Genomic DNA, 57273 nt, shown 5'->3' on the forward strand with positions numbered 1-57273 from the left:
ATATTAGTTGAAAGAATTTTATTTTTTAATTTAATATTTTTAAGTATTTCTAATCTGTCAGAAAATTTGTTTACAAAATTTCCATAATCTTGTGTCTGTTCATGACCTTTACCTGCAATAACTAAGATATCACCAGTTTTTAAGTCTAATATAGCCTTATGAATAGCTTTAGACCTGCTTGAAATCTCAAAAACTTTTGATTTATCAATAGTTTTTTTAATAGCTAGTCTTATTTTTTTTGGATTTTCGTCTCTTGGATTGTCGTCAGTTAAATAAACTCTGTCACAATATTGATTGGCTATTTTTCCCATTATGGGTCTCTTGTCTTTATCTCTATTACCACCACATCCAAATACAATGAAAATTCTTTTATTTTCAAATTGTTCTTTCAAATTAGTCAAACAAGTTTTTAATGCATCAGGTGTATGGGCATAATCTAAAATAACCTTTGAATTATTTTTTAAAGTTCCAATTTTTTCAAACCTACCAATTACTGATTTTACTCTTGAAGCTAATTTAACTATTTGATCAAATTTTAAATTACTTTTTTTAGCAGCAAGCATTGCCATAAATAAGTTTTTTAATTGAATTTTACCAATTAAGTTTATTTGTAATTTATAATGTTTCTGATTATATTTAATTTCAACTATTTGTTTATCATCCCTAAATTGATGAGAATAAATGTCTATTCCATTATTACTTTTTGATAAAGCCTGAAGATCCAATTTATTATTTAGCGATATTCTTTTTAAATTTTTATATTCGGGAATTTTACTATCGGTGATGATAGTTCCTCTAGGTTTTAATAACTTCTCAAAAAGATATAACTTTGATTTGAGATAATCATTAAATGTTTTGTGATAATCTAAATGATCATGAGACAAATTTGTAAAAATTGTAGTATTAAATTTTAAACCATCAAGTCTATTTTGCTTAAGACCATGACTAGAAGCTTCCATTATAACATTGTCAATTTTTTGTTTTTTTAAATCATTTAATATTTTGCTTAATTTAATTGGATCTAATGTTGTATTAGAAACTTTCTTTAAACTATTTTTTGTCTTAACTCCTAATGTTCCAATAGAAGCTACTTTTTTATTACCTAAGTTGAGTAGCTGAAAATAAAAATCTGCAATTGATGACTTTCCATTTGTTCCTGTTACAGCAATTAAATTTTTAGGTATATTTTTTTTTGTCTTATATGATAATTCTGATAATACTTTTCTTACATTTTTTGATCTTAAAAATAACACTTTATTTTTAATACCTTCAAATTTTTGCTCTGAAATAATAACTGTTGCACCCTTTTTAATTGCATGGTCTATGAATTTAGTTCCATCTGATTTTGTTCCTTGGATTGCAAAAAAAATATAATCTTTTTTACAATCTTCACTGTTAAAACTAAGACCAACAAACTGATGATTTTTAAATTCTTTTTTAATATTTTTAAGGAAGTTGCCAATCAACATATAAGTATTAATTTTCTATATGTTTTGTGGCCAAAATAGGCCCAATTTTTTCTATGATTTTTCCAGCTACTTCAACAGATGTCCACCCTGCTGTATTAAATGGGGTTCCTTTATATGAACCTTTTTTATTTTTATATTCATATACGTAGTCTGATGAAGTTTTTGGCTCATCAAGTAGAACTATCAGCACATATTTAGGTTTAGAAGTGGGGAAAATACCTGCAAATGTATTTACTTTTGCTTTAGAGTAACCTCCTACTATTGTTTTTTGAGCAGTTCCTGTTTTTCCACCAACTTCATAACCTTCAATGTTTACAAGTCCTGCTGTACCTTCTTTAGTATTTACAATTTTTCTAAGTATTGGATTTATCTTCTCTGAAATACCAGCTTTGATTATTCTTCTTTCTTTTTCAGGATCTTTTAATTCTTTTTTTATTAAGCTGGGCTCAATAGCAAAACCACCATTTGAAATTATTGCATAAGCTTTTGCTAATTGTAATGGAGTGGTAGTTATTCCATGTCCAAAAGACACCGTCGCAAGTTTACATTTTCCCCACTTAAATGGAATTGGCTCTCCAACCTCCTCTATATCAAAATTTATTTTATTTAAGATTCCAATTTTTTCTAAAAAAGCTTTTAATTTAATAATTTCTAATTTTTGTCCAATTCTTACAGATCCTATATTTCCAGACCTAATTAAAATTTGTTCTACGGTAAGATCTGATGGTATTTTATTGTCATATTCAGAGATACTACTTTTTCCACATTGTAGTTTTTTTTCTAAATTTAAAAATTCTGTGTCAGTATCAATTAAGCCTTCCTCTAATCCAGCTGCTACTGTAAAAGTTTTAAATACCGAGCCCAGCTCATACACTCCTTTTGTTGCTCTATTAATAAAGTTGAGATCTACTATCGTCTCTCTTTTATTTAGATCAAAATCTGGATAAGAAACCATAGATATAATTTCTCCATTATTAACATTCATCAAAATTGCTGTACTACCTTTACTTCTAAATATAGATTGAAACTTTACTAACTCTTCTCTAATTAAAAATTGTATGTCAGTATCTACTGTTAATTTAAGTGGTTCGTTTGTTTGTTTTAATTTTTCATTAAAGGATTTTTCAAGTCCTGATATACCTTTATTGTCATCATCTATTTGACCAATAATATGACTAAAGAGATTTTTTTGAGGATAAATTCTAGTTAATTTTTCTTCTGACTTAATTGATTTATCTCCAAGTAACATAATTTTTTCATAATTGTCAGAAGATATTTTTTTTTCTAAATAAAAGAATTTATTTTTTTCAAGCTTCTTAGTAATCTCTTCATAGTTTTTATCTGGGAATATTAACTGTAAATTAATTAATAGTTTTTTTTTATCAATTACTTCAATAGGGTTAATACCAATATCTATCGACTTAACTGTTTTAACTAAATAATTTCCATTTCTATCAAGTATGTCTGCTCTATAGTTTTTATTTATAGTTGAGAATTCCTTGGTATTTTCTTCTTTTAACGAGCCTAAATGAAGCAATTGTATTGAATAAATTACTGAAATCACCAAAAAAACAAAAAAAATAAACGCTATTCTATTAAATTGTATATCTAAATTAGTTTTACTTTTTTTATATGAAAATTCATTTTCATATTCTTCTAGAATAATATTCTTTTTATTGTTCATTTTCATTTTTGCTGATTAAGTCTTTTATTTCTAAAGTTTCATTATTTTTAATGATTTCCTTAATATTCATAATTTCAATTTTGATTAAATCTTTTTCAAAGTATTGCGTTTGATACTGAACTAATTTTTCAGGAGAGCTCAAATAGTTAAACTCAAGCAATGCATCTTCGAGTTCCGATTTTAAAGGTCTTATATTTTCTTTAACTATAAAAATTTGATCTTCTATTTCTTTTGTAGAAGTTTTAATAAGTGATGTAATTAATATTAATACGAAAATAACAGCTAACACTAATTGTTTCATAGTTTTTTTGATAAATTTTCAATGTCAATTAAATGTTTAAATTTATCTAAGATATCTGTTTCAAAATCGAAAAAATCTTCTTTTTTAATTACATAACGTAACTTGGCTGATCTAGAAGGTGGATTTTCTCTAATTTCTTTATCACTTGGTACTATTGGTTTTTTTATAACAGATTTAAATAAATTTAATTTTTCTTCTGTTTTTGGCATATGTCTTGAGATGCTTTTATTTTCAGATAAACTTTTAAAAAAGTATTTAACAATTTTATCTTCTAAAGAATGAAATGTTACAACTGCAATAACTCCATCCTTTTTAACAACTTTAGCAGCATTAATTAATCCATAAATTAGTTCACTAATTTCTTTATTTACAAATATTCTTAATGCTTGGAAAATTTTAGTTGCACTATGTGTCTTATAATTTCTTTTTCTTTTCGAAGATTCTATAATCCTAACTAGCTCTTCTGTTGTGATCTCTCTTTTAGATCTGTCTTCAACAATATTGTGTGCTATTCTTTTACTGTCTGCTTCGTCACCAAAATATTTAAATATTTTGGTAAGTTCTTTTTCATCTAATTGATTAATTGCTTCTTTTGCTGAAAATTCATTTATACCCATTTTCATATTAAGTTCACCAATGCTATCAAATGAAAGACCTTTTTTTGGGTCTTTAATCTGGTTCAAGGAATATCCTAAATCAAAAATTACAGCTTTTATATTTTCATGTTTTAACTTTAGATTATTTAATTGACTGAATTTTATATTTTTAAATAACAGCCTATCCTCAAAACTATTTTGAAGTTCTTGAGCTTTTATAGAGCTCTCAGAATCTCTATCTAATGCAATTACTTTTGTTTCAGGAAAGTTTAATATTCTTTTTGTGTATCCGCCTTGACCAAATGTACAGTCAATAAATGTGCCACCATATTGAGGGGTAATAATGCTAATTATTTCACTTAGCAATACCGGATAATGATTTCTCACATCTGGTATTATGGTGGCTATCATTTATTTTTTTGAAGACCATTAATTCTTTTGTCTTCTTAAAAATGCTGGGATTTCTAGATCATCATCTTCTGAAGTGTTTTCCGAAGTTTCAGTTGATAAAAATCCTTCTGTCTCTGAAGTTACACTATCCGAACTAAATAGATCTGGTGCGTCTTCACCTTCTACACCAAAGTTTTCAAGTCCATTAGAAACATGCTCCTCTTCTATTGGGCTATTTTCTTCAGACTTTGCAGTAGTAAGTGCTTCCTCTGAAAAAGATTGCTCATAATCATTTGATTGATTGTTTTCAACAATACTTTCAACTTCTTGATTGCTAACAGTTTGCTCATTCATCATTTCTGATGATGCAGTATTTGTAACTGGTTCTGCAATTATTTCATTTTCTAACTTTAATGCATTTGCTCCATGAGAAATAGGGCTAGTCATTGTAGGTGAAAAATTAAACGATTGAGCAGAACTAGCACTGTTAAAATCTGAATAACCAGGATTTCTATTTTGTATTCTGTGAACCATATTAATTACAGATTTACTTTCTGGTTGTTGTCCATCTAGTGCCGTTGCAACTATTGATACTCTAATTTTTCCATCAAGGTCGCCAGATGTAATAGCGCCAATAATCACCTCTGCTTCAGGATCTACTTCAGCTCTTATTTTATTAACAACTTCATCAACCTCAAAAAGTTTAAGATCCTTACCACCAGTAATATTTACTAGTAATCCTTTTGCACCCTTTAACGTATAATCATCAATCAATGGGTTACTAATTGCCATGTCTGTTGCTTTAGCTGCTCTACCTTCTCCTTCAGCCTCACCAGTTCCCATCATTGCTTTGCCCATTGAAGCCATTACAGTTTCAACATCAGCAAAATCTAGATTAACTATACCTGGTCTAACCATTAGATCAGTTACACTCTGTACACCTTGCATTAAAACATTATTTGAAAGATTAAAAGATTCTTCAAATGTAGTTTGTTCATTTGCAACCTTAAATAGGTTTTGATTTGGAATTACAATAATTGTATCTACATGTTTTCTTAATTCTTCTAGGCCTACCTGAGCTCTTCTCATTCTTGATGGCCCTTCATATAAAAAAGGAAGTGTTACAACACCTACTGTTAAAATATTTAATTCTTTAGCAGCTCTTGCAATAACGTGTGCAGCGCCTGTGCCAGTTCCACCACCCATACCAGCAGTTATAAAAACCATGTTTGCACCCTGAAGAGTATTTACAATTTCATTTAAAGATTCATCTGCAGCTGCTTGACCAATGTCATGTTTTGCTCCAGCACCTAAACCTTTTGTTAAACTTAGGCCAATTTGAATTCTTGCTTTAGCTTTACTTAACTTTAAATCTTGAGCATCTGTATTTACTGCTATGAACTCTACTCCTTGAAGTCCATTATCAATCATTTCATTAAGTGCATTTCCACCTGCTCCGCCAACTCCCACTACTAATAATCTTGGTTGTAATTCTTTTATTTCTGGTGATTTAAAGTTAATTGTCATTTTTATTTCCCCTCATTGTTATTAAAATGTTTTTCCCATTTAAGACTAGCACGATTTAGATTTGCTTTTTTTCTTGCGTTGATCTTAAATTTTTCAAATGCTGCTGGTTCCCATATTTGGAATGTTTGACCTTGGCCAACAAACAACATGCTATTTTTTATTTTTGCATGTTTTAATAATTTTGTTGATAATGAAATTCTACCTTCACTATCAAATTGTAAATTCATACTCTCAGATAAAATTGATGTTGCAAAATAATCTCTTTTTTCTTCAAATGGACTTAATGAATCTATGCTTGCAGAAAGTTTTTCAATTCTATCTTGTGAGCAAGCTTCTATAGACTGATTATTAAATGAGGGATAACAGATAACACCATTGTATCCTAAGTTAGAAAGGTGAGATCTAAAACTAGCAGGCACAGATACCCTTCCCTTTTTGTCTATTTTGTTCTCGTAAGTAGATAAAAACATATTTTTTATATTTCATAAATTCCATATTTGGGAATATATGGGACAATATGGGTTTTTAAAGATAGAGTCAATATGTTCATTTTAGGCTTATTTGGCAATGATTGTAGATAACTTTTATGTATCTACATAAAGTCAAAAATCAATTTTTAGTTTCAACTCAATACAATTCTAAGACTAAAAATAAGAACAGAAATGATTCAATTATGAATCAAAAGGTGAACATCTAAAATTAATTAAAATTGAACTGTGGATAAGTTTGCTAGACAAACTATAAGCCGGGTTCTGTCATTTAAACCTATCATTTCTCTAGGCTTAAGATCACTCTTAAGCTCATGCAACTAACCCTGATGACTAGCCAAAGACGGCTTTTAGTTTTGCAACAATGTCATCTCTACTTAGTCTTGCTCCCAGTGGGGTTTTCCAGCGTTCATTGTTACCAATAGAACCGGTGCGCTCTTACCACACCTTTTCACCCTTGCCATGTTATGGCGGTATATTTTCTGTGGCACTATCCCTAGGGTTTCCCCTGCCAGGTATTATCTGGCACTGTGTCTTTGCGGAGCCCGGACTTTCCTCTTTAATAAATTAAAGCGATAAGTCGTTCATCTAGCAAATGTAATTTATTACTTAATTATAGAACTTCAAGAAAAATTTAACTGTATGCTTTGATGAGGCTTTTATTGATTAATAAGGATTCTTGATCAATTTTTCCATCAACCAACTCTTGTCTAAATCTTCTTTGAAAAGATTTTATTAATTCTCTTAAATATTTATTCCTACCAATATTTTTTGGAAATGTTTTTGAATATCCAATCTTAAACAGGTTTCTAAAAAAAATATTCTCTTCTATCTTGCTTATTTTTAGCTTTCTATTCTTTAGTAAATCTTGCTTATTTAATGTGTGCCATATCCCTATTTTATTTTTAGCCAAATATTCCCATGGAAACTTTTCACCTGGATCTTTTTTTCTAAGTACTGCTATGTCTGAGTGTCCCAAAATATTCTTAGGATTAATTTTATATTTTTTTATTAAAAACTTACTTAACTTTACAAGAGTAGTAATTTGTTTTTGTGTAAAATTTTTATAACCATACTCATGTCCTGGGTTTGTAATTTCAATACCAATAGAATTTTGATTTAAAGACTCATAATTTTTCCAAGAAGATTTTCCTGCATGCCATGCAATATATAAATCAGGTACTATTTTTACAATTTCTCCATTATTTTTGATTAAATAATGACAGCTAACCTCAGATTGTATTTCTGTTAATCTTTTCAAAGCATTAGATTCGCTTTTCATACCCGTATAATGAAAGATAATAAATTTGATTTGCTTAGAAGTTCTTTTTTTAGGATTAAAATTTAGGGAATAGTTTAATATTGTTTTTAAAGCCATTTTTGCGTCATATTTAGAGCTAAATCTAGATTTACATTGGTATTATATACATTATATAATCATAGGATAATGAAAAAAATTTTAATAACTTCACTAATAAGTTTAATGTTAGCAACGAATGTGAGTGCTGATACAGACGGGGAAAACAACTTATCTAAAAAAAATTCTGGTGAAGTTAAAGACTGTTTTGAAAATGTAAACAGAGCAACTTTTAAATTTAACCAAGTGTTAGATGGTGTTATTTTTGAACCTGTTGCAAAAGCTTATAGAATTTTACCCTCTCCAGTTAGAGCTGGGACAGGTAATGCTCTAGACAATCTCTCTACACTTGTAACAATACCTAATAATATTCTACAAGGAGAATTTAAAAAAGCTGGAGTTAACACAGGTAGATTTATTGTTAATACAACAGTTGGGGTTGTTGGAATATTTGATGTGGCTGAAAAAATTGGTTTTCCAGTGTATGAAAAAGAAGATTACGGCCAAACACTTGGTGTAATGGGTGTTGGTTCAGGATGTTATCTTGTTCTACCTGTTTTAGGACCATCCACCGTTAGAGACACAGCTGGATCATTTGCAAATATATTAGGCGGAGATGCTTGGTATAACGTTACTGTAGCTAATGATACTCAGCATTTTTCTGACTTTGATTATTACGCATCAAGAGCAAGTTCTGGGATAGATTTTAGAGCAAAAAATATAGACTCGTTTGAAAATTTGGAAAAAAATTCATTAGACTTTTATGCTTCAGTTAGAAGTTTATATTTGCAAGATAGACAACAAAAAATAGCTAACTCTAATGCAATAACTGAAACCCAAAACGATAGTGATTGGGAAGAAATAGAAGCTCAATAATTTATAAAACTTAATGAGATTAAAAAAGTTTTTAATATTTGCCTTCGTCATAATTAACTTTATTGGTATTAATCAATCATATTCAATTGAACCAGATGTATTTGTTCAATCAACTGTGAATAGAGCTTCTGAGGCCTTAAATAACAAATATTCAAAAGAAGAAAAAATAGAAAAGCTAAAACAAATTGCAAGTGAAACAGTTGATATTAATGGTATTGGTTATTACACTTTAGGAGCTTATAGAAAAAATATAAGTGACAATGAAATAAATCAATATGAGATGCTTTTTGAACAATATTTTCTAAAAAGTTTTTCTAGTCGACTGGCTGAATACTCAAATCCAGAGATTGAAGTTATATCTAAAGAAAAATTAAATGAAAATTATACAATGGTATCTAGTATTTTAGTTGGAACAGAACAAAGGCCTGAGGTTAAAATTGATTGGAGAATTTATACAAAAAATCCAGAAAATCCTTTAATCAGAGATTTAATTATTGAAGGCTTAAGTCTAGCAAGAACTCAAAAGGAAGAATTTTCTTCTATCATTCAAAGTAATGATGGAGATATCAATGCTCTTTTTTCTACTTTAAAAGAGTTTATTAAATAATCATCTATAAAAATAATTTTTGGTGGGCCCGCCAGGACTCGAACCTGGGACCAATACATTATGAGTGTACTGCTCTAACCAACTGAGCTACAGGCCCTAAAAAATTAAACTTTAATTATATTATAATGCAACCGATGTCTAGTATAGGTAAAAGATAATGAAAATGGTGGGAACTGATGGTTACGCTCCATCTACCCCTCGAATGTCAATCGAGTACTCTACTATTGAGCTAAGTTCCCTTAAATTAATTTAAATTATAATTATTTTTAGAAAATATATTTGTTTTTTTTTCGATTGAATACATCAAAGATAAGTTTACCCAAAATAGTGTTAAATTATAATCACTAAAAAAGGCTCCAGAGGGTAAAAGGGGGATGAAAGAAGTCAATAAAAATATAAAACATCCTAATTGAATATAATTTTTTTTCTGAAAAATTATTTTAAATTTACAAAAAATTAAATTAAATAAAATTAGTAACAATACTACTGTCCCTATCAAGCCATGTTCAGATAAAAATTCAAAATAAATTTGATGTGGATGAGTACTACAAAAATAATCACTATCTTTTATGGGCATACAGCTTATCGAACGATAATTTTTGTTACCAACACCAAATATTGGGTTTTCTTTAAATATATTGAATCCAGATTTATAAAGATTTAGGTATGAGTTACGTACCCATTTTTCTTCATTGTCGTTTATTTTAGTTTTATTAAATAAAAAATTATTGAAAGATTGAGTTATTTGAGTTTTTGCTAAAACTATTGGTTGTACTAGTTGAGGTCCATATCTCATTTTTAGATAATCTGATTTAACCAATAATAAACCAATAATTATAAATAATGAGAAAGCTAAAAAAAGTTTTGTTTTAAATTTATAATATTCATTAAAACCATAAAAAATTATAAATCCTAAAAATGCTTTAATTGTATTTGATCTTTCACCACTTAAGAATATAGCAACGAAAAATAATATAGAAATTATTAGAATTATGTTTTTATTATTTTTTAAAAATTCATTTTTTAAAATTAAAAAATAACCAATAATAACTAAATAGAATCCATTGATATAACCACCTACAATCGCCTCATCTTTAAAAAAACTAACGATTCTTTGCCCAAGATGTGCATCTTTATAACCAAGTATATTTTGTCCAAAAAAGCTTTCTATGTAAGTATCTACAGCCACAATAGTAAGTGTGGCTACCCATATCACAAAAATTCTATTGAAAGAGTTTTGATGATAAAAAAAATAATTAAATGCACAAAAAAGAATTCCAAAACGAATAAAACCAAAGTTTCTATTTACTCCTAAGGAAAAATCTTTTGAGATAAATGAATTAAAAACCAAATATAAGCATAATAATAATATTAATTTTACAGTTTTATTTGATAAAAACTTGAAATCTTTTTTATATAGAATTAACAAAATAAATGAAAAATCAATTAATAGAATATTAGCTAGAGAAACTGCTGGTCCAACTATTATCGATGCAGGTATAAAAGAAAATAGTATAAAAAAATAAGAATTGAGGATATTATTTTTCATTTGGTGAGATGTAATACACTATTTAGTTAATAAAAATAAATAATAAGATCAATCATTTGCCAAAGGCTTGGTTTAACCTAACTTTCTAGAAAACTCTTTAACTGCTTTGATCTGCTTGGATGTTTTAGTTTTCTAAGTGCTTTTGCTTCTATCTGTCTAATACGCTCTCTAGTTACAGAAAACTGAAGACCTACTTCTTCAAGAGTATGGTCTGTATTCATTCCAACACCAAATCTCATTCTAAGAACCCTTTCTTCTCTTGGTGTTAAAGTGGATAAAATCTTAGTCGTTGCTTCACTCAGATTAGATTTAATAGCTTGTTCTAAAGGTGCTAATGCTTTTGTATCTTCAATAAAATCACCTAAACTACTATCCTCTTCATCTCCAACTGGTTTTTCAAGAGATACTGGTTCTTTTGAAATTTTTAAAACTTTTCTGACTTTATCTAAAGGCATTCTTAATTTTTGTGCTAGTTCTTCAGGTGTAGCCTCTCTACCAAACTCACTTAAAATTAATCTTTGGGTTCTTACAATTTTATTGATAGTTTCAATCATATGAACTGGAATTCTAATCGTTCGCGCTTGGTCAGCAATAGATCTAGTGATTGCTTGTCTAATCCACCAAGTGGCATATGTTGAAAATTTATAACCCCTTCTGTATTCAAACTTATCTACAGCTTTCATAAGACCGATATTTCCTTCTTGAATAAGATCTAGAAACTGAAGTCCTCTATTTGTATATTTTTTTGCAATTGAAATTACCAATCTTAAGTTTGCTTCAACCATTTCTTTTTTTGCAATTCTAGATTCTTTTTCACCTTTTTGAACTCTGCTAACTATTTTTTTATAATCAGTTACCGAAATTCCAAGTTTATGACTAATCTCAATTAATCTTTCTCTAATATTCTTAAATTCATCTTTGTTTTTTGAAAAAAACTGTTTCCACATTGGATTAGTATCCAAGAACTTTTTAAGATTTGGGTTAATTTCATTGCCAATATAAAACTTAATAAATTCATTTCTTGGAATTTTTTGATCCATTGCCAACCTTAGAAGATTTCCTTCTAGTGAAACAATTTTTTTATTTTCCACATAGTGTTTTTGAACCAATTCTTCTAATACAGAGGGTGACAATTGTAATGATTTAATATTTTCTAAAATATCACTTACAATTTTATCATGTCCTTTTTCTTTAGCGGCTGAGAAACTTGCTGCGTTTAAAATACAATCAAGTTTTTCTTTTTGATACTTGATTAATTTTGCATATTCTTTTGTTAAAGTATTAACAGTTTTTAAAACTTTTGGTTTGATTTCAGTTTCCATTGCTGCAAGCGTTGGATTAAACTCATCATCGTCTCCATTATTCTCATCATTTTTACCAGTTTCCCCAGAATTTCTTTGTTTAGCACTTGGCCCTGTATTTTCATCTTCCATGTAGTTAGTATCAATATCAATAATTTCTCTAACTAATATTTCATCACTTTGAAGTTTTTCATCCCACTCTACAAATTGTTGTGCAGTAATTGGACTTTGTGCTAATGCGATAAGCATTACATCTTTTCCAGCTTCTATTCTTTTTGCAATTGCAATTTCACCTTCACGAGACAAGAGTTCTACTCCACCCATCTCTCTTAAATACATTCTTATAGGGTCATCACTTTTCTCAATTGTCTTGCCTTCTTCTTTAGATGAATTTTCTTTTTTTCTTAAAACTTTAAAGTCAGATTTTTTTTCAACCAATGCTACACTCTCATCAAGAATGTGCATGAAGGCTTGTTCTAAATTTTCGTCTGAAAGATTTCTTTTACCTAATGATTTATTTAGCTCATCAAAAGTTATAAATCCTCTATGGGTTCCACGACCCATAAGTCTAGCAAATGATTTTGTAATTATTCTTTCCACAATAGTATATTTGAGAAGACTTATATAAGCCCAATTTGAGAAAAATCCACGTATTTTTTGAAGGATTTAATTGATGTTTTTTTGTTTTTTTAGCTCTCTTATTTCGTTGAAAGTGCTTTCGCTTAAATCTTTAGAGAACTTCGACTCGAGCTCTTCAATCCTAAACTCTAAATCGTAGTTTTTGAGGTCTCTAGAAACTTCGTCTAATAATTCAAACATTTTATTCTGATCATTTTGGTGGTTATTTAGAATATGTTTTATTGAGGCAAATTTAAAAATTTTTTCAGTTAATTGAGGGTCAATTGGAATTTGATCTAAGGTAAGTTTTTCTCCACTCTTTAGTTTAGTTATCAAAGTTTCAAGGATTAATTTATTTTCTTCGCTAAATAGATTTATATTTTCAATCATGTGAATATTTTCTTGAAATAAATCTAAGTTATTCATTATTAAATAAAGCAATGAAAATTCTTTAAGCTCAACACCGCTCAATAATTTACTTTCGTTAAAGTGTTTTTGAGTAGACTGTAATGATTTAACTTTTTTAGTATAAAATTGTTTTTTTCCAATATTGCTATGTGGGGTTAAAGATGAAATTTTCTCCAAGAAAAACTCTAGTACGTATTTTTTTATGAAATCATCTTTAATAGTTGCAGCAATAGCTCTTAATTTTTTTTCAAAAATAGCCATTGATGAAGGATTGTTATCTGTTTGTTGTTTATAATGGTTAAATATAAACTGATGAATTGAAATTTTTGCCTGTTTTGTAAAATCAATAAAATTTGCTTTACCATTTTTATTTGCATAACTATCAGGGTCTTCTCCATCTGGTAAAAAAAGAAACGAGATTTGTTTTTCTGGTTGTAATTCTTTAATTGAATTTTCTGCTGCTCTAAGAGCTGCTTTGTATCCACTTTCATCACCATCAAAACAAATAATAATATCTTCAAAGAATTGGTTAAGCATTAAAATTTGACGATCCGTTAAAGAAGTTCCAAGATTTGCCACAACATTTTCAATCCCATTTTTACTTAAACCAACTACATCCATATATCCCTCAACTAAATATACATGATCTATTTTATTAGATAATCTTCTAGCTAAATCTAAATTATATAAGTTAGAACCCTTTTTAAAAAAAGGTGTTTCAGGCGAATTAATATATTTTGCTGAATAACTATTTTCCTGGATGGTTCTTCCTCCTAACCCAATAGGTTGACCTGAAATATTGTTAATTGGAAATATTATTCTATCTCGAAATCTTTCAACGTATGTATTCTTTTTTTCATCTAAATAAAAAAGACCACTTTCAACTAAAACTTTTTCACTAAATTCATCTTTTAATTTTTCATAAAAATTAGAGTTTCTTTCAACAAACCCTATTTTAAAATTTTTGACTTCATCTTTACTAAGGTTTCTTTTTTTTAAATAGTCTCTTGCAATAGTTAAGCTTTCATTCTTTAAAATTTCATCATGATAAAATTGAACATATTGATTGTAGATTGAGCAATATTCTTGCCAATTTTTTTCACGCTCTTCATCTTGCTTTGAAAACGTATAAGGTCTCATACCTGCAAGATTTGCTAATGATTTTACTGCTTCTCCAAATTTCAAATTTTGAGTTTTCATTACAAAATCAAAAATATTTCCATGTTCCGATGTTGCAAAACAATGATAAAATTCTTTTTCATCATTAACTGTAAATGAAGGCGTTTTTTCAGTTTTAAAGGGTGATAAACCTACAAATTCTTTGCCTCTTTTTTTAAGACTGACAGACTTTGATACAACTGTCGAAACCTTTAAACGAGTTTTAATTTCGTCCAAATACTCTTTTGGGTATTTCATTATTTATTTAATAGTTCTTTTAGCAAAGGTCCAGCTTTAGCAAAATCTAGATTGTCAGGGTATGACTTCTTTAATTCACCCATTACTTTACCCATGTCTTTAATTGATGCAGCACCCAATTTACTTATTGTATCTACACATATTTTTTTAGTTTCTTCATCACTTAACTGCTGTGGTAAAAAACTAGATAAAAGATCAAATTCATTTTGCTCAACTTCTAACAAATCCATTCTTTCATTTTTTTTATAGATCTCTATTGATTCGGTTCTTTGCTTAATCATTTTCTTTAAAAGTTTTTTTATATCATCATCGTCTGTTTCTTTTATGTTGGCTCCAGATCGATTGACAATATCAAGATCTTTTATTCCAGATAAAATTAACCTGTAGGTTGAGATTTCAACCTTATTTTTTGATTTTAGAGAATTTTTATAGTTAGTTTCTATTTTTTCTTTCAATGTCATAATATTTTTTAATCTACTGCAAAGTGAAAATTCTTCAAAAGAAAAATTGTTTTTTTATAATTTTATAATACATCTCTGTTGCGATAATTAGGGTTTTATTGTATTAACCTTTAACTCATGAGTTGTAATTGATCAAAAAAGCAAAAAAGATTAGCTCTAATAAAATCTCACAGATTCACACAGGCGTTTTAGTTCTTGAAAATAAAACTATCTTTAAAGGAGTTGGTATTGGCTATCAGGGAATAGCGACAGGTGAAGTATGTTTCAATACTTCTCTAACTGGCTATCAAGAAATTATTTCAGACCCCTCTTATGCTGGGCAAATTATCAATTTTACCTTTCCTCACGTTGGTAACGTTGGAACTAACAAGCAAGATTTAGAGTCTGATAAAGTTTGGACCAAAGGTGTAATTTTTAACTCTGAAATAACAAGTCCTTCTAACTATAGATCTTTAGCTAATTTAGACCTGTGGTTAAAAAAAAATAAAATTGTTGGGATCACTGGTTTAGATACAAGGGGCTTGACTAATTATATTAGAGATAAAGGAGCCCCTAAAGGTACTATTTCTTTTTCTAGTAAAGGAAATTTCAATATTAGTAAATTAGCAAATATCACAGCGAAATGGAGTGGATTAAATAATTTAGATTTAGCAGAACAAGTAACTACTAAAAAAAATTATATTTGGTCAGGTTTTAAAACTTGGAAAAAAGAAACTGGTTATTTAAAAAATAAAAAAAATTCATTACATATTGTTGCAATCGACTATGGTATTAAAAAAAATATTCTAAGATATTTCTCAGATCTTAACTGTAAAGTAACAGTAGTTTCATGCAAAACGAGTGCAAAAGACATACTTAAATTAAAGCCAAATGGGATCTTTTTATCTAATGGTCCTGGTGACCCTGCAGCAACTGGTAAATATGCAATTGAAATCATTAAAGAATTAATCAAAAATAATTTACCTATTTTTGGTATTTGTCTTGGTCATCAAATTCTAGCTCTAACACTAGGTGCAAAAACTAAAAAAATGAAACTAGGTCATAGAGGTGCTAACCATCCAGTTAAAAATTTGATTAAAGACAATGTTGAAATCACTAGTCAAAACCATGGCTTTGAAATTGTAAGAGCATCATTGCCAAAAAATATTGAAGTCACTCACAAATCTTTATTTGATAATTGTATTGAAGGAATTAGATTAAAAAATAAACCTGTTTTTTCTGTTCAATATCACCCTGAATCAAATCCAGGACCGCAAGATAGTGTTTACTTATTTGAAGAATTTATTAACAACATAAAAAAAAATGCCAAAAAGAAAAGATCTTAAAACTATATTAGTCGTTGGTGCCGGACCCATTATCATAGGTCAAGCTTGTGAGTTTGACTACTCAGGGACACAAGCCTGTAAAGCTCTTAAAGATGAAGGTTATAAAGTTATTTTAATCAACTCTAACCCAGCAACGATCATGACGGACCCTGGTGTTGCAGATAAAACTTATATTGAGCCAATAACGTTAGAGGTATTAGAAAAAATTCTAAAAAAAGAAAAACCAGATGCAATTTTACCAACAATGGGTGGTCAAACTGCTTTGAATTTAGCAATGGAAGCGGAGAAAAAAGGAATTCTTAAAAAATACAAGATTGAGTTAATTGGAGCGAATTCTAAAGCGATCTCTAATGCAGAAGACAGAAAAAAATTTAGAAAAAACATGTTAGATATTGGTTTGGACTTACCAAAATCTAAAGTGGTAAATCATGTTAGAGATGCTGCAAAAGCTTTAAGACAAATTGGGTTGCCTGCAATCATTAGACCTGCTTTTACTTTGGGTGGTTTGGGTGGAGGAATTGCTAAAACTGAAAAAGAATATCTTAAAATAGTTAAAGATGGTTTACACGAATCCCCTGTTAGTCAGATTTTAATTGAAGAATGCCTTGAGGGTTGGAAAGAATTTGAAATGGAAGTTGTCAGAGATAAAAAAGACAACTGTATTATTATTTGTTCTATTGAAAACATAGACCCAATGGGAATTCACACAGGAGATTCCATAACTGTAGCACCCGCTCTAACACTTACGGATAAAGAATATCAAGTTATGAGAAATGCCTCAATTGCTTGTCTTAGAAAAATTGGAGTAGAAACGGGTGGATCAAATGTTCAGTTTGCAATCAATCCTAAAGATGGCAGAATGGTTATCATTGAAATGAACCCAAGAGTGTCACGTTCATCTGCCCTTGCCTCTAAAGCAACAGGGTTTCCAATTGCAAAAGTTGCAGCAAAGCTAGCTGTTGGCTACACCCTTGATGAATTAAAAAATGAAATTACTAAAACAACGCCTGCTTCTTTTGAACCAAGTATTGACTATGTGGTAACCAAAATACCAAGATTTACTTTTGAAAAATTCTCTACTTCTGAAGCAATTCTTGGAACGTCAATGAAGTCAGTGGGTGAAGCAATGGCAATTGGTAGAAACTTTAAAGAATCTCTTCAAAAAGCATTGGTTTCTCTTGAAATTGGCTTTTCAGGCTTAGATCGAATTTTTCCACTAAATAAAAAAGAAATAGAAAAAGAACTTAAAAAAAATATTCCAAACAGAATATTATTAGCTGCTGAAGCGTTTAGAAAAAAAATAAACATTAAAAGAATTCATCAACTTTGCAAAATAGACCCTTGGTTTTTAGAACAAATAAAAGAAATTGTTGATGAAGAAAATAAAATAAAAAAAAGAGGTCTTCCTAAAGATTATAATGAATTTAACAGAATTAAATCAATAGGTTTTTCTGATAAAAAATTATCTGAAATTACTAAAATTTCTGAAGAACTTGTTAGAAAAAAAAGAATTGCTTTAAAAGTATTGCCAGTTTACAAAAAAGTAGATACCTGTGCTGCTGAATTTAAATCATTCACACCTTACATGTATTCAACATACCAAAGAAATTATGCACTAAATACAGAATGTGAAGCAGAACCTTCTTCAAGAAAAAAAATTATAATCTTAGGCGGTGGACCAAACCGTATAGGCCAAGGTATTGAGTTTGATTATTGTTGTTGCCAAGCAAGTTATGCTCTTAAAGATAGCGGTTTTGAGACTATAATGATTAACTGTAATCCTGAGACGGTTTCAACAGACTACGATACAAGTGATAGGCTTTACTTTGAACCGCTTAAAGAAGAGTATGTTTATAATATAATTAAAAAAGAACAGCAAAAAGGAAACCTTGTAGGGATCATTGCTCAGTTTGGTGGACAAACTCCTATAAGACTTGCAAAATTTCTACACGATAACAAGCTTCCAATTTTAGGGACACAGTACACCTCAATAGATCTTGCTGAAGATAGAGACAGATTTAGAAAATTACTCGATAGATTAAAATTAAAACAAGCTGAAAGTGGTATTGCTAAAACTTACAAGCAAGCCATTCAAATTGCTGAAAAAATTGGCCTGCCTTTAATGGTAAGACCTTCTTATGTATTAGGCGGAAGAGCAATGGAAATTGTTCATGAGAAAAGCCAATTAAAAAACTTTGTAGAAGAAGCATTTAAAGCTGCAGAAGATAATCCCATATTAATAGATAAGTTTATCAGTCACGCTATGGAAGTTGATGTTGATGCAATATCTGATGGTAAGCAAGTATTTGTTGCAGGTATCATGCAACACATTGAAGAAGCAGGTATTCACTCAGGAGATTCTGCGTGTAGTTTGCCTCCCATATCAATTAAACCAAAGCTGATAACTGAAATAGAAGTTCAAACAAAAAAATTAGCTTTAGCATTAAATGTTAAGGGTTTTATGAACATTCAATTTGCCATTAAAAATGATGAAATTTATGTAATCGAAGTAAATCCAAGAGCAAGCAGAACGGTTCCTTTTGTATCTAAAGCAAAAGGTCTTCCTCTTGCTAAAATTGCATCACGTGTAATGGCTGGTGAAAAATTATCTAAATTTAACTTAAAGGGTAAAAACAAAAACCTGTTTGCAGTTAAAGAAGCTGTATTCCCTTTCAATAAATTCCCAAATAGTGACTTATTGTTAGGACCTGAGATGAAATCAACAGGTGAAGTTATGGGATTTGATAAAGATTTTGGTATGGCTTATGCAAAAAGCCAAATTGCTGCTTCAAACTCATTACCCACTAAAGGTCTAGCATTTATCTCTCTCAAAGATGGTCATAAAGATGAAGGTGTAGATCTTGCAAAACAATTAATAAAATTAAATTTTACTTTATGTGCTACAGGTGGAACTGCGGACTACATTCGTAAACATGGAATAAAATGTAAAACAATAAACAAGGTCAGTGGAGGATCGCCTCACATTGTTGATGTACTAAATTCTAAAAAAATTGCTTTAGTTATTAATACAGGTGGTGGAAATAGTGAGCATCGTCTTCATGATGCAATGGCTTTAAGAAGAGCTACACTAGGTAATAAAGTTCCTTATTGTACAAACATGTCTACTGCTCAAGCTTGCTTAATGGGAATTAGATCTCTGAAAACAAAAGAGATTACAGTTACATCTCTTCAGGATATTTAATTATTCAACTTTCCAATCTGTTGAAAAAGTTACATAGTTAACCTGAAGACATCGTCTTTCCTTAACTATTTTTTTCTTTTCCATGCCATGCCATGTATTAGGTCCACTTGAAAAAAGGTATCCATAGTTGTTTTTATAAGGAACTGTTTTAACTTTTTCTAATTTTTCATTATAAAAATCAGTTCCAAGGTCTTCTGACTCATTGGCATTGTTTATAAAAATTAAGCCTGATAATAGTTTTTCTTTGATATCGCAGTGAGGCTTTAACCAGAACCCTTCCCTATCGCAAATAACTTCAACTCTAACATATGAATTAGACAAATCTTTATTGATCATTTTTGAAATAGCTTCATGGGTTTCTTTTGATTGAAGTTCGTTAATAAATTTAACTAAATTTGGAAATTGTTTTTCATTTTCTTTGGTAACAAAACATCTAAATTTTATAGCTTCTCCACCTGATGCTATTCCTTCCCTAAATTCAGCAGCACCTCCATCTATTGCTCGGGTACCATCATAATTTAAATCATGTTTGCTAACATCGGGTATATCTGCAGTTATAATTTCTTGAATTGCTTCATCGGTTAATGCATCATTATATTCCCAGTGTATAAAGGGAGTTTCGTGTTTTTTAGATTGATTTTGAATAGAGTTTAAAAATAACATTATAAATTTATTTTTTTTTTAATAATATTTGCCACTCTATTAGTTTCGTCTAATTTTTCATAGCTCCATATTTCTACTTCTTCACCTAAATTTCTAATGATATTTAGTTCTCTAAATAAATTTCTAAATCTTTGAAATCTTTTGTCATTTTTTTTAGGTAAAATGCTAGCTATATAAATTGGTTTACCGGTTAAGGCTGCTTCTGATATCATTGAACTAGAGTCACAAGTAACTACAATATTTTCAGCAATTGCTAGAGCTGATAAATATGCTTTTTTATCCACATCTTCGATAACAGTATGATTTTCACCAAAAAATTCTCTTGCATAATGAATGGTGTTAATCGGTGTTCTCATTGAAGGGATTACTACTAGTTGAAAATTATGTTTTTTTAATAGCTTATATAAAGCTATAAAAATATGTTTTATATTTTTAGTTGAATAATCATAATACTTGGTAGGACCACCCATTATTAAAGCCCAAATTTTTCTTTCATCCTTTTTAATAAATGAATTTAAATAATCTTTATTTTCACTTATTTCATTTTCTGTAAGATAATGAATTGCACCTTTAGTATTGATAACATTTTTGCCTTCAATTGCATCATGTTCTGGAGCTACAATGAAATCAAAATGATTTAAATTTACTTTTGGATCTTGGATATGAATATTAAAAACTTTTTTATTAGCTGTATTTTTTAAATGGATTGATGGGATAACACTTTTGCGCCCACAAGATATAATCACATCAAAATCATCATGATTAATTTTTTTAAAAATGCTTTGTGAAATAGGGCTAAGATTTGGTGGAATTAATTTCCAAAAATGATTTAGTTCAACCTTGTGGTGAGTAAAATCTATATCCAAAGCTTTAGCCAAACCTTCTACTTGACTAATCATGCCATGCATTCCTTGAGTTAATAATATACCTTTTAATTTTGTCATTTATCCTTATATAACTTCTGCATGAGTGAAAATCCAATTAAACACACAAAAGTGTTAATAATAGGGTCAGGTCCAGCTGGCTATACGGCTGCTGTATATGCTGCCCGAGCAATGTTAGACCCAATTCTAGTTTATGGAGTTCAGCCTGGTGGACAATTAACTACAACAACAGATGTAGAAAATTACCCAGGATTTTCAGATGTAATTCAAGGTCCATGGTTAATGGATCAAATGAGAGATCAAGCAAAAGCAGTTGGAACAGATCTAATTGAAGATCATATCTCTTCAGTCAATTTAAAATCTACTCCCTTCGAAGCTATTGGAGATAGTGGCCAAAAATATACAGCTGACAGCATAATTATTTCAACTGGTGCTCAAGCAAGATGGTTAAATCTAGAATCAGAACAAGCTTATAGAGGCTTTGGAGTTTCGGCATGCGCAACATGTGATGGTTTTTTCTTTAAAGAAAAAGTTGTAGCAGTTGTTGGTGGTGGAAATGCAGCAGTAGAAGAGGCAATGTTCCTTACAAAGTTTGCATCAAAAGTAAAATTAATTCACAGACGAGATACTTTAAGAGCAGAAAAATTACTTCAAAAAAAATTAATGGAAAATAAAAAAATTGAAATTATTTGGGATAGTGCTGTTGAAGAGGTTATTGGGGATAGCGAACCTAAAAATGTTAAAGCTATTAAGATTAAAAATTTAAAAAATAATAAAATTGAAGAAATGAAAATAGATGGCTTATTTATTGCAATTGGTCATGATCCGGCAACAGCATTATTTAAAGAACAGTTAGAGATGGATAAAGAAGGTTATTTATTGACCAAACCAGATTCAACAGAGACGAATATCCCTGGAGTTTATGCTGCAGGGGATGTTAAAGACAAAACGTTTAGACAAGCTGTAACAGCTGCAGGAATGGGTTGTATGGCTGCACTTGAAGCTGAAAAATTTTTATCCCACTAGATAGTTGGATCTATTTTAAAGATCCTTCTAAAATATATTTTAATATACGAAAAGCTTGTTTTTGATCTGACGCAACAGCAGCAGCAGAGCCATCCACTTCTTTAAGAGCATGTTGATGATCATCGTTATGAATAACAATCATAGATTTATTAAGTGCAGTAGCATAACCCGCATCAAAAGCTGCATTCCATTGCTTAAATTTTTCACCAAACTTAACAATAATTACATCACAATCTTGAATAGATTTTTTGGTTCTAATGGAATTAATATTAGCGCCTTTTCTATCTTTCCAAAAATTTTTTTCTTCAGCTCCTAGAATTTCTACACCACAATTGTCAGAGGCTTCATGATCGGTGACAGGAGAGGTGAATTTAACATCTAATTTCTCTTTTTCACAAAGTTGAATGATTTCTTCTCTCCAATTACTATGAATTTCGCCTGCTAAATATACGTTTAACATTAGTTTAAGCTTTTACAAAAAGTAGATATTTTTTCTAAAGCTTTTTTAAGATTGTCCATAGAAGTTGCATATGAAATTCTAAAAAAACCTTCTAAACCAAATGCAGAGCCCTGAACAACTGCAACACCACTATTTTCTAATAAAGACTGAACAAAATCAGTATCTGTCTTAAGTTCCTTACCACTTGCATCTTTTTTTCCAATTAACCCTTTGCAACTTGGAAAAACATAAAATGCTCCATCTGGATTTAAACATTCAATTCCATCTATTTCATTTAATGCTTTAACAACAAAATTTCTTCTTTCTTGAAAAGATATTGCTCTTTCTTTTATAAAATCTTGAGTTCCATTTAATGCTTCAACAGCTGCAGCTTGACTAATTGAAGATGGATTTGTTGTTGATTGCGATTGTATTTTAGCAATTGCTTTAATGATATCTTTAGGACCAGCCGCATACCCTATTCTCCAGCCAGTCATTGAGTAAGCTTTACTCACACCGTTCATTGTAAGAACTCTTTCTTTCAAGCTATCAATTTGTGCAATAGTAAAAAATTTAAATCCTTCGTATGTTACGTGTTCATAAATATCATCACTTAAAATATGAACATGAGAATGTTTTACTAAAACATCTGCAATTTCTTTAATGTCACTTTCAGTATAACAAGCACCCGTTGGGTTTGATGGTGAATTTAATATGATCCACTTTGTTTTTGGTGTTATAGATTTTTCTAATTCAGCTGGATTAATTTTAAATCCTTGTTTTTCATTACACTCCAAAATAATTGGAGTTCCACCGGCTAATAAAACCATATCAGGATAAGAAACCCAATATGGCGCAGGAACTATAACCTCATCCCCTTCATTTAGGGTTGCCATCATAGCATTATAAATTACATGTTTTCCACCAGCACCAACGGTTACTTGATCAGTTGTGTAATCTAGATTGTTTTCTCTTTTAAATTTTTTAACAATGGCATCTTTTAAAGCTGGTGTTCCATCAACGGCTGTATATTTGGTATCACCATCATTAATGGCTTTTATGGCCGCTTGTTTAATATTATCGGGTGTATCAAAATCAGGCTCTCCTGCTCCAAGCCCTATCACGTCTTTTCCAGCAGCTTTTAACTCTCTTGCCTTTTGAGTTACAGCAATAGTTGGTGATGGTTTAATCTTTTTTAGACTGTCTGATATAATGCTCATTGAAATAAATTTTTATTCTAATAGTTTTATAGATAATGCAAAATACTTATCAAGATTTAATTACTGAAATCCAAAGCAAAAACCCAGAAATACACCAGAAACTAGAAGGTGGACAAAAGTTTAAACTTGTAACAGATTTTAAACCAGCAGGTGATCAACCTGAGGCAATTAAACAATTAGTTAAAGGTGCAAACAAAGATGAGTTAAATCAAGTTTTACTTGGTGTAACGGGTTCGGGGAAAACTTTTACAATGGCTCAAGTTATTGAACAAACTAATCGACCCGCTCTTATACTTGCTCCCAATAAAACATTGGCCGCTCAACTTTATGGAGAGATGAAATCTTTTTTTCCAGACAATGCCGTTGAGTATTTTGTCTCTTACTATGATTATTACACGCCAGAAGCATACGTTCCAAGATCTGACACCTATATTGAAAAAGAAGCATCTATTAATGAACAAATCGATCGAATGCGTCACTCAGCAACAAGATCACTACTAGAGAGAGATGATGTAATTATTGTATCCAGTGTTTCTTGTATTTATGGATTGGGATCCGTCGAAGCTTACAGTAAAATGACTTTAAGTTTAAAGAAAGATTATGACTACAATAGAGAACAGTTAATAAAAACCTTAGTACACCTACAATATAAAAGAAATGATCAAAGTTTTTATAGAGGTACCTTTAGAGCACGAGGTGAATACATTGAAATATTCCCATCACACCTTGAAGATAGAGCATGGAGATTAAGTTTATTTGGAGACAAATTAGAAAAAATCGAAGAATTTGATCCTTTAACAGGAGATCTATTAAAAGATTTAGATGTTATAAAAGTTTATGCGAATAGCCACTACATCACTCCAAAACCTACTATCGAACAAGCAGTAATAAAAATTAAAAGAGAGCTTGAGGTTACTCTTAAGAAATTTAAAGAACAAAATAAACTTCTTGAGGCTCAACGATTGGAAGAGAGAACAAAATTTGATTTAGAGATGATTGAGGCTACTGGTTCTTGTGCTGGTATTGAAAACTATTCTAGATTTTTATCAGGACGAAAACCTGGAGAGCCACCTCCTACTCTATTTGAATATTTTCCAGACAACACACTTATATTTGTAGATGAATGTCACGTTACTGTTCCACAATTAAATGGAATGTACAAAGGGGACAGATCAAGGAAAAGTAATCTTGCAGAATATGGTTTTAGACTACCTTCTTGTATGGATAACAGGCCACTTAAATTTGAAGAGTGGGACGCAATGAGAACGCAGACAGTTTTTGTATCAGCAACGCCTGGTCCATGGGAATTAGAACAGACTAAAGGTAAGTTCGTTGAACAAATTATAAGACCAACTGGCTTAATTGATCCACCAGTTGAAATCAAACCAGCTAAAAACCAAGTCGATGACGTAATGCATGAATGTAAGAAAACAATCGATAAAAATTTTAGAGTATTGATTACAACTTTAACTAAAAAAATGGCTGAAGACTTAACCGAATACTTTCATGAAAATGGTATTAGAGTTAGATATTTGCATTCTGACATTGATACACTTGAGAGAATAGAAATTATGAGAGATCTAAGACTAGGAGTTTTCGACGTCTTAGTTGGTATAAATCTTTTAAGAGAGGGTCTTGATATACCTGAGTGTGCATTAGTTGCAATTCTAGACGCTGATAAAGAAGGGTTTTTAAGATCTGAAACTTCACTAATCCAAACCATTGGAAGAGCAGCAAGAAATTTAGATGGTAGAGTCATTCTTTATGCTGATAAGGAAACTAAAAGTATAAAAAAAGCAATTCAAGAAACTGATAGAAGAAGAACAATTCAGGTCGCCTATAACAAAAAACATAACATTGATGCAACCTCAATTAAAAAAGAAATAAGTGATGTCTTGGAAAGTGTTTATGAAAAAGACTACCTAAAAGTTGGAACAGGTGACAATATTGGTGGCAATTTAAAGAAACATTTAAAACAATTAAATAAAAGAATGAAAGATGCTGCAACCAACCTTGAATTTGAAGAAGCTGCAAAAATTAGAGATGAAATAAGAAACCTTGAAGCATCAGAGTTAGAAATTGTATTAAATCCAAAAGTAAAACACTATAATCAAGAAAATAGAGTGTATCCAAAGGGTAGATCAAAGATGGGCTTACCTGGTACAAGAGCACAAAAAGGTAAGAAAAAATGGAAGCAAACAAAATAATTATCACAGGAGCTGCAACAAGAATGGGTGCTGCCATTGCAAAAAAACTCTCAGGTCCAGGAGTTGAAATGGTTATTCATTACAATAGCTCCAAATCTGCGGCTGAAAAATTACAAAAAGAATTGTCAAAAAATAAAACAAAAGTTTATTTAGTAAAAGGTGATCTTGCAAAAGAACAAGATTTAAAAAAAATTATAAGATTTTCAAAGTTAAAATTAAAATATTTTGATTGTTTAATCAATAATGCTTCATTATTTGAAAATGACAGTCTTAAAAATTTTTCTTCTAAAAGCTGGAATCAACATATTGATGTAAATTTAAAAGCACCTGCGTATCTTACAAAAGAATTTTCAAAAAATGTTAAGGGTAAAAATAACAATATTATAAATATAATTGATCAAAGAGTTTTTAAGTTAACTCCCTTTTTCTTTTCTTATACTTTAAGTAAAACGGGACTTTATACTCTAACAAAAACTAGTGCCATGGAATTAGCTCCAAATATAAGAGTTAATGGAATAGCTCCTGGTCCTACTATTAAAAATAAAAGACAAACTGACATGCATTTTAAAAAGCAGTACTTGGCAACTCCTTTAAAACAGCAGGTAAATGTACAGGATATATGTTCTGCTGTTGACTTTTTTATCAAAAACAGTTCAATTACAGGTCAAGTAATAGCGATAGATAGCGGACAAAGTTTAAACTGGCAAACACCAGATGTAATTGGAAAAGAATGAAAAAAACTAATTTGAATATTATTAAAATAGATAAAAATAAAAGTTTATTTAATTACGAAAAAAAAATTCTTATTAAAGAGTTAATTCTAGATTTAAAGCTTGGTTATTATGAATTTGAAAAAGAAAAAACTCAAAAAGTAAAATTCAGTTTAGAGATTGATTATGAAGATAGAAAACCAACAAATGATAAGGATATTAAATCAATTGTTAATTATGGTCAGGTTGTAAAATTAATTACAAAACTCGCAAAAAAGAAACATTATAATTTTTTAGAAACACTTGCTGAAGATGTTTTTGATGTATTATTTAAAGATAAACGAATTGGAAAAATTATGCTTCAAATTGAAAAATTAGAAATTATTAAAGAATGTGCCTCTGTTGGTATCCAAATTACCAAAAAAAGAAGTCATGAAAAGTTCTGAATTAGGCAAAGACGTAATTAGAAAAGAGCTCCCATTAATTCCTAAAAGCCCTGGAGTTTATCGAATGCTTGATCATAAAGATGTGATTTTGTATGTAGGTAAAGCAAAAAACCTTCCTAATAGATTGAAGAGCTATGTGGCAGAAAAAAACCACATTATTAGAACAGCAAGAATGCTCTCCCAAACTTTTAAGCTAGAGATAACAACTACTGCCAATGAAAGTGAAGCTCTACTTTTAGAGGCTAATTTAATAAAAAAACATAAACCTAAATTCAATATATTGCTCAAAGATGACAAGTCTTTTCCCTTTGTTTTTATCAGTAATAAAGACCAATGGGCACAAGTTACAAAACATAGAGGGAAAAAGGATAAAGAAGGATTTTACTTTGGGCCGTTTGCTTCAGCAGGAACTGCTAATTGGACTATTAAGATGCTTCAAAAAATATTTCAAATTCGAGTTTGTGATGATAGTACCTTCAAGAATAGAAAAAGACCCTGCATTCTTTATCAGATAAAAAGATGCTCTGGTCCTTGTGTCGATTATATAGATAAAGAAGATTATAAAAAATCAGTAGATCAAGCAATTCAGTTTGTATCGGGAAAATCAAGGGATATACAAAAAAACCTATCTAAACAAATGGAGGAAGCTAGTGAAAAGCTAGATTTTGAAAGAGCTTCTATTTTTAGAGATAGAATTAAATCTTTAAATATAATTCAATCTTCACAAAGAATTAATGAAGCAAATTTAATTGATGCAGATGTAATTGCTGCATACAAAGAATCTGGTAAAACGTGTATTCAAGTATTTTTTTATAGGTCTAAACAAAATTGGGGCAACCAAGCTTATTTTCCAAAACATGATCCTGATCAAAGCTTATCTGAAATAATGTCTTCGTTCTTGATGCAGTTTTATGAAAATAAAAATGTTCCAAAATTAATAATCATTAATACAGAAATAGAAGACAAAAAATTAATTGAAGAAACTTTAAGCAAAAAAGAAAATAGTGCGATTTCTATTAATGTAGCAAAAAAAGGCACTAAAGCTAAAGTAATTGCTATGGCAGAAAAAAATGCCAAAGAGTCACTTAATAGAAAAATTTATGAAACAAATAATAATAAAAATTTATTTGAGGGTGTTGCTAAAAAATTTAATCTTAAAAATGGCCTAAACTTAGTTGAGGTTTATGATAATAGTCACATCTCAGGAACAAATAGTGTGGGTGCTATGATTACATTTGGAAATGAAGGATTTGTTAAAAAAAGATATAGAAAATTTGATATTAAGACAAAAGGTAATGAACAAGACGATTTTGCAATGTTAAAAGAAGTTCTTACAAGAAGATTTAAAAGAGCAATGTTAGAAAAAGGAAATTATTTAACTCTTCCTGATTTAATTTTAATTGATGGTGGTAAAGGTCAATATTCATCTGCCAAAGAAGTGTTAGATGAATTTGGTTTACATGATCTTCCTATGATAGCCATTGCTAAAGGTAAACTAAGAAATAGTGGAGATGAAACTTTTTTTTACAAAGGAAAATCATTTAAATTTGATAAGAATGACCCCACTCTATTTTTTATGCAGAGACTACGTGATGAAGCACATAGATTTGCTATCACCTCTCATAGAGCAAAAAGAGCAAAAGGAATTACAAAATCCTTGCTGGATCAAATTGATGGTATTGGATCGATTAGAAAAAGAGCACTATTGAACCATTTTGGCTCTGCTAGAGCAGTAGAATCTGCAAGTTTTGATGAAATTAAATCAGTTGAAGGTGTTGAGGAAAAAGTTGCAAAAAAGATATATAACTTTTTTCATGAATAATTATGCTTAAAAAAATTCCAAATATTTTAACAATAGGTAGGATAATAATTGTACCTTTTTTTGTTCTAGCATTTTATTTACCTGGTTTTTATGGTGATTTAACTGCATGCGTATTGTTTGTAATTGCTTCATTTACAGATTTTTTGGATGGGATGTTGGCGAGAATGATGGGTGAAGAGTCTAAGTTGGGTGAATTACTTGATCCTATAGCAGATAAAATTATTGTTGCTACTGCACTTATATTGCTTGTCATGAGTGGAACAATTAAACATTACGAGGTTATTGCAGCAATTATAATACTTACACGAGAAATACTAATTTCAGGCTTAAGAGAGTTTTTAGCTAGAGGACAAATTAAATTACCAGTAACTAACTTGGCAAAATTAAAAACTTTTTTACAAATGGTTGCTATAGCCCTTTTACTAACTGGTGAAACTGGTAATAAAATTTTAAATTTTCAAGATTATAATGCTCAAACCATTGGCATAATCCTGCTTTGGCTTTCTGCATTTTTAACTCTGTATACTGGTTATGAATATTTAAGAAAAGGTATTGACCATGCAATATCTGAAGATAATAAAAACTAAGCTGCTTTTCTTTTTCTAACTAATGCTTGGTAACTTTCATTTAAGTCAATTATGGTTTCGCAAACTTTAAATTTATTTTCAGCAATACATGAAACTGGCGTAACTTCTGCTGCCGTACCTGTTAAAAAACAGCCTACAAAATTTGATAATTCAGTTGGTGCAATTTTTCGTTCATTGACTTTTATTCCTTTAGATTTTGCAATTTCAATTACCGTTCTTCTTGTAATGCCGTCTAAAAAAGAATCTGGAATTGGTGTGTGAATTTCTCCATTTTTATCTTTAAAAAAAATGTTAGCACCCGTTGCTTCTGCAACATTTCCTTCATGATCAAGCATTAGAGAATCTGTATAGCCTTGTTGTTCAGCTTCATGTTTTGATAAAGTGCAAATCATATATAATCCAGAAGCTTTTGTATCCCAAGGTATCGTATTAGGCGCAGGTCTTCTCCAATTTGATATATTCAATTTAATACCTTCTATTTTTAGTTTTGGATCAAAATATGAACCCCACTCCCAAGTTGCTATGGCAACATGAATTTTTGTTTGTTGAGCAGATATAGCCATCATCTCGCTACCTCTCCATATTGTTGGTCTAACATATCCATCTTTGACACCCTGAACTGAAATTATTTTTTTTGATGCTAAATTTATTTCTTCTTCAGTATAAGGAATTTTAATACCCATTCTTTTTGCAGAATAAAAAAGTCTAGATGTGTGTTCTTCTAATTTGAAAATTGAATTATCATAGACTCTTTCACCTTCAAAAACACAACTAGCATAGTGAAGGCCATGATTTAAAACATGAATTTTAGCATCAGCCCAATCAACGAGCTCGCCATTAAACCAAATTTTACCTGATCTTTTATCGTATGGTATCATGTATGAAATAATTTAAATTTTATCTAAAATTATCTTTGTATCTATAATATGTCAATATAACTTACCCATAATGAAAGAACTTTTATATTTAAAGGATACTCAGTTAAAGCAGCTGATTGAAAAGTTATTTACAAGTTACCGTGAGTCTTTTTCAGATGCCAAGAAAACATTAGATAAATACTCTATAGGTATAGCTCACCACAAAGTTTTACATCTATTATCAATGTATAAAGGGATTACAATTTCTGATCTATTAAAGAAGTTAAAGGTTACCAAGCAGAGTTTAAATAGAGTTTTAAAAGATTTAATTAAACTTGATGTGGTTTTTTTTGAAAAAGATCAACAAGACACAAGAGTAAAACACATCTTTTTAAATGAAAAAGGAGAAAAAATTTTTGACGAAATATTTTCGATACAAAAAAAAAGAATTTATAATGCTCTTTTAAATTCAAGCTCAGATCAAGTTTTAAACTTTGACAATGTTTTAAAGAAGATAATTAATGAATGATTTTATAGCCCATATTTTAGTTGTAGATGATGATGAGGGAATTAGATCCCTAATTAAACAATATTTAAATGAAAATAATTTTCTGGTTACTACATCAAATAGTGCAGAAAATGCAGAAGAAAAAATTTCAATAATTAAATTTGATTTAATCGTTTTGGATATAATGATGACAGGCAAAAGTGGGTTGGATTTTATCAAACAAAATAAATCTAAAATTGATACCCCTATAATTTTATTAACAGCTAAAGGGGAAGCTGAAAATAGAGTTGAAGGTTTAGAGATAGGTGCTGATGATTATTTACCAAAACCATTTGAGCCAAAAGAACTTATTTTAAGAATAAAAAATATTTTAAATAAAACAAAAAGAAATGATGAAAAAAGAATTATAACCTTTGATAATATTAAAATTGATCTTAACAAACTTTTAATCATAAAAAATGATATTGAATATAAAATAAATAGTACTGAAAAAACTATATTAGAAAAAATGATTAACAATCCTGGCAAAACCTTTTCAAGAGAAGATATTGGCAAACTAACTGATCTTGATAAAGAAAGGTCAATAGATGTGATAATTACAAGACTTAGAAAAAAAATTGAAATGGACCCAAAAAATCCAAAATACTTACAAACTTTAAGAGGTGCTGGCTATGTTTTATGGATTGAATAATTTTGTAAAAAATTTACTACCAAAAAGATTATTTTATAGAGCTTTATTAATCGTAGCAGTTCCAATAATTGTTCTTCAAGTAGTCATATCGATTGTTTTTTTTGATAGTCTTTGGATTAAAACAAATAAAGGTATGACAAGAGCATTAATCGGTGAGATGAAAGCATTCATAACAGCTTACGATAATGGAAAATATAATAATAACGACCTGTCAGGCTTATTCTCAATTTATTTAGATCTTAATGTTCAGTTTAAAAAAGATGATTTATTTGAAAAAGCTCAAAAAGAAAGATGGTTTAGTCCAATAGATAGAACACTTAGAAGAGAACTGAAATCTAATATGGGCACTCAAAATTTCTGGTTCGATACAACAAGTTATAAAGAGCTTATTCATATAAATATTAAACATAACGAGGGTTACTTTGAATTTTTTATTCCAAAAGACAGGGTTGCAAGCTCATCTGCTAGAATATTTGCGTTATGGATCACTATACCAGCTCTACTAATGATAACCATAGCTATACTATTTCTAAAAAATCAAACTAGACCAATTATAAACCTGGCTAAAGCTGCAGAAAGATTTGGTAAAGGAGAAAACATTGACGAGTATAGACCATCAGGTGCCTTAGAGATCAGAAAAGCAGGTTTAGAATTTGATAAAATGAGAAAAAGAATAATGAGACACCTAAATCAAAGATCTGAAATGTTGTCTGGCATAAGCCATGATTTAAGAACACCCTTAACAAGACTAAAACTTCAGCTATCTTTTATGAAAGATAAAGATTTATCAAAAAAAATGTCTTTAGATATAGATGAAATGGAAAAAATGCTTAATGAATATCTGCAGTTTACAAGTTCATCATATTTAGAAAAAGATGAAACCTTTGATATTTCAGAATTAATCGAAACTACAATAAAAAATTATAATAATGATAAAATAACCAAAGAAATAATTCCAAGAATTTACCTGAATGGAAGAAAAAATTTAATACAAAGATCTATAAATAATTTAATTGATAATTCAATTAAATATGCTGAAAATATAAATTTTCATCTATCAAAAAAAGATAGTAACATAATAATTACTATTGATGATGATGGAGTCGGTATTCCTAAAGAAGAGTTCGAGAATGTTTTCAAGCCATTTTATAAAATAGATAAAAGTAGAGGGGATTCTAAATCTAGTGTTGGTCTTGGATTGTCAATTACATCTGACATAATCAAATCCCATGGAGGAAATATTTTATTAGATAAATCTCCTTTAAACGGCCTTAGAGTTAAGATTTTTTTACCTTTATAGGTTTTTTATTTGGACTTTTTTTTTCAAATTTATTGATTTTTTTTTCTATATTTTCAACTCTTTTAATTAATATATCCATTTCTTCTTTGCTAGTTAATTTCATTTTAAAAATGATCTCTTCTCTTTTAGATCTTAAAACATTTATTATTTCAGAACTTAAATCTTTATAAGAAATTAGCCCTTGTTCAAATAGCTTTGTTAATTTATCAATTACAAATTTTGATTTTGTCATATATTCACTTGTAAAATTAATATACTTTATACGTAGTTTTTTAAAAATGTTTATTAATAATTTTGACCCAGTTGCGTTTCAAATATTTTCATTAGAAATCAGATGGTATTCTTTGGCTTATATTGTGGGTATTGCACTTGGTTGGCTCTATTGTAAAAAAAAATTAATAAAAGACTCTCATATTCTTCAGCTATTTGATGACTTTATAACCTATCTCATTTTAGGTATGATTTTGGGAGGTCGACTTGGTTATACTTTATTTTATAATCTAAAATATTATTTAGATAACCCTATAGAAATATTGATGGTTTGGAATGGGGGAATGTCATTTCATGGTGCTTTAATCGGAATTATAATTGCATCAATATTGTTCTCAAAAAAACACAATACAAATTCGTTTATATTTTTAGACTTGGTTGCCCTATCTGCTCCAATTGGAATCTTTTTTGGTAGAATTGCCAATTTTATAAACTCAGAACTTTATGGAAGAGCCACAGACCTTCCTTGGTCAGTTCAATTTATTCTAATAGATAATATCAAAAGGCACCCTTCACAATTATATGAGGCTTTTTTTGAGGGAATAATTCTTTTCTTTGTACTTGGGTATTTTTTTAAAAAAGATTATTTAAAAGTACCTGGAAAAATCTCTGCTTTATTCCTGATCTTTTATTCTCTATTTAGATTTTTTATAGAGTTTTTCAGATCTCCAGATCCACAAATCGGTTACTTAGTTTTAAACCTAACATTAGGTCAATTGATAAGTGTTCTTTTTTTCCTGACTGGGGTTTACCTTTTATCCTTAAAAAATGAAAATTAAGAATAATCAGTCGTTTACTCTAGATAAGTTTATAGAGGAGTCTCTTTATAATAAAACATCAGGCTACTACATGAAAAAAAATCCCTTTGGCAAAAAGGGTGATTTCATAACTTCACCCAACATATCTGTATTATTTTCAGAAATGATTGCAATTTGGGTAGTGTCGTTTTGGCAAAATCTAGGTTGCCCTAAAAAATTTAATTTAATCGAGTTAGGGGCCGGTAATGGTGAAATGATGAAAGTTTTAGTCAATACCTTTGAAAAATTTCAAATATTTAAAAATTCTTGTCACATTAAGATTTTAGAAAGAAGTAAATTGCTTCGAAAAAAACAAAAAATTAATATCAATAAAGAAAATATTCAGTGGTTAAATGATTTAAGCGAATTGGATAATTCACCATGTATTTTTTTAGCAAACGAATTTTTTGACGCGTTACCTATTAAGCAATTCATAAAGAAGAAAAGAAAATGGTTTGAAAGACATGTTAGATTTTTTAACAATAAATTTGAGTATTTTGATGTTCCTTTTGATATGGAAAAATTTGAAAATAAAATTAAATTTAAAATTACAAAACAACAGAACTTTATTGAGTATTCACCACAATCAACTGAATACCTAAAAATTATCACCAATAAGATTAAACGTAATAATGGTGGAATTTTAATAATAGATTATGCGTATATTGATAAAAAAATGAAAAATACCCTGCAAGCTGTATCCAAACATAAATATTGTGATGTACTAAAAGGGTTTGGTAATTCTGATATTACCTACAATTTAAGTTTTAGTTTATTAAATAGAATAGTTAAAGAATTAAGCTCACTTACCTCAATGAATACTACTCAAGGTGAATTTTTAACAAAACTTGGTATTCTTGAAAGAGCAGAAATATTATCCAAGAAAATGTTATTTAGTGAAAAAGCTGATATTTATTTTAGAATAAAAAGACTTATAGATAAAAATCATATGGGTGAATTGTTTAAGGTAATGCTAATAACAACAAATAAAAATAAATTTAAATTGGGGTTTTAAACTGATTAAGTCAAAGAAACTCAGTAAATTTAAAAACTTACAGCATGCTTTCTTTAATAGAAAGGGTGGAAAATCTCTAGGTATTTTTAAGAGCTTAAATTGTGGTCCTGGGTCCTCAGACAATAAAAAAAATGTTTTAAAAAATCTTCAAATCGTTCAAAAGAAAATTAAAACTAAACTTAAAAAAATTATTTTACTAAAGCAAATTCACAGCAATAAATTTCATTTTATAGATAAAAATCTAAAACTTAAAAATTATAATTTTGAAGGAGATGCGCTAGTCACAAATAAAAAGGAATTTCCTATAGCTATATTAACTGCAGATTGTGCTCCAATACTTGTTTATGATGAGAAAGAAAAGATGATTGCTGCAATCCATGCTGGCTGGAAGGGTGCTTTCAAAGGGATAATTAAAAGAACCTTAAATTTTATGATCAAAAAAGGATGTGATCCTAAAAATGTTACTGCAGTTATTGGTCCGTGTATTTCAGTAAAAAATTATGAGGTAAAAAAAGATTTTATTAAAAAACTCATTAAAAAAGATGGAAAAAATAAAAAATTTTTTAAAAAAATTCAAAATAAAGATTTCTTTGATTTAAAGAAATACGTCCTTTCTCAATTAAAAGCCTTAAATATAAAGAAAATTGATATAATTAATAAGAATACATTTAATCCAAAAAATAATTTTTTTAGTGCACGAAGATCTATTAGCCGCAATGAGAATGATTATGGTAGAAATATTTCTGTAATTATGATTAATTCATAATATCTCATGAAATTATTAACTGGAAATAGCAATAAACCTCTAAGTAAAAATATTGCAAAATATTTAAAAACTAAGCTTGTAAACTCAAGTATAAAAAAGTTTTCTGATGGAGAAATTTATATAGAAATTAATGAAAATATTAGAGGTAATAGTATCTTTATAATTCAGTCTATTTCATCACCTGCAAACGACAACTTAATGGAATTACTACTTTGTATTGATGCTTTAAAAAGATCTTCAGCAAAAAATATTACTGCTGTTATTCCTTATTTTGGATATGCACGACAAGATCGAAAAGTAGTGCCTAGAACTTCTATTTCTGCAAAATTGGTTTCTAATTTAATTACTAAAGCAGGTGCTGACAGAGTTGTTACTGTAGACCTTCATGCAGGACAAATTCAGGGCTTTTTTGACATTCCTGTAGATAATTTATTTGCTACACCAATTTTTGCAAGACATGCTAAAAAAAATATTAAAAGTAAAAATATTATTTGTGTTGCACCAGACGTTGGTGGAACTGAAAGAGCGAGAGCACTTGGTAAAATTTTAAATGTGGAACTTGCTATTGTGGATAAAAGAAGACCTAAACCAGGACAATCCAAAGTTATGAATGTTATAGGAAATGTTAAAGGGAAAACCTGTATTATAGTTGATGATATAATTGATTCAGGTGGAACTATAGTAAACGCTGCGAAAGCTTTAAAGGATAGAGGTGCTAAAGAGGTTTATGTTTATATTACTCACGGAGTTTTAAGTGGAGAAGCAGTAGATAAAATTAAAAAATCAGTTATTAGAAAATTAGTAATAACGGATACAATTGATAATCATGATAAAATTAAAAATGTTAAAAATATAGAAGTTTTGCCTATTTCAGCACTTATGGGTGAGGCAATTAAAAGGATCTCTAACTCAACATCTGTATCCGATTTATTTAAATAATTATCTTGAGTTATTAAGTAACTTGGGCTAAAAGCCATCTTTTTATGAATTCACTTGATGCAAATACTAGAAATACTAAGTCAAAAGGAGATGTACGTTCTCTTAGAACGGCTGGAAATATCCCTGGTATAATCTATGGGGGACCAGATCAAAATCAAAAAGTTACTGTATTAAAAAAAACATTAAAATCTTTAATAGATAAAGGAAGTTTCTTATCAAACATAATAACTCTTAATTTAGATGGCAAACCTCAAAATGTTTTACCAAGGGAAATTACTTATAACGTAATATCCGATGAGCCAACTCATATTGATTTTCTAAGAGTTGTGCCAGGTGTAAAAATTAGAATAGAAGTGCCTGTAGTATTTATTAACCATGAAACTTCACCAGGCCTAAAAAGAGGTGGAGTACTAAACATTGTGAGAAGAAAAATAGAATTAAAATGTCCAAGTGATAAAATTCCATCTGCAATAACTATTGACTTAGATGGAGTGGATATTGGGGAAAGTTTCAAAATATCTTCAGTAAAATTAGAAGAAGGTGTTACACCAACTATTATTGGAAGAGATTTTGTAATTGCAACTTTAGCAGCACCTACAGTTATGAAAGAGCCAGAAAAACCAGCTGAAGCTGAAGCTGAAGCAGCAGAAGATGGTAAAGAAGCAGCACCAGCAGCTGAGGATGATAAAAAAGATGGCGACGAAAAAAAAGCCACTGAAGAAAAAAAATAATCAACTTATCATAGTGAAGACTCCTAGATACGATTTAAAAAAAATATGCTTTTATTTGTAGGCTTAGGAAATCCAACACCCGATAGCGAAAACAACAGACACAATATTGGTTTCAAATTAATTGATGCTCTTAATCATAAATTTGGTTTGTCTAAACAAAAACCAAAATTTAAAGGATTATTAACAACAGGCAATATTGAAGATAAAAAGGTTTATGCAATAAAACCATTAACCTTTATGAATAATTCTGGAATTTGTATAAGGGAATTAATTGAATACTTCAAAATTGATGCTGAAGATGTGATTGTCTTCCATGATGACCTTGACCTTGAATTTGGAAAAGTGAAAGCAAAATTTGCAGGATCAAGTGCAGGACATAATGGAATTGAATCTATAGATAAATTTATTGGTAAAGATTATTCAAGAGTTAGAATAGGAATTGGAAGACCCAAAACTAAGGCTGATGTTGCAGATCATGTGTTAAAAGATTTTGATGATGATGAAATGATACAACTAGAAAAAATTACTAAAAATATTATTGACTCAATGGCTATATTAATTGATAAAAAATTAGATTTATTCTCAAGCACTGTAAATAATAAATAATGAGTTTTAAGTGTGGAATTGTTGGCTTACCTAATGTTGGTAAATCTACACTATTTAATGCACTTACAAATTCTAGTAAGGCACAAGCTGCAAACTTCCCTTTTTGTACGATAGAGCCAAATGTTGGTGTGGTTCCTGTGCCAGATGAAAGACTAGACAAATTGGTAGAAATATCAAAATCAAAAAAAAAAATTAATACTACTATTGAGTTTGTGGATATAGCCGGACTAGTAGCGGGCGCCTCTAAAGGTGAAGGCTTAGGAAATAAATTCTTATCCCATATAAGAGAAGTCGATGCAGTCATTCATATGATCAGATGTTTTGACTCTGATGATATTCAAAATGTAAACCCAACTGTTGATCCAATTAGAGATTTGGAAATTATTGAAACAGAAATGATGTTGGCTGACCTTGAATCAATACAAAAAAGATTAGAGAAAAATAATAAGAAAAATGTAGATGAGGAGCAATTAAAAATATTAGAAATTGCTTCTGACTGCATAAATAATTCTAAAGATATTCAAATACTTTATGAACAATTTGATAAAAAATTAATAAGCCAAAGTGGTTTATTGTCTTTAAAGCCTAAAATCTTTGTATGTAATGTTGATGAGGCAAGTGTTCAAAATGGAAATAAATACACTCAAGCATTTATTGATAAATATGGTGAAAAAAATACCTTAATAGTTTCAGCTGATATTGAGAACCAAATAAATCAATTAGAAAATGAAGAAAAAGAAAATTATATGGAGATGATTGGATTAAAAAGAACTGGTTTAAATATGTTAATTCAAAAAGGTTACAATATTTTAGAGCTAGACACTTATTTTACATCTGGGCCTGAAGAAACTAGAGCTTGGACTATCCAAAAAAATTGTACTGCACCAAAAGCAGCTGGTGAAATACACACTGATTTTGAAAAAGGTTTTATAAGAGCTGAAACAATTGCTTATGAAGACTTCATAGCTAATGATGGTTGGGTCAATTCAAAGACAAATGGAAAAATGAGACTTGAAGGAAAAGATTATATTGTCAAAGATGGTGATATATTAAACTTCAGATTCAATACGTGACCAAATTTTCTTCATACTAAAGTAAACTAGAATAGTTAAAATAATTAAATACAAGATAGCCTTAAAGCCCATCTTGTGTCTGCTCTCTAAATGAGGTTCAGCTGCCCACATTAAAAATGTTGTAACATCTTTTGCCATTTGCTCTTTAGATGCTGTAGTTCCATCACTATATTCTACCAAACCATCTGATAATGGTTCTGCCATCTTAATATTATTTCCATACATAAACTTGTTATAGTAAACACCATCATCAAGCGTTATACCACTCGGTGGATCTTCGTAACCAAGTAGCAATGAGTAAATATAATCAACCCCACCAGTTCTAGCTTTTGCTAGCACAGACATATCAGGAGGATAAGCTCCTCCATTTGCTGCTTGAGCTGCTTTAACATTTTCATAAGGCATGACAAATTTATCAGATAACTTAGCGGGTCTTACAAACATTTCTCCATCATTATTGGGTCCATCTGTAATTTCAAAACTTGCAGCTATTGCTTTAGCCTGCTCTTCAGTAAACTCTGGTCCACCTGGCTCAAATAAGTTTCTATAACTTACATATTTCATTGAATGGCACGACGCACAAACCTCAGTATAAACTTGATATCCTCTTTGAAGTGAACCTCTGTCAAATTTTCCAAATAATCCTTTAAAACTCCAATCTGTTTTTAAAAGATCTACTTTTTCTGCAGCATTAACTGTAAGAGTTCCTACTAATAAAAAAATAATTGAATAACTAATTTTTAAAATATTTTTCACTTAATTAATCTAAACTTTCTTTTTTTTTAACAGCTGATGCCATTGGCATCCCTCCAAGTACTGGTTCTGTAATACTTAAGGGTAAAGGTATGGTTTTTTCTTTAAATCCTAATACCGGTAAGATTATTAAAAAGTGAATAAAGTAGTAAGCTGTGGCAACCCTGGCAATCAATAAGTAAAGCCCCTCAGCTGGCATCGCACCTACGTAACCTAGAACTAATACATCCACTACTAGTATCCAATAAAATTGTTTGTAAAGAGGTCTAAATACTGCTGATCTAATTTTTGAAGTATCTAACCAAGGCAGTGCAGCTAAAATTAAAATTGCTGATAACATTGCAACTACTCCCATTAATTTATCAGGAACTGATCTTAGGATTGCATAAAATGGTAATAGATACCACTCAGGAACGATATGGGCTGGTGTTACCATTGGGTTTGCTTCTATATAATTATCTGCATGCCCTAAAATATTTGGTGAATAAAAAACAAAAAATGCAAATACAATCATAAACATTAATAATGCAAAGCCATCCTTGATCACAATATATGGATGAAATGGTACTGTATCCTTAGAAGGTTTTTTAACATCAATCCCCACTGGGTTATTGTTTCCAGGAACATGCAACGCCCAAATATGAAGAACGACTAAGCCCAAGATTAAAAATGGTATTAAGTAATGTAATGTGAAAAACCTTGTTAAAGTTGGGTTATCTACAGAATAACCTCCCCACAACCAATTAACTATTCCCTCACCCACTAAAGGTATGGCGCTAAAAAGATTTGTAATAACTGTTGCTCCCCAAAAACTCATCTGACCCCATGGTAAAACATAACCCATAAATGCTGCTGCCATCATTAAAAGGTAAATTATTATTCCAATAATCCAAATAATTTCTCTTGGAGATTTATATGATCCATAAAACAAAGATCTAAATATGTGAATATAAACTGCTAAGAAAAACATTGAAGCACCGTTTGCATGAATATATCTTATTAACCAACCATAGTTAACGTCCCGCATGATATGTTCAACACTTTCAAAAGCCATGTCAGCATGAGCAATGTAGTGCATAGCCAAAGTTAAACCGGTAACGATTTGTGTAATTAAACAAAAAGTTAAAATTCCACCAAATGTCCACCAATAATTTAAATTCTTAGGTGTTGGATAATCAGTTAAATGACTAGCGAGTGATAAAAGTGGAAGCCTATCATTAAACCATTTTCCAAATTTTGAACTAGGAACGTACTCGTGATCACTCATAATTATTTATTATCCAATTTTAATAGTGTTGCTGTTAACAAATTCATATTTTGGAACTTCCATGTTTGTTGGAGCAGGACCTTTTCTAATTCTTCCAGAGATATCATAATGTGAACCATGACAAGGACAAAACCAACCATTGTAGTCTCCTTTATCATTTAAAGGGACGCATCCTAAATGCGTACAGACACCTAACATAACTAACCATTCTGGATCTTTTGCTCTGTCCTCATCTTTTTGAGGGTCTTTTAAATCTTCCATTTTAACAGCTCTTGCTTCAGCTACTTCCTCGGGTGTTCTTCTTTTAATAAAAACTGGTTTTCCTCTCCAGAGTACAGTGATTGTTTTTCCAGGCTGAACTGAACTTACATCAACTTCTGTGCTAGCTAATGCTTTAACAGATGCATCTGGGTTCATTTGATCAATAAGTGGCCAAACAACAGCTCCTACCCCAACAGCACCTACCGCATATGAGGCTGTAAATAAAAATTCTCTTCTTTCAGGTTTTTTTTCAGACATCTTTAATTTTTTGTATATTGTTATCTAATATATGATTTCATATAAGAAAAAAGTTTTTTTTCCACTGAAACAATGACACATAAAACATGAATTTGAGACCTAAAATAGCCTTATATGAACCTGATATTCCTCAAAATACAGCTGCTATTATCAGAACATGTGCGTGTCTAGGGGCTGATTTAGAAATAATTGAACCATGTGGTTTTTTATTCAGCGATAAAAGATTTAAAAGAGTTGTGATGGATTATATGGATGAAAAAATGATAAGATTTTATCAAAGTTCAGATGAATTTTTTAAATCAAAAAAGAATGAGAGAGTAATATTATTAACAACTAAATCAGCAGATTCTTATACTGACTTCAAATTTGAGAGTAATGATACACTTTTATTTGGAAGAGAAAGTGCTGGCGTACCAGACCATGTTCATAATTTAATTAAGTATAGGTTAAAAATACCCATGATGGACAATAAAAGATCTTTAAATATAGCCTCTTCAGTTGCTATAATTCTTTCAGAAAATTTAAGGCAAACTAACTTTAATAAATAATGGACAAAGAAATTAAAAAAAAACTTGCTTCTAATTGGTTTAAGTTGCTGCAAAACACAATTTGTAATGACATTGAAAAACTAGAAGGTAAGAAATCTAAGTTTAAATCTAAAACTTGGAATAGAAGTGAAATTAAGGATGAAGGTGGTGGAGAGTTTAGAATTTTAAAAAATGGTAAGATTTTTGAAAAAGTTGGTGTAAATTTTTCAGAAGTGCATGGAAAGTTTTCAAAAAAAATGAGTAAAAAAATCCCAGGTGCCTCTAAAAATCCAAATTTTTGGGCATCAGGAATTTCTATTGTAATGCATATGAAAAATCCTCATGTTCCAGCAATTCATTTTAACACTAGATTTATCTACACAACACATGGATGGTTTGGTGGTGGTATGGACGTAACCCCTTGCATCCAAGATCTTAAAGAAAAAAGCTTCCTTCATACTGAATTAAAAAAAATGTGTGATCGACATGATAAAAAATTTTATAAAAAATATAAAAAGTGGTGTGATGAATATTTTTATTTACCCCATAGAAAAGAAACAAGGGGAATTGGTGGTATTTTTTTTGATTACAAAAAAAAAGATTGGGAGAAAGACTTTAAATTTGTAACAGATCTTGGAGTTACCTTTCAAATGTTATTTAACTCGATAATACAATTGAAACACAAAAAGAAATGGACTGTAAAACAAAAGGAGATACAATATATTAAAAGAGGTAGATATGCTGAGTTTAACTTACTATATGATAGAGGAACAAAATTTGGCCTACAAACAGGTGGTAATGTTGAGGCAATATTAATGTCTTTACCTCCAATAGCAAAATGGAATTAAAATGGATAAAGAACCAATAACAGCAGATGGTCTTGAAAGTTTAAAGGAAGAGTTAATTTTTTTAAAAGAAAAAAAAAGACCTCAAATAGTTGCTGCGATATCTGAAGCAAGATCTCATGGAGATCTGAAAGAGAATGCTGAATATCATGCTGCAAAAGAAGAACAATCTCATAACGAAGGAAGGATTACAGAAATAAATGATATTATTGCAAGAGCAAATGTTATTGATGTAACCAAAATGAGTAATGATGGCAAAGTCATCTTTGGCTCAACTGTAGATTTAGAAAATTTGGATACTGGAGAAAAAATTACCTATAAAATAGTTGGAAAAGACGAGGCTGACCTTCAAAAAAAACTGATATTTTTTCAATCACCTATAGGTAGAGGTTTAATTGGAAAAAACAAAAATGATTTAGTTGAAATTAAAACTCCCGCAGGTGTAAAAAACTTTGAAATTAAAGATGTAAAGTACGTTTAATTACTTACTATTTTTTGAAGTTCTTTATCTGAAATTTTAAAATCATTACTAGTCCAGACTTCTTCTATTGCTTTTAACTTCTGTCCCAGCTCCCTTCCCTCAGGAATTTGATATTTTTCCATCAAAGTACTAGCTTTAAATGGCATAACAGGCATTTCTTTTTTTTTAAAAATTTCAATCATTTTAATTAACTTATTGTCTACTTTTTTGGATTTAAAAATTTTAAAATAAAGAACATCTAATAATGCCTCCCTGCCATTAAAATAAAAAATTTTATTTAGATTTTTTTCTGAAAAGGTTTGGTTAGTATTTTTTTCTAAATTAAACTTATTTAAAAATATAAGTCTTTTTTGATCTTTTTTGGATAAATTAAATTTATAAATAAAGTAATCTACATTATCAGTTCCATCAATAATCATTAAAGATAATAAGAAAATAAAGTCCATTTCAAGAAAGTCTTTTTTTGCAAAACTATTCATTTTATTGAATAGAGAAATATTTTTTATTTGTGGAAAAATAAGATTTATAATCTCTAAACAATCCTTATCCTTAGTTAACTTTAGAAAACCATTTGATTTTAATAATTTTTGAAATTCATCTATTAATCTTTCTGAGGAAATACTTGAAACACCACTTAGGTTTTTTTTAATTGCTTTAATGACTTGTGGGTCATGACTATGCTTAGAATAACTAAGAAAAAATCTGACATATCTTAATACCCTTAAATAATCTTCTTTAATTCTGGTTTCTACATTTCCAATAAAATTAATTTTTCCACTTTCTAAATCTTTTTTTCCATCAAATGGGTCAAATAAACTTCCTTCAATATCCGCGTAAATAGAATTGATAGTAAAATCTCTTCTAGAAGCATCTTCTTTCCAGCTATCAGAGAACTCTACTTTTGCATGTCGTCCATCTGTATCAATGTCTTTTCTCAATGATGTAATCTCAAACTTTATATCATTAATTAACGCTGTAATTGTTCCATGTTCTATTCCGCTCTCGTAATATTTTATGTCCTTTTTAGTAAGAGCCTCACAAACCTCTTTTGGATTTAAATTAACTGCTAAATCTATGTCGTCATATGCTTCTTTATTAATAATCTTTCTTACACATCCACCTACATACCGGATTTCACTATTGCTAGAGTATGAATGAATTGCTTCAAATATTTTTAAAACTTCTGTTTCCTTTTTAATATTTTTGAAGCCTAAATTTATGTGATTAAGGTTTTGAGATCTAAAAAAAATTTTATCTAATAAATTATTCATATATGGCTGGCCCACAAGGATTCGAACCTCGGATCTCTGTACCAAAAACAGATGTGATACCACTTCACCATGGGCCAATATTAGTTGCATATATCACAAAAAAAAAAAATTATATAGTTTTTGATTCAATACACCAGTGGTTATTAAATTTTCGTTTATATTGGCTGCATGCTTTTTTGCAGGCCTTTTTGGAATGAAAATAAGCCACTATTGAGGATCCTGATCCGGACATTCTAACAAATAGGGTGTTAGGTAAACCATTGAGGTAGGATTTAATTCTTTTAAGTTCTGGATATTTATTTAAGGCAACCTTTTCAAGATCATTGTCTAAATTTTTTAAATATTTTGCTTCAAATAGTTTCTGTTTAGGAGGGTTAAATTGAGGTTTAGAGAATGAATCAACTTTAGAATAAATATATTTTGTAGCACATCCAAAGTTAGGTTTCGTAATTAATATATGAAATTTAATTTTATTTTTGAATTTTTTAATATCTCCATTAGATAAAAGAATAGCAAGTGATGGCTTTATACCTAAAATCACATCTGATCCTATTTCATTACTTATTTTTTTTGAGTCATTTTTTTTTATTTTAATTAATTTTTTTTCAATAAAAAAATTTAATAGACTGGCAGCATTCATGGACCCACCTCCCATTCCAGCTTTTTGAGGTATATTTTTTATAACTTTAATTTCAAATTTTTTATTATTCAAAAGTTTTTTGTTATCTAAAATTTTTAACAATTTTGAAATAGTATTAATTTTACTGATGTTTTTAGAAAATCTTCCAATAAAATTGATTTTATGCTGTTTTGTATTGCTTTCTGTTATTGTAATTGAATCATGTAAATCGATAAAAGAAATTAAACTTTCGATATTATGAAGCTTTGATTTTTTTCCTGTAACGTTTAGAGCTAAATTTATCTTTGCATAAGACTTTATCTTAAAACTATTCATAATTTAGGAATTTTTTAATCCCTCTAATAATTTATTTTTAATAGTTTTTTTCATGGCATCTTCAGTCTCATCTAAATTTAAAACAGCTTGCCAAAAATATCTTGCTTGAATTTTTCTATCAAGCTGCCAAAGAATATCACCGTAATGATCATTAACTACTGGATCCTGAGGCATTAATTCAACTGCTCTTTTAAGAAAATTTTCTGCCTTTTCATATTCGTCAACTAAGTAATATGCCCAACCGATTGAATCAATAATGTATGGATCGTTACTTCTGGCTTCATAAGCTTTTTCAAGCATTTTAAGAGCAGTATCAATTTTATGCTCTCTTTCCAGCCATGAGTAAGCTAAATAATTTAAAACATAAGCATCATCTGGGTTGGCTTCTAGAGACTTTAATAAATCTTTATCTGCTTTTACATAATCTCCAGATCTCTCGTAACTTCCTCCACGCCTATATAATATTTCAGCATATAAGTCAGAATTAGCGTTCATTTTTAAAAGTATTTGATCATAAAAATTTATTGCTTCAATATATTTTTTTGCATTTTTATGCATATTTGCAATATCAAATATAATTTTTTTATTTGGGTTTTTAATTTCTTTAAATTTTTCATTGATAAATTTTAGAGATGCTTCTTTATTATTTTTTTTTAAAATAATTTGAGACTCTTTTTTTAACTTAAACCAATAATAGAATTCATGCTTTTTATCAAATGCTTCAAGAGTTTTTAATGTATTGGAATAATCATCACTCAAATAATAATTTTCAGCTAATAAAGACAAATTGAAAATAAATTTAGGATTTAAATAGTTTGCTATATTTAAATAAAAATTTGATTTCTCATAATCATTCTGGGAGGAATAGAGATTTGCTATTAGAAAAAATAGTTCACTAACAATGTCATTCGAATTTGTACATGAAAAAATTTCTTGGAAATTATCTAAGTTTTTATCTTCTATCCATTTTTTACCTTGAGAAATTAATACTGATGAATTTAAATAATCAAAATTATTAGTAACTTTTTTTGCCTTATCGTAATTATCTTTCTTGATTAAATAACTGATCAAAAAAAATACATACCTTGAATAATCAGCATCGTTTTGTGAATTAATTAATGTATTAAAATATCTCTCTGTATCTTTATCATTTAAATAACATCTTTGAAAAACTTCGTTAATAAATGAAAAATTTCCAAACGTATTAGTTTGTTTCACTAATTTTTTTTCTTCAAAAACTGATAAATATTGCTTGAAGGTTTCTGCAATGATTAATGAAAGTCTATCATTGTTAATAAATTCATATGATCTATCAATATAAACTTTACTTTTTTTAAAGTTTTTTTTCTTTAAACTATCAACTGCCAGCAACAGATTAGCCTGAAAAAAGTCAGAGTTGTTTTTTGTTGAGTTCTGTTTAACTTGATTAATTGCTTTCTTAACTTTGCCATCAAGTACTAAGGAAAATACATACCTCTCAAGATAGGCATCATGCTGTTTTATTAATATTTTTGATGAATTAAAAAATTTTAAAGCTTCTGTATTATCTAGATTTTCATAAGCTACAATTCCTGAAAAATAATTAGACAAATACCTTGCATTAAAATCATTTAAACTGGTATTTTTTGAGTATAATGGACTCTGATAAAGTATTAATATTAAAAAGAATTTAAAAAACTTTACCAACATTTGGCCATTCTATGTCTAAAAAAGTAATAAATCAAAAAACGAATTTTGACTCTGAGTTCTTAAACTCTACTGGATCTGACTTTATTTTTGATGAAAAACCAATCAATAGACTAAAAAATACTAGTAATGATTTAAAAAAAGATCTGAGTATTCAAAAAATAGATAAAGTTAAAGAGCTTGAGAATCTTAAAGAACAAATAAACTCAATTAGTGATTGTAACTTAAAGAATAATTCAAAAAAAATAATTTTAGGAGATGGGAATATTAATAGCTCAATAATGATAATTGGTGAAGCCCCAGGCATTGAAGAAGATAACGCCGGATTAACTTTTATGGGTGAAGTAGGAGATCTTTTAAAAAAAATGCTGATTGCAATAAACATTAAAAAACAAAATATTTACGCAACTTATGCTGTAAACTTTAGACCTCCTGAGGATCGAAAACCTAATTCTACAGAAATTAAAAGATATTCCCAATTTTTACAAAAACATATTTCAATAATAAATCCTAAAATAATAATTCTTATGGGTAGTACTGCTATGGAATCTTTAACAGGTTTAAATAGTAAAATTTCTATTGAGCGAGGAAATTGGAAGGAAGTAATTATCAAAAATACAAGTTACAACGTTATCATAACTTTTAATCCCTCTTATCTTTTAAGAGCTCCTGAAAATAAAAAACATTCATGGGATGACTTAAAAAAGATTAAACAAAAAATCTTAGATCTAAAACTATCCATTTAATGAAAATTTTAGCAGGTGTTGATGAAGTTGGCAGAGGAAGTTTAATCGGGCCTGTTTATGCAGCAGCTATCATATTAAATAATTCTATTGATAAAAAATTATTGAAAGATTCAAAAACTCTAACAAAGGACAAAAGAGAAGAGTTTGAAAAATATATTAAAAAAAATTCTATATGGGCTATAGGCCAGGCATCGACTAAAGAAATTGAAAAAATTAATATATTGCAGGCAAGTTTACTTGCAATGAAAAGAGCTATTCTTAAATTGAAAACAAAACCTTCACTTGTTTTAATTGATGGCAACAAACTGCCTGATCTTAAAAACTATAAATTAAAATATGTAATTAAAGGAGATCAAAAAATTCCAAGCATTTCTGCTGCATCAATTGTTGCAAAAGTCAGTAGAGATAAATTTATTACAAAACTTTCAAAAGAGTTTAATAATTATGGATGGGATACAAACTCTGGTTATGGAACCAAAGAACATTTAAACGCAATTAAGAAATTTGGTATTACTAAATATCATCGAAAAACTTTCTCACCTATTTGTGATCTTTTATAATTTTCACGTGTAACAGCACAACATCTAGTTCTCTTAAAAATTCAGACACAATTTGAATCTAGTTATTTCAATCTCAGGTTGACGCAAGAATCCGTATGGAGTCTAATTGTTTTATACAAAATGGAAAACAATTTTAAAAATAAGATTATTAATGGTGACAGTCTTGAGGAATTAAAAAAAATTCCAAGCGAAACCTTTGATCTTGTTTTCGCTGATCCACCATACAATTTACAATTAAAAAATTCACTTACTAGACCAGACAGAAGCAAAGTCAGTGCTGTTAACGATAAATGGGATCAGTTTGAAAGCTTTAAAAAATATGATGACTTTACGGTTGCTTGGCTTTCTGAATGTAGAAGAATATTAAAAAAAGATGGAGCCATCTGGGTCATAGGAAGTTATCATAATATTTTTAGAGTAGGCACTGCAATACAAAATTTGGGTTTTTGGATTTTAAATGATGTTATCTGGAATAAGAATAACCCAATGCCTAATTTCAGAGGAACAAGGTTTACAAACGCTCATGAAACTTTAATTTGGGCTTCTAAAAGTGAGAAGTCAAAATATACTTTTAACTATCAATCTTTGAAATGTTTAAATGACGATCTTCAAATGAGATCTAATTGGAATTTACCTATTTGTAATGGTGCAGAAAGACTTAAAAAAAATGGTAAAAAAGTTCACTCTACTCAAAAACCAGAATCTTTATTACATAGAGTTTTATTGGCATCATCAAACAAGGACGATTTAATTCTAGACCCATTCTTAGGATCTGGAACAACTGCAACGGTTGCAAAAAAATTAGGTAGAAAATATTATGGTATAGAGAAAGAGAAGACTTATTTTAAAGCAGCAGAAGAAAGGTTAAAAAATACAAAACCTTTAGAGGATAATTTCTTAGACACTTTAAAAAATAATCGATCTAAGCCTAGAATACCTTTTGGATCACTAGTAGAGCTTGGAATAATAAAGCCTGGAACAAGTATTTTTGATCAAAAGAAAAAAATAGTTGCTAAGATTATGGCAGATGGAAGTATCAAGCATAATCAAGCTGAAGGATCAATTCATAAAGTTGCAGCAACAATACTTGGTTCTGAAAGCTGTAATGGATGGACTTATTGGCATTGTACAGTGAATGGTGTTTCTGTGCCAATTGATAATTTAAGACAAAGATTAATTTCTAAAAATTAGTCTTTATAAATTTTACCAAGATAACTGTTAATAAATTTTTCATTTTTAACTAATTTTTTTATTACTAAATTTCTAATCCAAATTATTAATGGATTAGATAAATGAAAAGCAAAATAATTGAGTTTTGATTTCATATCAATCATCCTTACTCTTTTAATTCTTTCAGAGTTAAATTGAGTGTTTTCATTTTCTAAATTTTTATAAAGTTCATTGGCAACCTCTATTGATTGAGAGGCGCCTTGAGCAAAGGTTGGGGGTAAAGCAAAAAAGGCATCTCCAATGATAAAAGTATCTTTATTTTTTGGTTCATTGACATCAGAACTCACAAATATTGGAAAACATTTAATACTTTTTAGATTGTTCATTGTTTCGGTGGGTACTTGCTTTGATATTTCAGATATAATAGATGCAGCAAAATCCTTGTTCTCAAATAAAGAATAATCAGATAACTCTTTAGTGCTAAGCTTTTTTCTAAAAATGGTAATAAAATTAAACTGTCCTTTGCTATTAACTGGATAAAGAACTGAGTGTAAATTAGACCCTAAAAACAAAGATATATTCTGTGGGTTAATGCCCTTAAGGGCATCCTGGTCAATTGTTGCTCTTAAGGCAATAGAGTTAAAATACTTTGGCTTAGTTTCTTTATTGGCAATTAATGATTTTGTTTTTGAAAAAGTTCCATCGGAGATAATTAAGTAATCACATTTAACAGATAAACCATCCTCAAAAGAAACTTCTTTACTTTCTGCTTCTTCATTAATTTTTATAACTTTTTTATTATAATGAATAATATTTTCATGAAGCCCATCTTTTAAGAAATTAATTAAAGTAGAGCGTTGTAAGGTAGTATATTTTGTATCTGTGCTGTTAAACATGGATATATCTAAATCACATATTTTTTTATTATTTTTTAAAGAATAAAAATCTAGTTTATTGGGGTGAAATTTATCTTCTATCCTGATTTTTTGAAAATTTATTTGATTTAACAGTTTGATGCTATTAACTGAAAGTTGAATTCCATATCCTTTTTCCAAATTAACAGAAGCATTTTTCTCATAAATTGTGACTTGATAATTAGAGTTTTGACTTAAAAGATTTGCAATATACAGACCTGAAATACCGGCTCCTATTATTGCTATATTTTTCATTAAATCTTTTTTAAATAATTAAAAATTTTTTTAGTAAATGTGGGCAAAGTATAATCTTCAAGCTTAGAGCTATCAATCCAAGAAGAGTTAGAAATTTCACCTTTTAACTTGGAAAACTTGATTATTACATTCATATTCATATTGGATATCTTGAAGTTTAAAGCTTTTGCTAAATTATCAGGTTTGGATATTTGCTTCATGGGAAATATTTGCAAATTCTTTAAAAAATTAAATTTAGTATTTTTGATTAACAAAAATTTATTTTTTTTTTTATAAACTTCTAATAAATAAAATTTATCAATCTTCTTTTTTCTTTCTTTTATTATTTCAAAATCTTTTTTTTTAAAAGACTTACAATTTTTAATTAAAGGGCATTGGTGACATAAGGGATTTTTAGGTCGACAAATCAATGCGCCTAGCTCCATTAGTGCTTGAGCATAATCGCTTGCTCTAGTTGAATTACCTAATATTTTTTTATTCTTAACAAGATTATCTTTTGTAATTTCTTTGGGTAATTTTAAATTTAATAATCTTTTAATTACTCTTTCAATATTTCCATCTAAGGGAATAAATGGCTTGTTAAAGGCAATTGCCATTATTGCATTAGAGGTATAGTCACCTATTCCAGGTAATAATTTTAATTCATCAATCGTGTTTGGTAACCTTCTATTAAAATTTTTTTCTAATATTTGTGCAGTCTTTTTTAAGTTTTTTACTCTTGAATAATAACCAAGGCCCTCCCAATATTTTAAAAGCTTATGTTCCTTAATTTTTGATAGAGATTTAATATCTGGAATATCTTTTATAAAATTATTAAAGTATGGAATCACAGTTGCAACCTGCGTTTGCTGTAACATAAATTCACTTACTAACGTGTAATATTCTCGTTTAACTTGTGATAACTCTTTTCTCCATGGGAGTGATCTTTTATTATTATCGTACCAATAAAGAATTTTTTTTGTTAGTATGGATTTGGTCATATGCAATTTAAAAATAATACTAAGCAGAGGTTTAAAACTATTCAAGGCTTAAGGTCTTTTAAAGACACTTTGCCAAAAAACATTAAAAAAATAATCAAAAAAAAGGGTCATATATTTTCTGAAACACTTAATAACTGGAAGTACATAGTTGGAGATGATCTTTTTCAAATATGCTATCCCAAATCCTTTAAAAATTCGAATAAATTTGGAGTAAGCACTCTTCAAATAATGGTAAAGAGAGGACATGAGATTGATTTAGAGTATTCTAAAAAAGTAATAATGGATAAAATGAATAGTTTTTTTGGCTATGCCGTTGTTGAGAAATTGAAATTCATAAGCTTTGATGACGCCCAAACAAAGTTCAAAAAATTAGACACTAATGAAAATCATGTGACAAATATTAAATATGCAGATAGGATAAATAGTATTAAGAATGATAAAATTAAAAAATCATTACTTGAATTAACAAAACTATTTAAACAACGATGAAAAAATTCACCTCAACATTATTTATAATATTTTTAATCTTCTCCGCTAAAGCGCTTGCTGCAGATAATGATATGGTCAAAAGAATTTCTGAAGGAGAAGAAAGTGCTAAAATAACAATAATTGCATACGAGTCATTGACTTGTGGCCACTGTGCAAATTTTCATAAAGATGTATTACCTGAACTGAAAAAAGACTTCATTGATAAAGGATTAGTAAAAATAGAATTTAGACATTTTCCATTAGATTTAGCAGCTTTTAATGCATCAAAAATTGCTCAGTGTAATAACGATGGTAATTCAAATATTTTGCATATTTTATACTCTGGGCAAAAAAAATGGGCTAGAGGAAAAACTCCAGAAGAAGCAACGGGTTATTTAAAAAAATTCTTAGAAAGTGAAAGTGTAAACTTAGATTTTGAAAAATGCTTAAGTGATAAAGCTATAGAAGATTTTGTTTTAAATGATCGAATCGATGGGGTAAAAAAATTTGAAGTTAATGCTACTCCTACGATAATAATTAATGATAAAAAGTTTGATAAAGCCCTAAATTATAAGAATTTAAAAAAATATCTGGAAAAACTGATATAAGTTAGTCCATGGAGTTTAAAAAAATCCAATTAAACGGATTTAAATCATTTGCTGAAAAAACAAATTTTCTTATAGAACATGGCTTAACCGGCATTGTTGGTCCAAACGGTTGTGGGAAATCTAATATTGTAGAATCCTTAAGGTGGGTTATGGGTGAAACCTCAGCTAAAAGTATGCGTGGCTCAGGTATGGAAGATGTTATCTTTAATGGTACATCGAATAAGTCTTCTAAAAACATAGCAGAAGTTTCTATTAGTGTAGATAATGCAAGTCATGATGGTCCAATGCAATATAAAGATTTAGATCATATTGAAGTTAGAAGAAAGATTGAAAAAGATAAGGGTTCAAAATTTTATATAAATGACAAAGAAGTTAGAGCTAGAGACGCTCAAATGTTTTTTGCAGATTTATCTACGGGCGCTCATTCACCATCAATGATTAGTCAGGGACGAATTGGAGCTTTAGTAACTGCTAAGCCTACTGACAGGCGTGCAATCTTGGAGGAAGCAGCTAATATTTCAGGGTTACATGTGAGAAGGCATGAGGCTGAACTTAGATTAAATGCTGCAGAGACAAACTTAAAAAGAGCTGATGAATTAAGAAGACAACAAGAAAAACAATTAGCAAACCTTCAGAAACAAGCTGAAGAGGCAACGAAATATAAACTTATATCTGAAGAAATAAAAAAAATTGAAGCAGGGCTATATTATTTAAAATTATTAGACATTGATAATGAGATTAGAATAGAAAATGAAATTAACAATGAAGCCGAAGGAGAGGTAAGTAACTTCAATCAACAGATTGCTCAATTTGAAAATTTAATTAAAACTGAAACAGATAAAGTTTCTCCCTTAAGAGAAAAAAATATAGAAAATCTATCCAAAATTCAAAGATTGAATTTAGAGCTACAAAATTTAGATGAAGAAAATGTTAGAACTCAAGATGAAATTGAAAATATTAAAAAATCCCTAAAAACTATCGAGGAAGATATAGATAGAGAAAAAGGGATTGTAATTGATGCTAACTCAAATGAAAGACGCCTAAAAGAAGAGAAAGCTGAATTAATAGAAATAGATTCTAAATATTTTGAAACAGAAAAATTATCAAACGAAGATCTTGAGAAGGCAAAAAACCTATTAAAAGATGAACAAAAATCTGTTGATGAAATTATAAATATTTTTGCTGATGGAAATATAAATATTGCTATTGGGCCAATTAAAAATGTTAAAAATACAATCACCAGAGCTAAAGAATTGATTAATAACAATGAAATTAATCAAGCACTTACTTTACTTGATAGATGTCAAATTGAAATAGATGGTTTTTTAGATAATCTTGAAGATGAAGAGAGTAAGAAAAAGCTTTCTAATATTAATGAAAAAAATGAAAATATAAAATTATTGCAAGAAAAATATGCTGATAGTTTTAGTAAAAATCAATCAATAAAAAAAGAGTCTGTAAAAAGAAATGAAAGAATTAAAGCTATAGAATCAGAAGTTGAAAGTTGGAAAAACTTACTCTCTAATTCTGAAAAAATGGTTTCTGAGCTAACTGAAAGAAAAAATAAATTACTATCACAGTTAAATGAGCGTGATCAACAACCCAAAGCCCAAGCAGAAAGAAAAGGACAAATTACTGAGGGTCTAAGAATTTCACAAAATGAAAAAATTGAAAATGAAAAAATAATTGAAGAAACAGATAAAAAGATAAACTCTTTAAGACTTGAGTTAAATGACGTTCAAGAAAGATCTATTCAAATAAGAGAAAGAAAAGCAAGCTCAGGAGCAACTGTCGAAGGTTTAAAAAAACGTAAAGAAGATCTGTTAGAAAGAGTTAGTTCTGAACTTAATCTTGAAGAAAATGATATTCTAGAAAATTCTAATTTAAATGGTGTTGAAGAGCTACCTGACTCTGTTGCGCAAGAAGATGCTTTAGATAAAAAAAAAAATGAAAGAGAAAAATTAGGATCAGTTAACCTTAGAGCTGATGAAGAAACCAGTAAATATGAAATAGAAATTAAAAAGATGGAACAAGATAGAGAAGATCTTGTATCTGCTATTATAAAATTAAAAGAAAGTATTAATGAATTAAATCAAAAAGGAAGAGAAAGACTATTAGAAGCTTTTGAAAAAGTTAATAGAAAATTTAATGAGGTTTATACAAAACTATTTAACGGTGGAAATGCAAAACTAGAGTTAGTAGACTCTGATGACCCACTTGAAGCTGGTTTAGAAATGCTGGTAAGTCCTCCTGGTAAAAGACTTCAGTCTATAACTTTATTATCTGGTGGTGAACAAGCTTTAACAGCCTTGTCTCTTATTTTTGCAGTGTTCCTTACTAACCCATCTCCAATCTGTGTTTTAGATGAGGTTGATGCTCCACTAGATGATGCTAACGTAACAAGATTTTGTGGACTTCTTGATGATTTAACTAAAATAACTGACACTAAATTTATTATCGTAACTCACCATGCTCTAACTATGTCAAAAATGGATAGACTTTATGGAGTTACAATGCCTGAAAAAGGTATTAGCCAACTTGTTGCTGTTGATTTACAAAAAGCAGAGAGCATGGTTGCTTAATAATTTGAATGCCAAAAGATAGCCTTAAAACTCGCTTGGAGATTGCAAAAAATAAGCTTTCTAAGAAAAATCTGTATAAAAATGAAGAGGCACCCTCTTCTATTGGAACTGCCTTTAAATTAAGTACAGAATTAGTGTCCGCAGTGGCAGTTGGGACAATTATAGGGTTTATTTTAGACAAGACCTTTGGTACTAAGCCCTGGTTAATATTAATATTTTTTTTTGTAGGTGTTGTTGCTGGAATTATAAACGTATTCAGATCTGCAAAAAATATGCAAAAATAGATTTAAAAAATTATGGCTACAAACCCGATGAACCAATTCGAAGTTTATAGAATTGGACCAGAAATTAAATTAGGCGCAATAGATATTTCTTTCACAAATGCAAGCTTGTTTATGGTGATTAGTTCTCTTGCAATCTTATTAATTTTTAATTTAGGGTCAAAAAAAAATTCTTTACTACCAAGCAAGATGCAACTTCTTTCTGAATTAAGTTATACTTTTGTTTCCAAAATGATAAGTGATACCGCAGGATCAAAAGCAAAACCCTACTTTGCGTTTATCTTCTCAATATTTATGTTTGTGCTATTTTGTAATATGTTTGGGATGATCCCTTATGCCTTTACAGTAACTAGCCATATCATTGTTACTTTTATCTTGGCTTCATTTATTTTTGTGGGGGTAACAATTATTGGATTTATGAAACATGGATTAGGATATTTAAAACTATTTGTACCTAGCGGAGTACCTGCAGTACTATTACCACTAATAGTTGTTATAGAAATAATTTCTTACTTAAGTAGACCGGTTAGTCTTTCAGTTCGTTTATTTGCAAACATGATGGCTGGTCATACAATGATGAAAGTTTTCGGAGGCTTTGTAATAAGCCTTGGAATAGTTGGTGGATGGCTTCCACTGAGTTTTTCGGTTGCATTAACTGGCTTGGAAATACTAGTTGCTTTTCTTCAAGCATATGTTTTCGCAATCTTAACCTGCATCTACTTGAATGATGCATTAAATTTACACCATTAACTAACATAAGGAGGATATAATGGAATTAGAAGCAGCAAAAATGATCGGAGCAGGACTAGCAGCAATAGCTCTAGCAGGTGCCGGTGTTGGGATCGGAATTATCTTTGGTAATTACCTTTCTGGTGCGATGAGGAACCCATCTGCAGCTCAAAAACAATTTCCTAATCTTTTATTAGGTTTTGCTTTAGCTGAAGCAACTGGCCTATTTGGATTAGTTGTAGCGTTAATTATTTTATTTGCATTTTAAATTTAATGATTAAAAAAATATTTTTTCAGTCGATATTTTTAAGCTTCCTGTTTTTTATGGAAGCTTTTGCAGCTGAAAGCGGTGGAATGCCTCAATTAAATCCAGAGTTTTGGGTTTCTCAAATTTTTTGGTTAATTATTACTTTTGGAATTTTATATGTTGTTTTATCTAAACTTATACTTCCAAAAATAAGTGCCAATCTAGAAACTAGAAAATCTCAAATTTTAGAAAATATTGAGGCTGCGGAAAAGCAAAGAGAAGAAAGTGAACAAAAAA

General features: G+C 29.3%; 58 protein-coding genes, 3 tRNA genes and 1 other RNA gene (2 of these 62 running past the window's edge). 33 read left to right on the top strand and 29 right to left on the bottom strand.

What is annotated here, in order from left to right:
• The 8 genes from murF to AC5SMR_RS05320 all read right to left on the bottom strand — a co-directional run.
• Positions 1-1469, bottom strand: partial view of a bifunctional UDP-N-acetylmuramoyl-L-alanyl-D-glutamate--2,6-diaminopimelate ligase MurE/UDP-N-acetylmuramoyl-tripeptide--D-alanyl-D-alanine ligase MurF gene (gene murF, locus AC5SMR_RS05285; RefSeq protein ID WP_494576551.1) — the 5' portion only. The gene continues 1378 nt to the left of window position 1, outside the view; 1469 of the gene's 2847 nt are visible here — the first part of the coding sequence; it begins with the start codon at positions 1467-1469; its stop codon lies off the left edge, out of view.
• A 7-nt stretch (positions 1470-1476) separates the two neighbouring features.
• Positions 1477-3159, bottom strand: coding sequence for a peptidoglycan D,D-transpeptidase FtsI family protein (locus AC5SMR_RS05290; protein ID WP_494576553.1), 1683 nt, complete (start codon positions 3157-3159; stop codon positions 1477-1479).
• Positions 3143-3454 carry a cell division protein FtsL gene (locus AC5SMR_RS05295; RefSeq protein ID WP_494576555.1) on the bottom strand — a complete coding sequence of 104 codons (312 nt, stop codon included), beginning with the start codon at positions 3452-3454 and terminating at the stop codon, positions 3143-3145. Before AC5SMR_RS05295 ends, AC5SMR_RS05290 begins: the two co-directional genes overlap by 17 nt.
• Entirely contained in the window at positions 3451-4461 is a 1011-nt protein-coding gene (gene rsmH / locus AC5SMR_RS05300; protein ID WP_006997877.1) for a 16S rRNA (cytosine(1402)-N(4))-methyltransferase RsmH, read from the bottom strand. The genes AC5SMR_RS05295 and rsmH overlap by 4 nt, the downstream gene beginning before the upstream one ends.
• 18 nt (positions 4462-4479) lie before the next feature.
• On the bottom strand, positions 4480-5967 hold the full coding sequence (gene ftsZ / locus AC5SMR_RS05305) for a cell division protein FtsZ (protein ID WP_494576557.1): 1488 nt from the start codon (positions 5965-5967) through the stop codon (positions 4480-4482).
• Positions 5968-5969: 2 nt separating this feature from the next.
• The gene (gene mraZ, locus AC5SMR_RS05310) at positions 5970-6437 is read right to left on the bottom strand and encodes a division/cell wall cluster transcriptional repressor MraZ (RefSeq protein ID WP_006997875.1); all 468 of its coding nucleotides are present in this window, start codon (positions 6435-6437) and stop codon (positions 5970-5972) included.
• 255 nt (positions 6438-6692) lie between these two features.
• Positions 6693-7047: RNase P RNA component class A (rnpB, locus tag AC5SMR_RS05315), an RNA gene on the bottom strand.
• A gap of 42 nt (positions 7048-7089) precedes the next feature.
• Complete coding sequence (locus tag AC5SMR_RS05320) at positions 7090-7833, bottom strand: N-acetylmuramoyl-L-alanine amidase (RefSeq protein WP_494576559.1); 744 nt, start codon at positions 7831-7833, stop codon at positions 7090-7092.
• Positions 7834-7902: 69 nt separating this feature from the next.
• On the opposite strand from AC5SMR_RS05320, the gene AC5SMR_RS05325 reads away from it, so the two are divergent.
• Positions 7903-8688 carry an MlaA family lipoprotein gene (locus AC5SMR_RS05325; RefSeq protein WP_494576561.1) on the top strand — a complete coding sequence of 262 codons (786 nt, stop codon included), beginning with the start codon at positions 7903-7905 and terminating at the stop codon, positions 8686-8688.
• A gap of 13 nt (positions 8689-8701) precedes the next feature.
• Positions 8702-9295, top strand: coding sequence for a Tgt2/MlaC family protein (locus AC5SMR_RS05330; protein WP_494576563.1), 594 nt, complete (start codon positions 8702-8704; stop codon positions 9293-9295).
• 20 nt (positions 9296-9315) lie between these two features.
• Here AC5SMR_RS05330 and AC5SMR_RS05335 read toward each other — a convergent pair.
• From AC5SMR_RS05335 to AC5SMR_RS05360, 6 genes are all read right to left on the bottom strand, one after another.
• A tRNA-Ile gene (locus tag AC5SMR_RS05335) sits at positions 9316-9392 on the bottom strand.
• Positions 9393-9459: 67 nt separating this feature from the next.
• Positions 9460-9534, bottom strand: a tRNA-Val gene (locus AC5SMR_RS05340).
• 5 nt (positions 9535-9539) lie between these two features.
• Positions 9540-10844 (bottom strand): O-antigen ligase family protein, encoded by a 1305-nt coding sequence (locus tag AC5SMR_RS05345; RefSeq protein WP_494576565.1) that lies wholly within the window; start codon positions 10842-10844, stop codon positions 9540-9542.
• A gap of 77 nt (positions 10845-10921) precedes the next feature.
• Positions 10922-12745, bottom strand: coding sequence for an RNA polymerase sigma factor RpoD (rpoD, locus tag AC5SMR_RS05350; protein WP_494576567.1), 1824 nt, complete (start codon positions 12743-12745; stop codon positions 10922-10924).
• Between the two features lie 66 nt (positions 12746-12811).
• Positions 12812-14587 carry a DNA primase gene (gene dnaG / locus AC5SMR_RS05355; RefSeq protein WP_278386982.1) on the bottom strand — a complete coding sequence of 592 codons (1776 nt, stop codon included), beginning with the start codon at positions 14585-14587 and terminating at the stop codon, positions 12812-12814.
• A complete protein-coding gene (locus AC5SMR_RS05360; protein WP_006997869.1) occupies positions 14587-15048 on the bottom strand; it encodes a GatB/YqeY domain-containing protein in 462 nt (153 codons plus the stop codon). Before AC5SMR_RS05360 ends, dnaG begins: the two co-directional genes overlap by 1 nt.
• Positions 15049-15176: 128 nt before the next feature.
• On the opposite strand from AC5SMR_RS05360, the gene carA reads away from it, so the two are divergent.
• Positions 15177-16373 (top strand): glutamine-hydrolyzing carbamoyl-phosphate synthase small subunit, encoded by a 1197-nt coding sequence (gene carA, locus AC5SMR_RS05365; protein ID WP_494576569.1) that lies wholly within the window; start codon positions 15177-15179, stop codon positions 16371-16373.
• Positions 16351-19575 carry a carbamoyl-phosphate synthase large subunit gene (gene carB / locus AC5SMR_RS05370; RefSeq protein ID WP_494576571.1) on the top strand — a complete coding sequence of 1075 codons (3225 nt, stop codon included), beginning with the start codon at positions 16351-16353 and terminating at the stop codon, positions 19573-19575. The genes carA and carB overlap by 23 nt, the downstream gene beginning before the upstream one ends.
• On the opposite strand, the gene AC5SMR_RS05375 is transcribed toward carB, so the two are convergent.
• Complete coding sequence (locus tag AC5SMR_RS05375; RefSeq protein ID WP_494576573.1) at positions 19576-20238, bottom strand: hypothetical protein; 663 nt, start codon at positions 20236-20238, stop codon at positions 19576-19578.
• Positions 20238-21182, bottom strand: coding sequence for a mitochondrial fission ELM1 family protein (locus AC5SMR_RS05380; protein ID WP_494576575.1), 945 nt, complete (start codon positions 21180-21182; stop codon positions 20238-20240). The genes AC5SMR_RS05375 and AC5SMR_RS05380 overlap by 1 nt, the downstream gene beginning before the upstream one ends.
• Positions 21183-21203: 21 nt before the next feature.
• Here AC5SMR_RS05380 and trxB point away from each other — a divergent pair, with 21 nt between their 5' ends.
• A complete protein-coding gene (gene trxB / locus AC5SMR_RS05385; protein ID WP_494576577.1) occupies positions 21204-22148 on the top strand; it encodes a thioredoxin-disulfide reductase in 945 nt (314 codons plus the stop codon).
• A 10-nt stretch (positions 22149-22158) separates the two neighbouring features.
• On the opposite strand, the gene AC5SMR_RS05390 is transcribed toward trxB, so the two are convergent.
• Positions 22159-22608, bottom strand: coding sequence for a YtoQ family protein (locus AC5SMR_RS05390; protein WP_271626914.1), 450 nt, complete (start codon positions 22606-22608; stop codon positions 22159-22161).
• A complete protein-coding gene (locus AC5SMR_RS05395) occupies positions 22608-23807 on the bottom strand; it encodes a pyridoxal phosphate-dependent aminotransferase (protein WP_494576579.1) in 1200 nt (399 codons plus the stop codon). The genes AC5SMR_RS05390 and AC5SMR_RS05395 overlap by 1 nt, the downstream gene beginning before the upstream one ends.
• A 35-nt stretch (positions 23808-23842) precedes the next feature.
• On the opposite strand from AC5SMR_RS05395, the gene uvrB reads away from it, so the two are divergent.
• Genes uvrB through pgsA form a run of 5 tightly spaced genes read left to right on the top strand, consistent with a single transcriptional unit; the run spans position 23843 to position 29579 of the window.
• Positions 23843-26014, top strand: coding sequence for an excinuclease ABC subunit UvrB (gene uvrB, locus AC5SMR_RS05400; protein ID WP_271579870.1), 2172 nt, complete (start codon positions 23843-23845; stop codon positions 26012-26014).
• Positions 25996-26748 (top strand): SDR family oxidoreductase, encoded by a 753-nt coding sequence (locus AC5SMR_RS05405; protein ID WP_271616066.1) that lies wholly within the window; start codon positions 25996-25998, stop codon positions 26746-26748. The genes uvrB and AC5SMR_RS05405 overlap by 19 nt, the downstream gene beginning before the upstream one ends.
• On the top strand, positions 26745-27170 hold the full coding sequence (locus AC5SMR_RS05410) for a dihydroneopterin aldolase (RefSeq protein WP_018413526.1): 426 nt from the start codon (positions 26745-26747) through the stop codon (positions 27168-27170). Before AC5SMR_RS05405 ends, AC5SMR_RS05410 begins: the two co-directional genes overlap by 4 nt.
• Positions 27157-28992, top strand: coding sequence for an excinuclease ABC subunit UvrC (uvrC, locus tag AC5SMR_RS05415; RefSeq protein WP_494576582.1), 1836 nt, complete (start codon positions 27157-27159; stop codon positions 28990-28992). Before AC5SMR_RS05410 ends, uvrC begins: the two co-directional genes overlap by 14 nt.
• A 2-nt stretch (positions 28993-28994) precedes the next feature.
• Complete coding sequence (pgsA, locus tag AC5SMR_RS05420) at positions 28995-29579, top strand: CDP-diacylglycerol--glycerol-3-phosphate 3-phosphatidyltransferase (protein WP_006997823.1); 585 nt, start codon at positions 28995-28997, stop codon at positions 29577-29579.
• On the opposite strand, the gene AC5SMR_RS05425 is transcribed toward pgsA, so the two are convergent.
• Positions 29576-30457, bottom strand: a complete 882-nt coding sequence (locus AC5SMR_RS05425; protein ID WP_494576584.1) for a branched-chain amino acid aminotransferase — start codon at positions 30455-30457, stop codon at positions 29576-29578. The two genes, pgsA and AC5SMR_RS05425, sit on opposite strands and share 4 nt — an antisense overlap.
• Positions 30458-30527: 70 nt before the next feature.
• Between AC5SMR_RS05425 and AC5SMR_RS05430 the strand changes: the two genes are divergently transcribed.
• The 3 genes from AC5SMR_RS05430 to AC5SMR_RS05440 are packed head-to-tail and all read left to right on the top strand — an operon-like array spanning position 30528 to position 32935.
• Positions 30528-30965 (top strand): MarR family winged helix-turn-helix transcriptional regulator, encoded by a 438-nt coding sequence (locus tag AC5SMR_RS05430; protein WP_006997821.1) that lies wholly within the window; start codon positions 30528-30530, stop codon positions 30963-30965.
• Positions 30958-31635, top strand: coding sequence for a response regulator (locus AC5SMR_RS05435; RefSeq protein ID WP_494576586.1), 678 nt, complete (start codon positions 30958-30960; stop codon positions 31633-31635). The genes AC5SMR_RS05430 and AC5SMR_RS05435 overlap by 8 nt, the downstream gene beginning before the upstream one ends.
• Positions 31616-32935 carry an ATP-binding protein gene (locus AC5SMR_RS05440; RefSeq protein WP_494576588.1) on the top strand — a complete coding sequence of 440 codons (1320 nt, stop codon included), beginning with the start codon at positions 31616-31618 and terminating at the stop codon, positions 32933-32935. The genes AC5SMR_RS05435 and AC5SMR_RS05440 overlap by 20 nt, the downstream gene beginning before the upstream one ends.
• On the opposite strand, the gene AC5SMR_RS05445 is transcribed toward AC5SMR_RS05440, so the two are convergent.
• The gene (locus tag AC5SMR_RS05445; RefSeq protein ID WP_494576590.1) at positions 32913-33167 is read right to left on the bottom strand and encodes a hypothetical protein; all 255 of its coding nucleotides are present in this window, start codon (positions 33165-33167) and stop codon (positions 32913-32915) included. The two genes, AC5SMR_RS05440 and AC5SMR_RS05445, sit on opposite strands and share 23 nt — an antisense overlap.
• A 46-nt stretch (positions 33168-33213) precedes the next feature.
• Here AC5SMR_RS05445 and lgt point away from each other — a divergent pair, with 46 nt between their 5' ends.
• Genes lgt through ychF form a run of 7 tightly spaced genes read left to right on the top strand, consistent with a single transcriptional unit; the run spans position 33214 to position 39132 of the window.
• Positions 33214-33984 carry a prolipoprotein diacylglyceryl transferase gene (gene lgt / locus AC5SMR_RS05450; RefSeq protein WP_494576592.1) on the top strand — a complete coding sequence of 257 codons (771 nt, stop codon included), beginning with the start codon at positions 33214-33216 and terminating at the stop codon, positions 33982-33984.
• Positions 33974-35017 (top strand): SAM-dependent methyltransferase, encoded by a 1044-nt coding sequence (locus AC5SMR_RS05455; protein ID WP_494576594.1) that lies wholly within the window; start codon positions 33974-33976, stop codon positions 35015-35017. The genes lgt and AC5SMR_RS05455 overlap by 11 nt, the downstream gene beginning before the upstream one ends.
• A 4-nt stretch (positions 35018-35021) precedes the next feature.
• Positions 35022-35783 carry a peptidoglycan editing factor PgeF gene (gene pgeF, locus AC5SMR_RS05460; RefSeq protein WP_271486929.1) on the top strand — a complete coding sequence of 254 codons (762 nt, stop codon included), beginning with the start codon at positions 35022-35024 and terminating at the stop codon, positions 35781-35783.
• Positions 35784-35789: 6 nt separating this feature from the next.
• Complete coding sequence (locus AC5SMR_RS05465) at positions 35790-36722, top strand: ribose-phosphate pyrophosphokinase (RefSeq protein ID WP_006997814.1); 933 nt, start codon at positions 35790-35792, stop codon at positions 36720-36722.
• Positions 36723-36766: 44 nt separating this feature from the next.
• On the top strand, positions 36767-37453 hold the full coding sequence (locus tag AC5SMR_RS05470) for a 50S ribosomal protein L25/general stress protein Ctc (protein ID WP_494576595.1): 687 nt from the start codon (positions 36767-36769) through the stop codon (positions 37451-37453).
• A gap of 45 nt (positions 37454-37498) precedes the next feature.
• A complete protein-coding gene (pth, locus tag AC5SMR_RS05475) occupies positions 37499-38059 on the top strand; it encodes an aminoacyl-tRNA hydrolase (RefSeq protein ID WP_494576596.1) in 561 nt (186 codons plus the stop codon).
• Positions 38059-39132, top strand: a complete 1074-nt coding sequence (gene ychF, locus AC5SMR_RS05480) for a redox-regulated ATPase YchF (protein WP_006997811.1) — start codon at positions 38059-38061, stop codon at positions 39130-39132. The genes pth and ychF overlap by 1 nt, the downstream gene beginning before the upstream one ends.
• Here ychF and AC5SMR_RS05485 read toward each other — a convergent pair.
• The 3 genes from AC5SMR_RS05485 to petA are packed head-to-tail and all read right to left on the bottom strand — an operon-like array spanning position 39109 to position 41671.
• Entirely contained in the window at positions 39109-39888 is a 780-nt protein-coding gene (locus AC5SMR_RS05485; RefSeq protein ID WP_494576597.1) for a cytochrome c1, read from the bottom strand. The two genes, ychF and AC5SMR_RS05485, sit on opposite strands and share 24 nt — an antisense overlap.
• A 4-nt stretch (positions 39889-39892) precedes the next feature.
• On the bottom strand, positions 39893-41152 hold the full coding sequence (locus AC5SMR_RS05490; protein ID WP_006997809.1) for a cytochrome b: 1260 nt from the start codon (positions 41150-41152) through the stop codon (positions 39893-39895).
• Between the two features lie 9 nt (positions 41153-41161).
• Entirely contained in the window at positions 41162-41671 is a 510-nt protein-coding gene (gene petA, locus AC5SMR_RS05495; RefSeq protein ID WP_006997808.1) for a ubiquinol-cytochrome c reductase iron-sulfur subunit, read from the bottom strand.
• An 86-nt stretch (positions 41672-41757) separates the two neighbouring features.
• Between petA and AC5SMR_RS05500 the strand changes: the two genes are divergently transcribed.
• The 3 genes from AC5SMR_RS05500 to greA are packed head-to-tail and all read left to right on the top strand — an operon-like array spanning position 41758 to position 43524.
• Positions 41758-42219, top strand: coding sequence for a tRNA (cytidine(34)-2'-O)-methyltransferase (locus tag AC5SMR_RS05500; protein WP_006997807.1), 462 nt, complete (start codon positions 41758-41760; stop codon positions 42217-42219).
• Positions 42219-43046, top strand: a complete 828-nt coding sequence (gene hemF / locus AC5SMR_RS05505; protein WP_006997806.1) for an oxygen-dependent coproporphyrinogen oxidase — start codon at positions 42219-42221, stop codon at positions 43044-43046. Before AC5SMR_RS05500 ends, hemF begins: the two co-directional genes overlap by 1 nt.
• 1 nt (position 43047) lies before the next feature.
• Positions 43048-43524 (top strand): transcription elongation factor GreA, encoded by a 477-nt coding sequence (gene greA, locus AC5SMR_RS05510; protein ID WP_006997805.1) that lies wholly within the window; start codon positions 43048-43050, stop codon positions 43522-43524.
• Here the strand turns inward: greA and AC5SMR_RS05515 are convergent.
• From AC5SMR_RS05515 to AC5SMR_RS05530, 4 genes are all read right to left on the bottom strand, one after another.
• A complete protein-coding gene (locus tag AC5SMR_RS05515; RefSeq protein ID WP_494576598.1) occupies positions 43521-44795 on the bottom strand; it encodes a CCA tRNA nucleotidyltransferase in 1275 nt (424 codons plus the stop codon). The two genes, greA and AC5SMR_RS05515, sit on opposite strands and share 4 nt — an antisense overlap.
• A 3-nt stretch (positions 44796-44798) precedes the next feature.
• Positions 44799-44872, bottom strand: a tRNA-Gln gene (locus AC5SMR_RS05520).
• A gap of 32 nt (positions 44873-44904) precedes the next feature.
• A complete protein-coding gene (locus tag AC5SMR_RS05525) occupies positions 44905-45750 on the bottom strand; it encodes a 4-(cytidine 5'-diphospho)-2-C-methyl-D-erythritol kinase (RefSeq protein ID WP_494576599.1) in 846 nt (281 codons plus the stop codon).
• A 3-nt stretch (positions 45751-45753) separates the two neighbouring features.
• Positions 45754-47439, bottom strand: coding sequence for a tetratricopeptide repeat protein (locus AC5SMR_RS05530; protein ID WP_271487160.1), 1686 nt, complete (start codon positions 47437-47439; stop codon positions 45754-45756).
• 11 nt (positions 47440-47450) lie between these two features.
• Between AC5SMR_RS05530 and AC5SMR_RS05535 the strand changes: the two genes are divergently transcribed.
• The 3 genes from AC5SMR_RS05535 to AC5SMR_RS05545 all read left to right on the top strand — a co-directional run bounded on the left by AC5SMR_RS05535 (position 47451) and on the right by AC5SMR_RS05545 (position 49933).
• Entirely contained in the window at positions 47451-48182 is a 732-nt protein-coding gene (locus AC5SMR_RS05535) for a uracil-DNA glycosylase (protein WP_494576600.1), read from the top strand.
• Positions 48182-48742, top strand: coding sequence for a ribonuclease HII (gene rnhB, locus AC5SMR_RS05540; protein WP_494576601.1), 561 nt, complete (start codon positions 48182-48184; stop codon positions 48740-48742). Before AC5SMR_RS05535 ends, rnhB begins: the two co-directional genes overlap by 1 nt.
• A 120-nt stretch (positions 48743-48862) precedes the next feature.
• On the top strand, positions 48863-49933 hold the full coding sequence (locus AC5SMR_RS05545) for a site-specific DNA-methyltransferase (RefSeq protein WP_006997799.1): 1071 nt from the start codon (positions 48863-48865) through the stop codon (positions 49931-49933).
• On the opposite strand, the gene AC5SMR_RS05550 is transcribed toward AC5SMR_RS05545, so the two are convergent.
• Positions 49930-51081: an FAD-dependent monooxygenase gene (locus AC5SMR_RS05550; protein WP_494576602.1), complete on the bottom strand. Its 1152-nt coding sequence runs from the start codon at positions 51079-51081 to the stop codon at positions 49930-49932. The two genes, AC5SMR_RS05545 and AC5SMR_RS05550, sit on opposite strands and share 4 nt — an antisense overlap.
• Positions 51081-52061: an A/G-specific adenine glycosylase gene (locus AC5SMR_RS05555; protein WP_494576603.1), complete on the bottom strand. Its 981-nt coding sequence runs from the start codon at positions 52059-52061 to the stop codon at positions 51081-51083. The genes AC5SMR_RS05550 and AC5SMR_RS05555 overlap by 1 nt, the downstream gene beginning before the upstream one ends.
• Between AC5SMR_RS05555 and AC5SMR_RS05560 the strand changes: the two genes are divergently transcribed.
• The 7 genes in view from AC5SMR_RS05560 to AC5SMR_RS05590 are tightly spaced (at most 19 nt apart) and all read left to right on the top strand, a layout consistent with a single transcriptional unit that may run on beyond the window.
• On the top strand, positions 52062-52550 hold the full coding sequence (locus AC5SMR_RS05560; RefSeq protein WP_018413539.1) for a DciA family protein: 489 nt from the start codon (positions 52062-52064) through the stop codon (positions 52548-52550).
• Complete coding sequence (locus AC5SMR_RS05565; protein WP_018413540.1) at positions 52547-53137, top strand: thioredoxin domain-containing protein; 591 nt, start codon at positions 52547-52549, stop codon at positions 53135-53137. The genes AC5SMR_RS05560 and AC5SMR_RS05565 overlap by 4 nt, the downstream gene beginning before the upstream one ends.
• 8 nt (positions 53138-53145) lie before the next feature.
• On the top strand, positions 53146-55719 hold the full coding sequence (locus AC5SMR_RS05570) for a chromosome segregation SMC family protein (protein ID WP_494576604.1): 2574 nt from the start codon (positions 53146-53148) through the stop codon (positions 55717-55719).
• Positions 55720-55727: 8 nt separating this feature from the next.
• Complete coding sequence (locus tag AC5SMR_RS05575) at positions 55728-56003, top strand: AtpZ/AtpI family protein (protein WP_006997793.1); 276 nt, start codon at positions 55728-55730, stop codon at positions 56001-56003.
• A 12-nt stretch (positions 56004-56015) separates the two neighbouring features.
• Entirely contained in the window at positions 56016-56750 is a 735-nt protein-coding gene (locus AC5SMR_RS05580; RefSeq protein WP_006997792.1) for a F0F1 ATP synthase subunit A, read from the top strand.
• A 19-nt stretch (positions 56751-56769) separates the two neighbouring features.
• Complete coding sequence (locus AC5SMR_RS05585; protein ID WP_006997791.1) at positions 56770-56997, top strand: F0F1 ATP synthase subunit C; 228 nt, start codon at positions 56770-56772, stop codon at positions 56995-56997.
• Between the two features lie 5 nt (positions 56998-57002).
• A protein-coding gene (locus AC5SMR_RS05590) for a F0F1 ATP synthase subunit B family protein (RefSeq protein WP_230454319.1) crosses the window boundary here: on the top strand, positions 57003-57273 show its 5' end (the start). The gene runs 320 nt beyond the window's last position; the window shows 271 of its 591 coding nt (coding positions 1-271); its start codon is at positions 57003-57005; the stop codon falls past the right edge of the window.

This window comes from Candidatus Pelagibacter sp. PS_28 (assembly GCF_059417885.1).

Excerpts from the sequence above, each read along its gene's own strand:
- carB (WP_494576571.1), top strand. The coding sequence starts at position 16,351 with ATGCCAAAAAGAAAAGATCTTAAAACTATATTAGTCGTTGGTGCCGGA.
- AC5SMR_RS05295 (WP_494576555.1), bottom strand. The coding sequence starts at position 3,454 with ATGAAACAATTAGTGTTAGCTGTTATTTTCGTATTAATATTAATTACA.
- AC5SMR_RS05345 (WP_494576565.1), bottom strand. The coding sequence starts at position 10,844 with ATGAAAAATAATATCCTCAATTCTTATTTTTTTATACTATTTTCTTTT.
- AC5SMR_RS05360 (WP_006997869.1), bottom strand. The coding sequence starts at position 15,048 with ATGACATTGAAAGAAAAAATAGAAACTAACTATAAAAATTCTCTAAAA.
- AC5SMR_RS05410 (WP_018413526.1), top strand. The coding sequence starts at position 26,745 with ATGAAAAAAACTAATTTGAATATTATTAAAATAGATAAAAATAAAAGT.
- AC5SMR_RS05575 (WP_006997793.1), top strand. The coding sequence starts at position 55,728 with ATGCCAAAAGATAGCCTTAAAACTCGCTTGGAGATTGCAAAAAATAAG.
- pgsA (WP_006997823.1), top strand. The coding sequence starts at position 28,995 with ATGCTTAAAAAAATTCCAAATATTTTAACAATAGGTAGGATAATAATT.
- hemF (WP_006997806.1), top strand. The coding sequence starts at position 42,219 with ATGGACAAAGAAATTAAAAAAAAACTTGCTTCTAATTGGTTTAAGTTG.
- AC5SMR_RS05325 (WP_494576561.1), top strand. The coding sequence starts at position 7,903 with ATGAAAAAAATTTTAATAACTTCACTAATAAGTTTAATGTTAGCAACG.
- AC5SMR_RS05390 (WP_271626914.1), bottom strand. The coding sequence starts at position 22,608 with ATGTTAAACGTATATTTAGCAGGCGAAATTCATAGTAATTGGAGAGAA.
- AC5SMR_RS05430 (WP_006997821.1), top strand. The coding sequence starts at position 30,528 with ATGAAAGAACTTTTATATTTAAAGGATACTCAGTTAAAGCAGCTGATT.
- AC5SMR_RS05465 (WP_006997814.1), top strand. The coding sequence starts at position 35,790 with ATGAAATTATTAACTGGAAATAGCAATAAACCTCTAAGTAAAAATATT.
- AC5SMR_RS05545 (WP_006997799.1), top strand. The coding sequence starts at position 48,863 with ATGGAAAACAATTTTAAAAATAAGATTATTAATGGTGACAGTCTTGAG.
- AC5SMR_RS05550 (WP_494576602.1), bottom strand. The coding sequence starts at position 51,081 with ATGAAAAATATAGCAATAATAGGAGCCGGTATTTCAGGTCTGTATATT.
- AC5SMR_RS05535 (WP_494576600.1), top strand. The coding sequence starts at position 47,451 with ATGTCTAAAAAAGTAATAAATCAAAAAACGAATTTTGACTCTGAGTTC.
- pth (WP_494576596.1), top strand. The coding sequence starts at position 37,499 with ATGCTTTTATTTGTAGGCTTAGGAAATCCAACACCCGATAGCGAAAAC.
- AC5SMR_RS05565 (WP_018413540.1), top strand. The coding sequence starts at position 52,547 with ATGAAAAAATTCACCTCAACATTATTTATAATATTTTTAATCTTCTCC.
- trxB (WP_494576577.1), top strand. The coding sequence starts at position 21,204 with ATGAGTGAAAATCCAATTAAACACACAAAAGTGTTAATAATAGGGTCA.
- AC5SMR_RS05290 (WP_494576553.1), bottom strand. The coding sequence starts at position 3,159 with ATGAAAATGAACAATAAAAAGAATATTATTCTAGAAGAATATGAAAAT.
- ftsZ (WP_494576557.1), bottom strand. The coding sequence starts at position 5,967 with ATGACAATTAACTTTAAATCACCAGAAATAAAAGAATTACAACCAAGA.
- AC5SMR_RS05585 (WP_006997791.1), top strand. The coding sequence starts at position 56,770 with ATGGAATTAGAAGCAGCAAAAATGATCGGAGCAGGACTAGCAGCAATA.
- uvrB (WP_271579870.1), top strand. The coding sequence starts at position 23,843 with ATGCAAAATACTTATCAAGATTTAATTACTGAAATCCAAAGCAAAAAC.
- petA (WP_006997808.1), bottom strand. The coding sequence starts at position 41,671 with ATGTCTGAAAAAAAACCTGAAAGAAGAGAATTTTTATTTACAGCCTCA.
- AC5SMR_RS05530 (WP_271487160.1), bottom strand. The coding sequence starts at position 47,439 with ATGTTGGTAAAGTTTTTTAAATTCTTTTTAATATTAATACTTTATCAG.
- uvrC (WP_494576582.1), top strand. The coding sequence starts at position 27,157 with ATGAAAAGTTCTGAATTAGGCAAAGACGTAATTAGAAAAGAGCTCCCA.
- AC5SMR_RS05445 (WP_494576590.1), bottom strand. The coding sequence starts at position 33,167 with ATGACAAAATCAAAATTTGTAATTGATAAATTAACAAAGCTATTTGAA.
- AC5SMR_RS05580 (WP_006997792.1), top strand. The coding sequence starts at position 56,016 with ATGGCTACAAACCCGATGAACCAATTCGAAGTTTATAGAATTGGACCA.
- AC5SMR_RS05560 (WP_018413539.1), top strand. The coding sequence starts at position 52,062 with ATGCAATTTAAAAATAATACTAAGCAGAGGTTTAAAACTATTCAAGGC.
- AC5SMR_RS05380 (WP_494576575.1), bottom strand. The coding sequence starts at position 21,182 with ATGACAAAATTAAAAGGTATATTATTAACTCAAGGAATGCATGGCATG.
- AC5SMR_RS05525 (WP_494576599.1), bottom strand. The coding sequence starts at position 45,750 with ATGAATAGTTTTAAGATAAAGTCTTATGCAAAGATAAATTTAGCTCTA.
- ychF (WP_006997811.1), top strand. The coding sequence starts at position 38,059 with ATGAGTTTTAAGTGTGGAATTGTTGGCTTACCTAATGTTGGTAAATCT.
- AC5SMR_RS05515 (WP_494576598.1), bottom strand. The coding sequence starts at position 44,795 with ATGAATAATTTATTAGATAAAATTTTTTTTAGATCTCAAAACCTTAAT.
- mraZ (WP_006997875.1), bottom strand. The coding sequence starts at position 6,437 with ATGTTTTTATCTACTTACGAGAACAAAATAGACAAAAAGGGAAGGGTA.
- AC5SMR_RS05320 (WP_494576559.1), bottom strand. The coding sequence starts at position 7,833 with ATGGCTTTAAAAACAATATTAAACTATTCCCTAAATTTTAATCCTAAA.
- AC5SMR_RS05440 (WP_494576588.1), top strand. The coding sequence starts at position 31,616 with ATGTTTTATGGATTGAATAATTTTGTAAAAAATTTACTACCAAAAAGA.
- AC5SMR_RS05405 (WP_271616066.1), top strand. The coding sequence starts at position 25,996 with ATGGAAGCAAACAAAATAATTATCACAGGAGCTGCAACAAGAATGGGT.
- AC5SMR_RS05570 (WP_494576604.1), top strand. The coding sequence starts at position 53,146 with ATGGAGTTTAAAAAAATCCAATTAAACGGATTTAAATCATTTGCTGAA.
- AC5SMR_RS05555 (WP_494576603.1), bottom strand. The coding sequence starts at position 52,061 with ATGACCAAATCCATACTAACAAAAAAAATTCTTTATTGGTACGATAAT.
- greA (WP_006997805.1), top strand. The coding sequence starts at position 43,048 with ATGGATAAAGAACCAATAACAGCAGATGGTCTTGAAAGTTTAAAGGAA.
- AC5SMR_RS05470 (WP_494576595.1), top strand. The coding sequence starts at position 36,767 with ATGAATTCACTTGATGCAAATACTAGAAATACTAAGTCAAAAGGAGAT.
- dnaG (WP_278386982.1), bottom strand. The coding sequence starts at position 14,587 with ATGAAATACCCAAAAGAGTATTTGGACGAAATTAAAACTCGTTTAAAG.
- AC5SMR_RS05435 (WP_494576586.1), top strand. The coding sequence starts at position 30,958 with ATGAATGATTTTATAGCCCATATTTTAGTTGTAGATGATGATGAGGGA.
- AC5SMR_RS05455 (WP_494576594.1), top strand. The coding sequence starts at position 33,974 with ATGAAAATTAAGAATAATCAGTCGTTTACTCTAGATAAGTTTATAGAG.
- AC5SMR_RS05375 (WP_494576573.1), bottom strand. The coding sequence starts at position 20,238 with ATGTTATTTTTAAACTCTATTCAAAATCAATCTAAAAAACACGAAACT.
- AC5SMR_RS05330 (WP_494576563.1), top strand. The coding sequence starts at position 8,702 with ATGAGATTAAAAAAGTTTTTAATATTTGCCTTCGTCATAATTAACTTT.
- AC5SMR_RS05425 (WP_494576584.1), bottom strand. The coding sequence starts at position 30,457 with ATGATACCATACGATAAAAGATCAGGTAAAATTTGGTTTAATGGCGAG.
- rnhB (WP_494576601.1), top strand. The coding sequence starts at position 48,182 with ATGAAAATTTTAGCAGGTGTTGATGAAGTTGGCAGAGGAAGTTTAATC.
- AC5SMR_RS05395 (WP_494576579.1), bottom strand. The coding sequence starts at position 23,807 with ATGAGCATTATATCAGACAGTCTAAAAAAGATTAAACCATCACCAACT.
- rsmH (WP_006997877.1), bottom strand. The coding sequence starts at position 4,461 with ATGATAGCCACCATAATACCAGATGTGAGAAATCATTATCCGGTATTG.
- AC5SMR_RS05490 (WP_006997809.1), bottom strand. The coding sequence starts at position 41,152 with ATGAGTGATCACGAGTACGTTCCTAGTTCAAAATTTGGAAAATGGTTT.
- AC5SMR_RS05500 (WP_006997807.1), top strand. The coding sequence starts at position 41,758 with ATGAATTTGAGACCTAAAATAGCCTTATATGAACCTGATATTCCTCAA.
- lgt (WP_494576592.1), top strand. The coding sequence starts at position 33,214 with ATGTTTATTAATAATTTTGACCCAGTTGCGTTTCAAATATTTTCATTA.